This window comes from Rhodanobacter fulvus Jip2 (assembly GCF_000264315.1).
GTDB lineage: Bacteria > Pseudomonadota > Gammaproteobacteria > Xanthomonadales > Rhodanobacteraceae > Rhodanobacter > Rhodanobacter fulvus.
This window is the reverse complement of sequence record NZ_AJXU01000072.1, coordinates 1-56,729: the sequence shown is the minus strand read 5'-3', so window position 1 is coordinate 56,729 and position 56,729 is coordinate 1. Positions and strand designations below refer to the sequence as shown.

Here is a 56,729-nt window from a genome sequence, read left to right as displayed (position 1 = left end):
AGAGGGAACAACATACGAGGCACCACATGAACACCGGCAAAGACCACATCATCAAGAGCTACGACGCGGAACTGGGTCGCCTCACCGGCGAGATCGTGCGCATGGGCGAACTGGCGGTGACCCAGCTGGAAGCGGCCATCGATGTGCTGGAGCGGCGCGACGAACGCGCCGCGCAACACGTGGTGGCCAACGACGAAGCGATCGACCAGCTCGAACAGGCCATCAGCCACGACGTGGTACGTCTGCTGGCACTGCGTGCACCGATGGCCGGCGACCTGCGCAACGTGTTCGCGGCGCTGCGCATCGCATCCGACATCGAGCGCATCGGCGACTACGCGGCGAACGTGGCCAAGCGATCCATCCCGCTGTCGATGGCACCGCCTGTCGCCCCCACCGGCGGCCTGCGTCACCTGGCCGAAATGGCGGCCACCGCCACGCGTGAAGTGCTGGCGGCCTATCGCGATGGCAACGTGGAGAGCGCCTACCGGGTGTGGAAAAACGACGTGGTGCTGGACGAGGCCTACACCGGCTACTTCCGCGAATTGCTCACCTACATGATGGAAGACCCGCGCAACATCACGCCGTGCACGCACCTGTTGTTCATGGCCAAGAACATCGAGCGCATTGGCGACCACGCCACCAACATTGCCGAAAACACCTGGTTCCAGGTCACCGGCGAGACGCTGGACAGCCAGCGCAGCAAACGCGATTTCACCGCCAGCCCGCAGCTGGATCGACTGGGCCCGCCGGTGGACAACGACTAGTCCGCGTGCCCGCCGCGGTAGTTCTTCTCGCCGGCGGTAACGCGCAGATCGAGCCGGTTCTCCGGCGGCGCCAGCGGGCAGGTGGCGAACGCGGTAAAGGCGCAGGGCGGGTTGTAGGCCTTGTTGAAATCGAGCGTGACCTTGCCGTTCTTCGGCGGGTCGATATACAGGAATCGCGCCGCGCCGTAGGTTTCACGGCCGCTGGTGCGGTCGGCGAATACCACGAAATACTGCGCGTCGCCCGGCACTTCGATCACCGGCAGGATCTCGAACGTCTTGCCGTCGCGGCTGAAGCGCGCCGTGCCGGGCACCGGATATTTCTCGGTAGTGCCGATCACGGTACCCATCTCCAGGGTCTGGCCTGCGGTCGCCGGCACCCAGTCGGCTTCGATGCGCCATGAGGGATCGATCGGAAAATAATCGATGCCGGCAAAGTCGCGCCGCGTCGGCGCCTCGCTGTCCTTGATCCGCAAACCCTTGCGGCCCTCGCGATCGATCACCAGGAAGCTGACGGTGCCCATGCTCACCAGGGTTGGCGCGCCCTCGCCTGCCTGCACGTCGTCGACCAGGGTGGCCTCGCGCAGCGGCTTGCCATCGATCGATGCGCCGCTGTCGGCGGCAAGCACCAGATGCACGCTGCCGTCCGCACGCAAAGTGACGACACCCAGATGCGCGGGCATCGCGCTGACCACGATGTCGTTGTCGGCGGCGCTGCCGATACGGTTCTCGCCCGGCTGCAACCACTCCAGTCCGATCAGACTCAGCCAGCCAGACGGCGCGGTCAGCCGCGCCACGCGGTCGGCACGCCATCGCTCCACGTCGTGGCGGTGATCGGTGCTGTTGGCGTGCACGGCGGTGACTCCCAGGATGGCGGTGGCGGCAAAAAGCATGAAACGTTTCATCATTGATCCGGATGGGGGGCTCAACGCCCGCGCATGAATAGTCTGTCCAGCTCGGCCAGGCTCAGCTGGGTCCAGGTCGGACGGCCGTGGTTGCATTGGCCGGAGCGCTCGGTGGCTTCCATCTCGCGCAGCAGCGCGTTCATCTCTGGCACGCTCAGCCGCCGCCCGGCACGTACCGAGCCGTGGCAGGCCATGGTCGAAAGCAGTTCGTTTTCCAGCTCACGCAGGCGGCGCGAACTGCCGTGCTGGGCCAGTTCCGACAGCACATCGCGGCTGAGCTGGCCCACGTCGGCGCCTTCCAGCAAGGCGGGGATGCGCCGCACCACGACGGTGGACGGGCCGCTGCGCGACAGCTCCAGCCCCCACTCGGCCAGCGCGTCGGCATGCTCCTCGGCCGCTGCCGCCTCCTTGGCGCTGACCGCGATGGACAGCGGCACCAGCAGCATCTGCGAGCGCAGGTTGCTGCTGGCACGGCCGGATTTCAGTTTCTCGTAGGTGATGCGTTCGTGCGCCGCGTGCATGTCGACCAGCACCAGGCCGTGCGCATTCTCGGCCAGCACGAAGATGCTTTTCAGCTGCGCGATGGCGAAACCCAGCGGCGGCGTCTCGCTGTCGTCGGCGGCGGGCATCGACGGGGCTGCGGGCATCGAGGGGCCGTCACCCAGCAAGGCGGCGTAGCCGGCCAGCGGCGCATCGCGCACGCCCAGGCTCAAACGACTCTGGCTGAACTGGCTCGGCCACGCCGGCGCACCGCCGCCGGATGGCGTGGCCGGGCTGGCGTAGGTCATTGCGGTGGCCAGCTCGGGTTCGGCCGTGGGCAAGGTACCCAGCCCGGCGCGGGTTTGCGCCAGCGCCTCGTGCAGTGTGCGGAACAGGAAATCGTGCACCAGCCGCTGCTCGCGAAAACGCACCTCATGCTTGGCCGGGTGCACGTTCACGTCGACGCCGGCGGGGTCGAGCTGCAGGTACAGCACGAACGCGGCGTGGCGGCCGTGGAACAGCACGTCGGCATACGCCTGGCGCACCGCATGGGCCACGATGCGATCACGCACCAGCCGCCCGTTGACGTAGAAATATTGCGAATCGGCCTGGGCACGCGATGCCGTGGGCAGGCCGACCCAGCCGGACAGATGCAGCCCCGCCGCCGCATGGTCGATGCGCAGGCTTTGGGCGGGAAACTCCTCGCCCAGCACCTCGGCCACACGTTGCAGCGCGGCGCGTTCGTCGCTGGCGGCTTTCCAGATGCGCACCGGCTTGCCGTTGTGGCTGAGCCGGAATTCCACACCGTCGCGGGCCAATGCCAGCGATTTCAGCAAGTCGTCGATGTGGGCGAATTCGGTACGCTCGGCGCGCATGAACTTGCGCCGCGCCGGCACGTTGTAGAACAAGTCGCGAATTTCGACGCTGGTGCCCTGCGGGTGTTGCGCCGGGCGCGCCGCCTGCAATTTCCCGCCATCGACCTCGATGCGGAACGCCGCCTCTTCACCGCTGGCGCGCGAGGTCAGCGCAAAGCGCGACACCGACGACACCGACGCCAGCGCTTCACCGCGGAAGCCCATGCTGGCCACGTGCTCCAGGTCATCGAAGCTGCCGATCTTGCTGGTGGCGTGCGACGCCACCGCCAGCGGCAATTCATCCACGGGGATGCCGCCGCCGTCGTCGCGCACGCGGATCAATCGCGCACCACCCGCTTCGATATCCACCTCGATGCGGCGAGCGCCGGCATCGAGGCTGTTTTCCACCAGTTCCTTGACCACCGACGACGGTCGCTCGATGACCTCGCCAGCGGCGATCTGATTGATGAGTGCGGGGGGTAACAGGCGAATGGCGGTCATCCGCCAACTTTAGCAGCGAACACCGTCACTGCCCGACCGTTCGGTCTTGCCGCCGTGCTTCAGCTGGTGGGAATGGCCAGCATCACGCCGGCGCGCACGGTGTCGCTGTTCATCTGGTTGGCGTTCTTGAGCGCGCTGACACTCACGCCGTACTGGCGCGCGATGCTGCCCAGGCTTTCGCCACGATTGACCTTGTGCAGATCACGCACGCCCGCGTCGGCGCGGGTGGACGATGACGTGGTCGACTTGTCGGCCGACGCCAACTGCACGCCACTGCGCTGCGCAGCCTGCGCCGCAAACCAGGTGCCCGGGGGCGGCGTGGATTCGAAATAGTTCTTCACCCCGCCCATCACGGCGGCCGCCAGCCGCTTCTGGTGGGTCGGATCGCGCAGCTTGCGCTCTTCCTTCGGATTGCTGATGAACGCCGTCTCGACCAGGATCGACGGCACATCGGGCGAACGCAGCACCACGAAATTCGCTTTTTCCACATAACCGCGATGGGTCGGGCCGAGTTGGGCCAGCGCCTTCAACACATTGCCGGCCACCACATCGCTGGCCTGCATCGCCCAGCCTTGTTGCAGATCGAGCAGCACCTTGGCCAGGCCGTCGTCCTTGTCGTCCAGCGTGGTGCCGCCGATCAGGTCGGCGCGGTTTTCGCGATCGGCCAGCCAGCGTGCGGCCTCGCTGGTCTTGCCGCGCGGCGACAATACCCACACCGACGAGCCCTTGGCGTCGTCACTGGTAAACGAGTCGGCGTGGATGGAGACGAACAGGTCGGCGTTGTTCTCGCGCGCGATCTTGTAGCGCTGCTTCAGCGGAATGTAGAAATCGCTGTTGCGGGTCAGTACGGCCTTCATGCCGGGCTGGCGGTTGATCATCGCCGCCAGGTCACGCGCCACCGCGAGGGTGACGTTCTTTTCCTGGGTGCCGCCGGGGCCATGGGCACCGGAATCCTTGCCGCCATGGCCGGCGTCGATCGCCACCACCACCGCGCGCTGACCGTTCAGCAGCGCAGCGGCCTGCTGGGTCGATGCACGGCTGCTGTGCGCAGGCGCGGCCTTCGGCGTGGCCGCCGTACTGACTACGCGATCAGCGGCGGCGCCGTCGGGATATAGGTCGAGCACCAGGCGGTAATTGTCGCCCTTGCTCGGTTCCAGCACGAAGCTCTTCAGGTGGCTGTCCGGCTGAACCTTGGCCGTGAGCTGCAGGTTCTTGCCGATGCGGGCGTGGCTCATGCCGCGCAGCAGGCCTTGCGCGGTCGGATCGGAAAAGCTGCGGCTGAAGCCGCTGTCGGGCAAATCGATCAGGACCTCGCCACCGTTCTGGCGGATCTTGTAATGCAGCGGCCCGGCCGCATCGATCACCACGCGGGTATAGTCCGGGCCGGCCCAGACGCGAACACCTTCGAGATTGGCGGCGTGAACGGCACCTATCGGCGCCACGGCGACCGCCGCGACAACCATCGCGCCACGACGAACGATGCTGTTCAGGTAACCGGCCATGGTCCGCATTGAAACGCACGCGCCTGCGGATTGCAAGAGGTTTTCCCTTGAATATCCATAACCTGCGGTTGCTTTGTCAGGGAATGTCCAGCTATCGGACGCAAGTGGCGCATTTCGCACGGATCGACGGCCATCGCCGCCCTGCATAATTTCGAACGAAAACGAGGGCTTAACGTAAACGGCGGCGCAGACGTTCGCCGCGGGCGGTGAGAACCTGCAACGCGGCGCGGCGCCCGTCGCCGGCGTAATCCATGTGCAGGGCCACATCCGCTGCCGGCAACGCGCCGGCGCCGCGCTCGGGCCATTCCACCAGCACCAGCGCGGAAGGGTCGGCCAGCGCGTCCAGGCCCAGCCATTCCAGCTCGCCCGGATCGGCAATGCGGTAAAGATCCAGATGCCACGCCGGCATCGCCCGGGCCTGGTAGCCCTCGATCAGGCTGTAGGTGGGACTCTTGATCCGCTCGCCTACGCCCAACGCCGTCAGCAGCGCCCGCGCGAAACTGGTCTTGCCGGCACCCAGCGGGCCGTGCAGATAGACCACGGCGCCTTCGTGCATCGCCGCCGCCATGCGTGTGGCCAGGGCAGCCGTGGCGGCCTCGTCGGGCAAGTCCCAGTTGGTCTTTTCCTGCGCATCAAGCATGAGAGGAGGCTCCATCAGGCAGCGCGTTGCCCAGGGCACGCAACGGATCGAGCAGGTCACTCGCCAGTAGGCCGCGCTCGCCCTGCCGCGCCGCGAGATCACCGGCGCGCGCGTGCAAGCCGACGGCCAGGCACGCCGCCTCCCACGGTTCGCACCCTTGCGCCAGCATGGCGGCAACAATACCCGTGAGCAGGTCGCCCATGCCGCCCGACGCCATGCCGGGGTTGCCCCACGGACAGACGTCCAGACGTCCATCCGCATCAGCGACAAGGCTGCCTGCACCTTTCAGCACCACCACCGCACCATAGCGGCTGGCAAGCTCGCGCACGGCGGAAAAACGATCGCGCTCGATGGCGTCGACGGTCATGCCAAGCAACCGCGCCGCCTCGCCGGGATGCGGCGTCATCACCGTGGGCGTGGTGAACACGCGCGGCTCGCGCGCCAGCAGGTTCAGACCGTCGGCGTCGAGCACGGTCGGCTTGCCGGCGTCCAGCGCGGTCAGCCACAACGCATGGCCCCACGCGCCCTTGCCCAGTCCCGGCCCCAGCGCCAGCACGCTGGCGCGTTCCAGCATCGGCTCCAGCGTTTGCGGGCCGTCGACGGCATGCACCATCAGTTCCGGCCGCGCCGCGTTCAGCGCGAACACGTGCTCGGCGCGTGTGGCGACGCTGACCAGGCCGGCACCCGCGCGCAAGGCGGCCTCGCCTGCCAGCCGCGCGGCACCGGCCATGCCGCGATCGCCACCGACAACCAGCACATGGCCGTTGTCGCCCTTGTTCGCATGGCGCGCGCGCGGCGGCAACGCCTCGGCGACCAGCAGCAAGGCATCCGGCTGAAGCGGCGAATACACGCTGGCCGGCACGCCCAGCGTGGCCAGCTCCAGCGCGCCGACCCGATCGACGGCGCGCCCGGTATGCAGCCCGCGCTTGTGCGCGATGAAGGTGACGGTGACATCGGCGCGGATCACCGCGCCAGGGCAATCGCCGCTGTCGGCAGACAGGCCGGACGGCAGGTCGAGTGCCAGCACGGGTATGGCGCTGGCGTTGATCGCTTCGATGAGCGCCGCTCCCGCCGCATCCGGCGCGCGGTTGAGACCGATGCCGTACATCGCGTCCACATGCACATCGACCTGGGGCAACGCCTCGGTGTCATCCCAAAGTCGCACCCTTCCGCCGGCGGCCTCCCACCCAGCGCGCGCCTGCGCCGCCTCGCCACGCGAGCTTTCGGTGAGCGCCACCACATCGACCTGCAACCCCGCCTCGCGCGCCAGCACGCCCAGCAGGAAACCGTCGCCGCCGTTGTTGCCGGGGCCGCAATGGATCGCGATCCGCGCTGCCTGCGGCCAATGCCGACGCAGGCTGTCGAATGCAGCATGGGCCGCACGCAACATCAGCTCGTGGTTGCTGACGGCCATGGCGTCCAGCGCACCGCGCTCCAGCGCGCGCACTTGGTCGACGGTGTAGAGGGCGCGATGCGGTGAGGTAGGCATCGGCGAATTATAAGCCTGCGCACGATTTACAATGACCGGATGTCCGCCGCCGATGTCCCTTCCACCACCGACTTTGCCGCGCTGGCCCGCGACATCAAGCACTGGGCGCGGGAGCTCGGGTTCGCCAACACCGGCATCAGCGGTGTCGACCTCGACGAGGACGAACAACACTTGCAGCGCTGGCTCGACGAGGGCCACCACGGCGAGATGGATTACATGGCCCGCCATGGCAGCAAACGCACGCGGCCGGCGGAACTGGAACCGGGCACGCAGCGGGTGATCTCGGTACGCATGGATTACATCCCGCCCGGCACCGCCAACGCGTGGGAGGTGCTGGGCGACGCGCAGGCAGGCTACGTGTCGCGCTACGCACTGGGCCGCGATTATCACAAGCTGATGCGCAGCCGGCTGCAGAAGCTGGCCGAACGCATCCAGGGCGTGGTCGGCGATTTCGGCTACCGGGCGTACGTGGATTCCGCGCCGGTGATGGAGAAGGCGCTGGCACGCAACGCGGGGTTGGGCTGGATCGGCAAGCACACGGTGCTGATCAATCGCCGCGCCGGCTCGTATTTCTTCCTGGGCGAGCTGTACACCGACCTGCCACTACCGGTCGACCCGCCGGCCAGCGCCCACTGCGGCACCTGCACCCGCTGCATCGACGTGTGTCCGACCCAGGCGATCCTGGGGCCGTACCAGCTCGATGCGAAGCGCTGCATTTCCTATCTCACGATCGAACTCAAGGGCAGCATCCCCGAGGATCTGCGCGCGCCGATGGGCAACCGCATCTTCGGCTGCGACGACTGCCAGTTGGTCTGCCCGTGGAACAAATTTGCGCAGGAAACCAGCGAGCCGGACTTCGCGCCGCGGCACAGCCTGGACGGCGCGAAGCTGGTGGAGCTGTTTGCGTGGACCGAGCAGGAGTTTCTCAAGCGCACCGAGGGCATGGCGATCCGCCGCACCGGTTACGAGGGCTGGCTGCGCAATATCGCGGTGGCGCTGGGCAACGCGCCCCGCTCAACCGAGGTTGTCGAGGCGCTGAATGCGCGTGCCGATCACCCTTCGCCAGTCGTGCGCGAGCACGTGGCATGGGCGCTGGCGCGGCAGCGCGGGTAAAGCCACGCGCTGGCTCAGGAAACCTCGGCCATCTGCTTGGGAATGGCGCGATTGGTGTGGCTGATGCGGTTGTGCGCGCCCACGTAGACCAGGGTCGGCTGGTACGTTTCCAGCTCCGCTTCGCTCAGCTGCACGAAGGCCGCGATGATCACCAGGTCACCGGCCTGCGCGCTGCGCGCGGCGCTGCCATTGACCGAGATGATGCCCGAGCCCTCTTCCGCGCGCAGCGCATAGGTGACGAAACGCTGGCCGCTGTTGACGTTCCAGGCGTGGATCTGCTCGTACTCGCGGATGCCCGAGGCATCCAGCAGCACGCCGTCGATCGCGATCGAACCCTCGTAGTGCAACTCGGCGTGGGTCACGGTGGCGCGATGGATCTTGGCCTTGAGCATGTTCAGGTGCATGACGTTCTGTTCCAGCAGGAGCTGTGTAAAGCGGCATTATACGGCCCGCGCGTCGCTGCGTCGCAACACGACGTCTGGCACGGGACGTGTTTCGGGTGTCAGTCGAGCAGCAGGTTGTCGATCAGGCGCGTGCTGCCGAGCCGCGCAGCCACCAGCGCCACCAGCCGCTCGCCGGCCTGGCCGCTGGGTTCGGCCAGATTTTCCGCGTCGCGGATCACCACGTAATCCGGCGCAAAACCGGCGCGTACCAGGCGCGCATGCGCCGCCTGCTCCACCGCTTGCCATGGGTGGCCCGCGTCCAGCAGCTCGCGCATCTGCAGCAAGGTGGAATGGATGTACGGCGCGCGGCTGCGCTCCTCCGGCGACAGATACTGGTTGCGTGAACTCAGCGCCAGGCCGTCGTCGGCGCGCAGGATCGGCGCGGACACCACTTTTATCGGCAGCGAGAGATCGCGCACCATGCGCTCGATCACCCTCAGCTGCTGGAAATCCTTCTGGCCGAATACCGCCAGATCCGGCTGCACCAGGTTGAACAGCTTGCACACCACCGTGGCCATGCCATCGAAATGGCCGGGGCGATGCGCGCCTTCCAGCATCGTGGTGATGCCGGGCACACGCAGCAGCACGGTGCTAGCGGGGCCGAACGGATACAGGGTGGCCACTTCCGGCGCAAACAGCAGGTCGCATTCCTGCTCGGTCAGCGCGGCGCTGTCCTGCACCAGCGTGCGCGGATAGCGCTCGAAATCCTCGTTCGGCCCGAACTGGGTCGGGTTGACGAACACGCTGGCCACCACCTTGTCGGCGCGGGCACGCGCCAGCCGGATCAGCGACTGATGCCCGGCGTGCAGGTTGCCCATGGTGGGCACGAAACCCACCGTCTGGCCTTGGGAACGCCAACCACGGATGGTGGCACGGAGTGCGGCGGCGTCCTGGACGGTTTGCATGGGTCGGGTTCCGTCAGTCAGCTGAAGCAATGCTCGGGACCGGGAAAGGCACCGCTGCGCACGTCGGCGGCGTAGGCACCGATGGCCGCGCTCACCGAACCGTTGCCGGCCAGGAAATCCTTGCTGAATTTCGGTCGCTTGCCCGGCGTGATGCCCAACATGTCGTGGATCACCAGCACCTGCCCGTCGCAATGCGGGCCGGCGCCGATGCCGATCACCGGAATCTGCAGCGCGCCGGTCACCCGCTCGCCCAGCCCGGTAGGCACGCCTTCGAGCACCAGCAAGGCGGCACCGGCAGCCTGCACGGCCAGCGCCTCGGCGAGGATGCGGTCGGCGGCGGCCTCGTCGCGGCCCTGGATCCGGAAGCCGCCGAATTTGTGCACCGATTGCGGGGTCAGGCCCAGGTGCGCACAGACGGGAATCGCGCGCGCGGTCAGGACGTCGATGATCTCCAGCACATGCGGCGCGGCGCCCTCGATCTTCACCATCGCGGCACCCGCCTCGCCCACCAGGCGCGCAGCCGCCGCCATCGCGTGCGCGGTGTCGCGGTCGGCCATGAACGGCAGGTCGGCCACCAGCATGGTGGCGGACAACCCCCGCGCCACGGCACTCGTGTGATAGACCATCTGGTCCAGCGTTACGGGCAAGGTGCTGCTGTGGCCCTGCACCACCATGCCCAGCGAATCGCCCACCAGCGCGATATCGACACCGGCGTTTTCCAGGTGCCAGGCGAAACTGGTGTCGTAGGCGGTGAGCATCACGATGCGCTGGCCAGCCGCCTTCATGACATGCAGGCTCGGCACGGTGACCGGCTTGCGCGGCGGGGCTTCGGCATTCTGTACGTACACGGCACTTCCTGCGGCGGTCAAACGGCAATTATCCGGCGGATCGCGATCTTGCCTCAAGCCAGCGCTACGCAACCGTGAATATCGACCCGCGCCAACAGCTCGGCCACCGTCCCGGCCGGCAGTTGCAGCTCGGGCGCCACGTCAGCCAATGGCAGCAGCACGAAGGCGCGCTCGGCGATGCGTGGATGGGGAACGGTCAGCCGCGCATCATCGATGCGGACACCGTCCATGTACAGGAGATCGAGGTCCAGCGTACGCGGCCCGTTGCGCTCAAGTCGAACGCGACCGGCCTGCTGTTCGATCGCATGCAGGGCATCGAGCAAGGCATGCGGCGACAAACCGGTGTCGATGGCAACCACCGCGTTGATGAAATCCGGCTGGTCGAGAACGCCCCACGGCGGCGTGCAATACAGCCGCGAGCGCTGCAGCACCCGGCTGTCCCGCAGCCCCTGCAAGGCATCCATCGCATCGAGCACCTGCTGGCGCGGATCGCCCAGGTTGCTGCCCAGGGCAATGAAGGCCCGCGTCACGCCGATCCCGCGTTACCCGATTTGCGCCGGCGCCGCCGCGGACGCGGTGGTTTGCCGACGGGAGCGGCGACCGGGTCGCTGGCCGCATTGCCACCGCCAACCGGCAAGGCCGCGGAGAGCACGTCGGGCGGCAACTGCTGGGCGTGCGCCCACCACTGGCCCAGTTGCAGCGTCGCCGGCGATTCGTCGGCGCGCAGCAGCAGGAAATCGAACGCGGCGCGGAAGCGCGGGTGCGCCATCAGGCGGAACACGCGCTTGCGCTGTACCTGTTCGAAACGCGGCTGCAGCGACCAGATCTCCTCCATCGTGAAGGTGAACCGACGCGGGATGGCCACGCGCTGGCACTGCTCGCCAACCACCTGGGCCGCCGCGCGCGCCCAGGCATCGGTGCGCTCCACGCCGCGTCCGGTCAGCTGCTGCGCCACGTCGCGCACCTCGCCCCACAACAGCACCGCAAACAGGAACGCGGGCGTCACCGACTTGCCCTCGCGTACCCGCGCATCGGTGTTGGCCAGGCCGTGCTCGACCAGCGCGCGCAACGCGGCATCGCCGCGCTTGAGCGCCCGCGCGGTGGCGGGAAACAGGAACTTCAGCAGGCCGCACTGCTCCAGCATGTGGAAACTCTTCAAGCCGTTTCCGCTGAGGAACATCTTCAGCGATTCATCGAAGAGGCGCGCTGGCGCGGCGTCACCCAGCAGCGGCCCCAGCGCCTCGAACGGCGCCATCGCGGCCGCGTCGATGTGCATGTCCAGCTTGGCCGCCAACCGCGCCGCGCGCAGCATGCGCACCGGGTCCTCGCGATAGCGTGTTTCCGGATCGCCGATCAGGCGCAGCACGCGGTCGTGCAGGTCCCGCATGCCGCCCACGTAGTCGCGGACGGAAAAATCGCTGATGTCGTAATACATCGCGTTGACGCGGAAGTCGCGGCGAATCGCATCCTCCTCGATCGTGCCCCAGATGTTGTCGCGCACGATGCGTCCGTCGACGATGCTGCGGTCGCCTTCGCAACCCTCCTCGCCCAGGCCGCGAAAGGTGGCCACCTCGATGATCTCCGGGCCAAACACCACATGCGCCAGGCGGAAGCGACGGCCGATCAGGCGGCAATTGCGGAACAGGTGCTTCACCTCGTCCGGGGTGGCGCTGGTGGCCACGTCGAAATCCTTCGGCTGCAGGCCCAGCAGCAGATCGCGCACGGCGCCGCCGACCAGGTAGGCGGTGTAGCCGGCTTCATTCAGGCGATACAGCACGCGCAGCGCCGCCTTGCTGATGTTCTTGCGCGAGATGATGTGCTGATCGCGCGGGATGATCTTCAGCGCGGATGGGGCGTTGGTTCGTGAGTCGAGGTTCAAGCGGTCAGAATCCTTCCAGGTGCACGGCACCCATGACTATATCAATCAGGGCGCTCGATACCGCCGATGCGCCGCCGATGCATTGGACGCCTGATTGCCACGGCAACCAGCGTGTTTGCGGCGGCGTGGACGAATGACCGGTTGCGAGGCATTGCCGCCCGAAACAATTTCGCTATACTAGCGCGCCTCGCAAGAGAACGCTCCCTTCGTCTAGTGGCCCAGGACACTGCCCTCTCAAGGCGGGAACACGAGTTCGAACCTCGTAGGGAGCACCACCTCGCTTCATTTGTGCAATCTTCCGTGATTGCCGTTGTCGGGAAGGATTCCGGCGACCCGGCCAACCTTGTTGTTGGTCAGATCAAAAGTGGCCATCCATGGCCGCACTCTTCACAAGAGCGTTCGATCGCCACGCTTGTACAGCTGTTCGATCGACGCTCCATCCAAAGCAGACTCGCTTTCATGACTTTCGTCGTCGTCGACAACTGCATCAAGTGCAAGTACACCGATTGCGTTGAAGTCTGCCCGGTCGATGCCTTCCGCGAAGGCCCCAATTTTCTCGCCATCGATCCCGACGACTGCATCGACTGCACGTTGTGCGAACCCGAGTGCCCGGCCAACGCGATCTATCCCGAAGACGACGTGCCGGCCGGCCAGGAAGCGTTCGTGGCGCTCAACGCCGAACTGGCCCGCGACTGGCCGGTGATCACCGAGCGCAAAGATGCCCCCGCCGACGCCAGCGAGTGGGACGGCAAGCCGGGCAAGCTCCCGTTGCTGCAGCGCTGAGCAAACCTCATCCACAAAAAAGCCGCCCGAGGGCGGCTTTTTTTTGGCGCCTGGCCGGACTTAGTTCGTCAGCTCCGCTTTCAGCGAATCGATGACCTTGCCCACGGCGTTGACGCCACCCTTGGCGCGTACTTCGCTGCCGTAGGTACCGCTGTCACCAACGGTTACCACGACCTGCTGCGCCGCGCCGCCCGATGCGGTGGCATCGCTGCGTTTTTCGCGGTGGAACATGCGGCCGAAGAAGCCCCGCTTCTTCGCGGCACCGGCAACGGCAACCGTATAGCTGTGCGCGGCATCATCGTGGCTGAGCACCTTGCCCACCTTGCCGTCCTGCAGCACCTGCCCGACCCGCTGATAGACCGTGTCGATCGGGCCGGACGTGATGAAGCCGTCGGAAATCTCGCCGGCGCTGGGGCCGACGGAGGCCCTGGCACCATTGGAGGTCGGCTGGTTGGCACCGGGCGGCGGAATGTTCAGCGCTGCCGTGGCCGAGGGCGTATCCAGACCCGGCGGAATCTCCAGCGGCGACTCCTGCACGGCGGTCTCCCATGCCTTGTGCGAGCGGAACATGCCGCAACCGGCAAGCAGCAAACCGCAGAGGGCAAGCGCGGGCACGGTGACGAGGAGCGAGGTTTTCTTCATGTAATGGGATTCCGTGGAAGGATCGGGCCGCCGCAACGCCGCAGCGCTTCAGGCAGCAGTGGCCAAGGATGCCAGACTGGACAGTGCTTGGCGCAGTCGGACACGTTCCGGGCCTTCATTCAATTCAACAAGCGGCAACCGCGGCAACGCCAGACCAAGCCCCAGCTCGGGCAGCCCCGCCTTCACCGCGATCGGATTCGGCGCGCAATTGAGCGCCTTCAACAACGGCTCCAACGCCGCGAGGCAACGCGCCGCCGCCTCCCTGTCGCCGCTGACCGCCGCGTCGCAAAGTGCGCGGAACGCCTTGGGCACCAGGTTGGCCACCACCGAGACGGTACCGTTCGCCCCGGCGAGCATGGCGTCGGTGGCGGTGGCGTCATCACCGGACAGGTAGACGAAATTCTCGCCCGCAAGTTCCGCAAGCGCGCGAATGCGTTCGGCATCGCCGCGGGCTTCCTTGATGCCGATGATCGCCGGATGGTCGCGTAGACGGGCGACGGTTTCCGGCAGCATGTCGCAGGCGGTACGGATCGACACGTTGTACAGCAGCAGCGGCAGGCCGCCGTGGTCGGCCACTTCCAGGAAATGACGACGCATGCCTTCCTGGGTCGGACGCACGTAGTAAGGCACCACCACCAGCGCCGCATCGGCGCCAAGCGCCTGCGCGCGCCGCGTGGCTTCCACCGTCTTGGCCGTGCCCGCCTCGCCGGTGCCGGCGATCACCGGCACCCGGCCGTTCACATGGCGAACGGCGAACGTCAGCAGGCGGTCGAACTCTTCGGGTTCCAGCATGTGCGCTTCGCCGGTGGAACCGGCCACCACCACGCCCTGCGTGCCACCCTCGAGTTGATAGTCGAGCAGGCGGCCGAAGGCCGGCAGATCGAGCCCGCCATCGGCGGCAAACGGGGTGACCAATGCACAGATGCTTCCACGAATGTTCAAGACACGTCCCGCCCGGCAATCAGCCGTCTATGTTACTTGCGGGCTCGCCGGACGGGCAAGTAAGCTCGAACGGAGTCATTCCGCATCATGCGGACTTCCCACGGGCAAACCTCTTGAAATCTTCTTCCGCTTCCTCCGTCCGCGCGGGCGCCGACGAGCAACTGCTGATCCAGGTACTCACGCCGGCACTGCAATCGCCCCTGCTGACGCTGGCACGACGCATCGCCGATGCCGGCTGCAACCTGGCCGAGGCGCGGGTCGCCACGATCGGCACGGAAATCTCGCTGATGCTGCTTGCCACCGGCGCCTGGGATGCGCTGGCCAAGCTGGAATCGGCGCTGACCAAGCTGGCCCGCGACGAAAGCCTGCGGCTGGTGCACTACCGCACCCGGCCGCGCGAAAACAGCTCGCATCTGTTGCCGTATCTGGTCGAAGTGGTGGCCGCCGACCGCCCCGGCATCGTGGCGCGCATCGTGGAATTCTTCAGCCAGCACGAGATCAGCGTGGAGCAGCTGAACTCCACCCATTACCAGGCCATGCAGACCGGCGCTGAAATGTTCCAGGCCCAGTTCACCATCGGCATCCCTTCGGAAATCCACATCGCCGCGCTGCGCGACGACTTTCTCGAACTGTGCGACGGGCTGAATCTGGACGCGATCATGGACCCGGTGAAATTCTGAGGATCGCGCGATCCATCGACGCTGGCAAGGTCTGTCATCCGCCGTGCGGCAAGCGCTAGTCTTGGGCCATGCGGCCTCCGCCGCGATGGAGCGTCCATGCCCGAAATCGGCAAGAAAGTCCCACCGCTCACCGGGCCCACCGGCACCGGCGAGCCACTGAAACTGGCCAGCCTCAAGGGTCAGTGGGTCGTCCTCTACTTCTACCCCAGGGACAGCACCCCCGGCTGCACCACCGAGGCACAGGATTTCCGCGACCTCTACCCGCAATTCCGCCAGCGCGGCGCGCGGATCGTCGGCGTCTCGCGTGATGCCGTCGCCTCGCACGCCCGGTTTGCGGAGAAGCAGGCGCTGCCCTTCCCGCTTGTATCCGACCCCGACGAAACCTGGTGCAAGGCGTTCGACGTGATCCACGAGAAGGTGTTGTACGGCAAGCGCCACATGGGCGTGGTGCGCAGCACGTTCCTGATCGATCCCGACGGCAAACTGTCACGGGAATGGCGCAAGGTGAAAGTCGCCGGCCACGCGCAGGAAGTGCTCGACGCCATTCCCGCCGCGTGAGCGCGCACCCCGCATCGTTTTTTCCGGTGTGGCACGCCACGCCTCTCCGCCCGCGACCGCAGCATCGCGATCCCTCTCCCACCACCCGCGAGGATTCTTCCGCATGACCGGAAGCAAGCGCATCTACGCTCTGGACACCAACGTTCTGCTGCATGACCCGACCTCGCTGTTCCATTTCGAGGAACACGACGTCTTCATCCCGATGACCGTGCTGGAGGAACTGGACGAGAAAAAGAAGGGCGCGTCGGAAGTCTCACGCAATGGCCGCCAGGTCAGCCGCTTCCTCAATGAGCTGATCGAGCGCGGCAAACAGCACGACTTGGCCGATGGGCTGGAGCTGACCAACCCCGCCGGCATCAAGCTGAAGCGCGGATCGGCCGTGGGCCGGCTGTATTTCCAGCAGCGCGTCAGCAACGGCCACGGCAAGGCCGACAACCAGATCCTGGCCGCGGTGATCGAACTGCACGAGCAGCATCCCGACCGCACCGTGATCCTGGTGACCAAGGACATCAACCTGCGGATCAAGGCCAGCATCCAGGGCATCACCGCGGAGGATTACGAGAACGACCGCGCGCTGGACGATTTCTCGCTGCTCTACAACGGCGTGGACGCGTTGCCGGAAGACTTCTGGGAGCAGCATCCGGAAGTGGAATCGTGGACCGAACGCGGGCGCACCTACTACCGCCTCGATCGCCACGAAAGCGAGGAGTGGTATCCCAACGAATGCCTGTACATGCCGGGCGAAGGCGGCATCGAGTTGCGCGTGCTGGAAGTCGGCGACGACACCGCCACGCTGGTGCTGCTGGATGACCACTCGCATGCCAATCATCACGTGTGGGGTATCGGCGCACGCAATCGCGAGCAGAATTTCGCGCTCAACGCGCTGATGGATCCGGATATCGATTTCGTCACCCTGCTGGGCAACGCCGGCACCGGCAAGACGCTGCTGGCACTGGCCGCCGGACTGGCCCAGGTAATGGATCAGCAGCGCTACCGCGAAATCATCATGACCCGTGCCACCGTTTCCGTGGGCGAAGACATCGGTTTCCTGCCCGGCACCGAGGAGGAAAAGATGACGCCATGGATGGGCGCGCTGACCGACAACCTGGAAGTGCTGGCCAACCCGGAAGATGGCGGCAGCTGGGGCCGCCAGGCCACCAACGACCTGCTGGCCTCGCGCATCAAGATCCGCTCGCTGAACTTCATGCGCGGGCGCACCTTCCTGTCGCGCTACCTGATCATCGACGAGGCGCAGAACCTCACGCCGAAGCAAATGAAAACCCTGATCACCCGCGCCGGCCCCGGCACCAAGATCGTCTGCCTGGGCAACGTCGAGCAGATCGACACGCCCTACCTCACCGAAACCACCTCCGGCCTCACCTACGCGGTGGACCGCTTCAAGCAATGGGAACATTCGGCGCACATCACGCTGCGTCGTGGCGAGCGTTCACGGCTGGCGGATTTCGCGGCGGAGACGCTGTAAGCCGGGATTGGGGATTCGGGATTGGGGATTCGCAAGAGCTCGAAACCGGCGTCTTGTCGGTGAGCGGAACATCCTCGCGCGGCTGAATGCCGCGCGGGGAATCGGGCGGCGGCCGAGCCGGAGCGCGGCAAGCGCGTAGAATGGCAGGCTCCGAAATCCCTGCCACGGCTGCTCGCGTCGCCATGATTCTTACGCCCCGTCTCATCCTGCTCGCCATCTTCGTTTTCTTTGCGCTGTGCGTGCTGCTGGTGCATCTGCGCGGGCGCGTGCGGCTGCGCTTCGATCGCCAGCTGGTCGACCATTCGGCGATCTTCGCGCCGTACAACCTGCTGATGTACGCGTTCTCGGCGGTGCCGGCAAAACCCATCCTGGACCGCCGCGGCTTTCCGGAGCTGGATCTGCTGCAGGCCAACTGGCAGACGATTCGCGACGAGGCGCTGCACCTCACCGACGCCGGCCATATCCGTGGCACCACGGCCAACAACGACGCCAGCTTCAACAGCTTCATCAAGCAGGGCTGGAAGCGTTTCTACCTGAAGTGGTACGGCGAGCCGCTGGCCTCGGCCCAGGCGCTGTGCCCGAAGACGGTGGAACTGCTCAATGCCATCCCCGGCATCAAGGCGGCGATGTTCGCCACGCTGGCGCCCAACAGCAAACTCAACCCGCACCGCGACCCGTTCGCCGGCTCGCTGCGCTATCACCTGGGCCTGATCACGCCGAACTCGCGCGACTGCCGCATCTTCGTCGATGGCGAGGAACACGCCTGGGGCGACGGCAAGGACGTGGTGTTCGACGAGACCTTCGTGCACTGGGTGGAAAACAAGACCGACCAGACCCGGGTCATCCTGTTCGCCGATGTCGAACGCCCGCTGCGCACGCGCTGGATGAGTTCGATCAACCATCGCGTCGGTGCGTTCATGGGCAAGATAACGGCCTCGCCCAACAGCGACGCGGGAACCGATAAAACCGGTTTCGTGAATCGCCTGTACGCACTCAGCCAGCGCAAGGGCGCCAGCCATCGCTGGAAGGCCGAGTTCAAGCGCCGCCATCGCAAGGTATACAAGGCGGCCAAGTACGTTGGGATCCTGATCCTGATGTGGCTGATCTTCCTGGCGCCGTGGCCGTTTTTCGGCTGACGACCGGCGGGTCTTCATCCATGGCGCCCTGAGCGGTCACATCGCACCGCGCTCGCGCGTCCTTGCCGGATATCGCCGTGGAGAACGCCGTGGATCCGCATACCGCCCTGTTCCAGCAACACCGCTCGCGCCTGTTCGGGCTGGCCTATCGCATGCTGGGCGCGCCCGGCGATGCCGAGGATGTGCTGCACGACGCCTGGTTGCGCTGGCACGCGCAGGATGCCGATGCGCTGGACGATCCCGAGGCCTGGCTGGTCACCGTGACCACGCGCATCGCGCTCGATCGCCTGCGTCGTGCCAAGACCGAACGCGCACATTATCCCGGGCCGTGGCTGCCCGAGCCGGCGATCGCCGAATCCGAGCAGCCGGAGGCGCAACTGGAACGCGCCGAAAGCCTCACCCTCACCTTCCTGTTGCTGCTGGAACGCCTCAGCGCAGACGAGCGGGCGGCATTCCTGCTGCACGAAGTGTTCGACTACAGCCATGCGGAAACCGCGGCCATGCTGGACATCAGCGAAGACGCCTGCCGCCAGCGCGTGCATCGGGCGAAGCTGCGCCTGCGCCAGGATCGGCCACGTCAACCGGCCACCAGCCCCGTAACCCAGCAACGCCTGATGGAGCGCTTCATGCAGGCCTTGCAGCGGCCCGATGCAGCCACGCTGCGCGCGTTGTTCGCCGAGGATGCAATGCACGTTTCCGACGGCGGCGGCCTGGCGCGGGCCACGCTGCGTCCGCTGCACGGGGCCGAGCGGCTGTCGCGGTTGTACCTGCAGATTGGGCTGCAGCAGCAAGGCCACGATGTGCACCATGAGATCCGCCAGCTCAACGGCTTGCCGGCCCTGCTGAGCTGGCAGGCCGGCGCGCTGATTTCCGCCAGCTGGATCGACACCGACGGCGAACGCATCACTGCGATCCATGCGCTGCGCCATCCCGGCAAGCTGGCGCGGCTGGCGGTTGTCACGAAAGCGGCGGCTGCCGCGTCCTTGCATTGAACGGCCACTCCCGGCCGCGCCCACAGAGGAAATCCCCGTGCCCCGTTTCAATACCTACAAGCGCCCCGAAGCCATCAAGCCCCTGCTCGCCCTGGTCGACTACGTCAGGGGCTCCGGCCTCGAACAGAGCCTGATCGAGCTGGTGCAGATGCGCGCGTCGCAGCTCAACGGCTGCGCCTATTGCCTGGACATGCACAGCAAGGACGCCCGCGCCGCCGGCGAAACCGAGCAGCGCCTGTACGTGCTGCAGGCCTGGCGCGAGGCGCCGTTCTACACCCCGCGCGAGCGCGCCGCGCTGGCCTGGTGCGAAGCGGTGACCCGGCTCGACCCGGTCCAAGGCGTGCCCGACGAGGTCTACGAACAAGTCCGCGCCGAGTTCGACGAAAACCAGCTGATCGACCTCAACATGGCGGTCATCCTGATCAACAGCTGGAACCGCATCGCCATCCCCTCGCGCGCGGAGCCCGGCCACTACAAGCCCGGCGCGCATTGATCCGCCGCCAACGCGGACCGGGACGGGGAATACCTTCCGGTTGAGCGCTACGCTGCAGCGGTAGCCCAAGGATGGGCAACGCCGCGATCCGTGCGTCGAGGCCCCATCGCTTCGTCATCGAAACCTCCTGTTCACCGCATCCGCCTGGCCATCGGGTTCACTTCGTCTCTTTTGCAACGAGCGATGAAACCTGCCAGGCATACGGCTGAACTCCACGCCGTCGCGCCTGTCATGCACAACGGAGGTCGGCCAATGAAGATATTCGTCGCCGGCGGCACCGGCGCCATCGGCAAAAGCCTGGTGCCGCTGTTGATCGACAGTGGACACCAGGTGATCGTGCTCGGCCGAAGCGCGCGCAAGGCCGCGCCGTTCAGGGCGCTCGGTGCACAGGTCGTCCTCGCCGATGCGCTGAACAAGGAAGAGTTGACGAAGGCCATCCTCGACACCCGGCCGGAGGTGATCATCCACCAGCTGACCGCTATCCCCGCGGCGCTCGACCTCAGGAAATTCGACCGGGATTTCGCCTTGACCAACCGCTTCCGCACCGAGGCCACGGACGTGATGCTGGCGGCGGCACGCAGGGCGGGAACGCGCCGGTTCATCGCACAGAGCTTTTGCGGCTGGCCATTCGCCCGTGAGGGCGGGCCGGTCAAGACCGAAGAGGATTCGCTCGACCCGAATCCGCCGGCAGCCTTCAGCGAGACATTGGCGGCATTGCGGCATCTCGAGAGCGCGGTGCAAGAGGCGCGTGATCTCGAGGCGATCGCCCTGCGCTATGGCTTCCTCTACGGACCGGGCACGGGTATCTCGTCGCAGGGTTCGACGGTCGCGCTCGTGCGCAAACGGAAGATTCCGATCGTCGGCGACGGCGCCGGCATCTGGTCTTTCATCCATGTCGGCGATGCGGCCCGCGCGACCGTCGCCGCCATCTCGCGCGGCCGCCCGGGCATCTACAACATCGTCGACGACGAGCCCGCCCCCGTGGCCACGTGGCTGCCGATGCTGGCGGATGCCGTGGGCGCAAAGCCGCCGCACAAGGTGCCTGCGTGGCTGGCCAGGTTCGCGATCGGCGAGGGCGGCGTGTCCATGATGACGAGGATCCGTGGCGGCTCGAACGCCAAGGCGAAGCGCGAACTCGGCTGGCAGCCGGCCTATCCCACGTGGCGGCGCGGCTTTGCCGACGGGCTCGGTTGACGGCTGCCAAGCCGTAAACTAAACGGCCGCGGACGATGCCGCGGCCGTCGTGTTCAACTCCGGTGTAACGATCAGATCTTCACGCGGCTGGCGATCGCATCGGCGAAGCTGTCGGTGCTGCCCTTGCCGCCCAGGTCCGGGGTGACGCTGTCGCGGTCGTTCGTCATGGTGTCGCGGATCGCCTGGCGCAGCCTGTCGCCCTTGGCCACCATGTCCAGGTAGTCGAGCATGTCAGCGGCGGCCAGCAGCAGCGCGCACGGATTGGCAATGCCCTTGCCGGCGATGTCCGGCGCCGAGCCGTGCACCGCTTCGAAGATCGCCGCGTGCTCGCCGATGTTGTCGCCCGGCGCCAGGCCCAGGCCGCCGACCAGACCGGCGCACAGGTCGGAGAGGATGTCGCCGAACAGGTTGGTGGTGACGATCACGTCGAACTGCTCGGGGCGCATCACCAGCTGCATGCAGGTGTTGTCCACGATCATCTCGTTGAACTCGATCTGCGGATATTCCTTCGCGATCTCGCGCGCCACGTTGAGGAACAGGCCCGAACTGGTCTTCAGGATGTTCGCCTTGTGCACCGCGGTGATCTTCTTGCGGCCCTTCTTCACCGCCAGCTCGAACGCGTAGCGCACGATGCGGCTGCTGCCCTTGCGCGTGTTGCGCGCCACCGACTCGGCGATCTCGCCATCCTCGGACAGCGTCTGCCCCTCGGAGCGATACGCGCCCTCGGTGTTCTCGCGCACGGTGATGATGTCGATGTTCTCGTAGCGCGACTTGGTGCCGGGAAAGCTCACCGCCGGGCGCACGTTCGCGTACAGGTCGAAGTGGCGGCGCAAGGTGACATTGACCGAGGTGAAGCCACCGCCGATCGGCGTGGTCAGCGGGCCCTTCAGGGCGACCTTGTGCTCGGCGATCTTGTCCAGCGTGGCCTTGGGCAGCAGGTCACCGTGCTTGTCCAGCGCCACCATGCCGGCGTCGACAAACTCGTACTTCAGGCCGCAGTCCAGCGCGTCGAGCACGCGCAAGGTGGCGGTCATGATCTCGGGACCGATACCGTCGCCCGGGATCACCGCGATTGTGTTGCTCATGGGGAAACTCCTTGGAATGGGGATACGCGACATCCGGACCGAACGTCGCGCGAAACCCATCAATTATCGCTGATAGGAGTGGCCGCCACCAGCGCGAAGCAGGCGCAGCGCCTTGAAAATACTCGCACGCAGCGTTGCATGATCCCGCAGGGTCAGGCGTGGTCGGCGCAACCCGCGGTGCCCGTGTCGGCGCTGCCCTGCTCCAGTTGATCGAGCAAATCGACGGCTCGGCGCAGGTGCGGGATCACGATCGACCCGCCCACCACGAGACCCACGCTGAACACCTCGAAAAACGCATCGCGCTCGACACCGGCTTCCTTGCACTGGGCCACGTGGTAGCTGATGCAGTCATCGCAACGCAGCACCAGCGACGCGACCAGGCCCAGCATCTCCTTGGTTTTCACGTCCAGCGCGCCGGCCTTGTAGGTTTGCGTGTCCAGCGCGAAGAAGCGCCGCACGACCTGGTTGTCCTCGGCCAGGATGCGCTCGTTCATGCGCTGGCGGAAGGCGGTGAACTCGGCCAGTCGATCGTCGCTCACGCGGCGTCACCTAGCAGTTGCGCCAGCTTGCCGCTGCGGTCGGCGGCGACCAGGTCGTCGAAGCCGCCCACGTGCTGATCGTTGATGAAGATCTGCGGCACGGTGCGGCGTCCGCCGCTGCGCTGGAGCATTGCATCGCGCTGCACCGGGTCGGTGTCGATGCGCACTTCCTGCCACTCCAGCCCTTTCGACTTGAGCAGGTTCTTGGCGCCCACGCAGTACGGGCAGACGGCGGTGGAGTAGATCTCGATCTTCGGCATTACGGCGCTCCGGGGGACGGTCAAAATGATTCAGCCCACACATGCGTCCGCGCGGAAGCCAAATCAAGCATGTACAGGGTAGCCGCGCGGTGCGAACCGCGCCCTCAATGGGTGGTCTGAATGATATTGTCGCCCCCTCATGACCATGCCAGCACACCGCCGCGCGCCGCGCCTCCTGTCCGCCCTGACCCGCGCCCTGCTGTGCGGCACGGGTTTGCTCGCGCCGGTGGCGATGGCGCAGGACAACGTTCGCCTGCCGGATCTGGGCAGTTCGGCGAATGCACTGATTTCGAAGCAGGAAGCGCAGGCTTACGGCGCCTCCATGCTGCGTCAGATGCGGGCGCTGGATATGGTGGTCGACGACCCGCTGGTGGACGATTACATCAACGACCTGGGCTTCCGGCTGGTTGCCGCCAGCGCCAAGCCGGACGAGCATTTTTCGTTCTTCGTGGTGAAGGACCCGGAGATCAACGCCTTCGCGGCGCCGGGCGGCTATGTGGCGGTGAACGCTGGCCTGGTGGCGATCACCCGCAACGAAAGCGAACTGGCCGGCGTCATCGCGCACGAGATCGGCCACATCACGCAGAACCATCTGGAACGGGCATTCGAGGCGTCACGCAAGGATGCTCCCCTGATGGCGCTGGTGTTGCTGGGCGCACTCGCCGCGGGCGCTGCCAACAATACCGGCGACGCGCCGATGGCGGTGCTGGCCGGCGGCCAGGGGCTGATCGCGCAACGTTCGATCAACTTCACCCGCAAGGACGAGATCGAGGCCGACCGCACCGGCATCCAGACCCTGGCCAATGCGGGTTTCGACCCGCGCGGCATGGCCGGTTTCTTCTCGCACATGCAGGACGTGCTCAGCGCCAACGCAGGCGGCATGGGCAATACGCCCAGCATGCTGCAGGATCACCCGGTGACCTCCGCCCGCATCAGCGACGCCAAGTCGCGCGCTGGTGGCCTGATCGCCGCGCAAAAGCTGCGTCCGGGCGGCAGCACCCTGGTCAAGAGCCAGTGGGAAAGCACCACCGCGCCGATCCCGTTCGTGCACGATGTCACCACCTTGTTCAGCCCGTCGGCACAGCAGCGTGGCGAGACGTATGCGCTGATGCGCGAACGCCTGCGCGTGCTGACCGGCGACGCCTCCAAGGAAGCACTGCGCTACCGCTCCAGCTTCGACAAGCACGGCTTCGACACGCTCGCCACGCGCTATGGCTACGCACTGGCGCTCACCCGCAGTGGCGATGGCACGCAGGCCATCGCACAGTTGCAGCCGCTGATCGAAAAGCAGCCGGACAACCTCATCCTGCAACTGGCGATGGCGGATGCCCGCTTGCAGGCCGGCCAGCGCGCCGCCGCGCTGGCCATCTATGAAAAGCTCAACCTGCACTCGCCGCGCAATCGCGCGGTGGCGCTGGCCTACGCCCAGGCACTCACCACCGGCGGCGCGCCCGCACAGGCGGCGACCGCCGCGGAACTGTTGCGCCCCCTGCTGAGCAATGCGGTCGAACCGCAGCTCTACACCGCCTACGCCCGCGCCAGTGAGAAAGCCGGCGACACCGAGCGCGCGGGCGAAGCCTTCGCGGACGCCAGCTACTACTCGGGTCGCCCCTTCGACGCGATGGAACAACTCAAGCGCCTGCTCAAGCGCGACGACCTGGACTACTACGCCCGCGTCCGCATCCAGGCCCGCATCGCCGAACTCACGCCACTGGTGCTGGAACTGCACAAGCGCAAGATCCAGACCCAGGATCGGCCAGACGGCGACCGGTAGCCTGGCAGCGTTCTCAAGAGCGAGTCGATACACGCAGAAGCCCGAAGGCACCGTAATCCCCTCTCCCCTGCGGGGAGAGGGTTGGGGAGAGGGGGCCGGTGCTTGCGGGAAAGATTGGTGACGCGGCTTTTCGGCAGAATGGACAGCTTGTTGCAGGTTTCCCGCGGCGTGTTCCCCCTCTCCCTGCCCTCTCCCCGCAGGGGAGAGGGGATTACGGTGCCCTCGGGCGCAGAGGTGTGGCGATGGCGGCCAACCGCAACATTCACGCGCCTGCTGTCATCCCCACGTAACATTCATCGCTTGAAATATCCCCGTCACAAGCCAACGGCAGAACCGTGCACAAACGTATTCTCATCGTCGAAGATGAAGCATCCATTCGTGACATGGTGGCGTTCGCCCTGCGCAAGGCCGGCATGGACCCGGCCATGGCCGGCGATGCGCGCGAGGCGCAACTGGCCATCGCCGAACGGGTGCCCGACCTGATCCTGTTGGACTGGATGCTGCCGGGAACCAGCGGACTGGAGCTGGCGCGACGCTGGCGCAAGGAAGAGTTGAGCCGCGAGATCCCGATCATCATGCTCACCGCGCGTGGCGAGGAAGTGGATCGCGTCAACGGGCTGGAAGCCGGCGTGGACGACTACGTGGTCAAGCCGTTTTCCACCCGCGAGCTGATCGCGCGCATCAAGGCGGTCCTGCGCCGCAGCCAGGGCGATGACGGCGACGGCATGCTGGAAAGCGGCGGCTTGCGCATCGATGGCCCGGCCCACCGCGTGTTTGCCGGAGACGACCCGGTACCCATCGGGCCCACCGAATACCGCCTGCTGCATTTCTTCATGACCCACGCCGAGCGCGTCTACTCGCGCGCGCAGCTGCTGGATCACGTGTGGGGCGGCAGCGTCTACGTGGAGGAGCGCACGGTCGACGTGCACATCCGCCGCCTGCGCAAGACGCTGGAACCGTGGAAGCTCGACGACCTGGTGCAGACCGTGCGTGGCAGCGGCTATCGTTTCTCCACCCGCGCCTGACGCATTGCATTCTTCCGCACCACCGGACTGAAACGCCCGATGCCTTCCACGAAACCGCTCTGGCAGTTGCCTGCCTTGCTCCTCGCCGGCCTTGTTGCGGGCGCACTGGTCGGCTGGCTGGCGGGCGGGCGCGTCATGGCCGGCATCGCCCTGGTCGCGATCGCCGAAATCCTGGTGTTGCTGATCCACATCCGTCGCTCGACACAGGCGACAGCCACCGTCGACGCATCCGCGCCGCGCAAGTCGCGCCTGCTGGCCAGCCATCTGCGCGACCTGCACGCCACCGCCCGCCAGTGGCCCGACGCGGTGGTGATACTGGACAACGATCAGCGCATACGCTGGTTCAACCGCGCCGCGGAAACGCTGCTGGGCCTGCATCGGCCGAGCGACCGCGCCGTGCGCTGGCCCGAGCGCATGGCCGGCACCGAGCTGGCCGCATGCCTGGATCCGGACGCGGGCGGACTGCCGTACGAAGCCACCGCCCCCGGCCAACCCGAAAGTCAGCTCAGCATCGACCTGCTGCCGTTTGGCGATCGGCAGCAACTACTGCTGGCGCGCGACGTCAGCCACATCAGCCGGCTCGAACAGATCCGCCGCGATTTCGTGGCCAACGTGTCGCACGAATTGCGCACACCGCTGACGGTCATCCACGGCTATCTCGAACTGCTCGATCCGGAGGATGTGCCCGAACTGGCGCCGGTGCTGACCGAGATGCGCTCGCAATCCCGGCGCATGGGCCAGATCGTGGAGGACCTGCTCACCCTGTCACGGCTGGAAACCCAGCATGAAGTCACCGACGAACGGGTGCCGATGGCCGCGCTGCTGGCGATCGTGCACAAGGAGGCGCTGGCGCTGAGCCAGGGGCGGCACCAGATCGCGCTGGAATCCACCGCGGCGATGGACCTGCTCGGTTCGCCACGCGACCTGCACAGCGCGTTGTCCAACCTGGTCAGCAACGCGGTGCGCTACACGCCGACGGGTGGCAGCATCACGATCCGCTGGCAGCGCACGCCCGAGGGCGCACTTTATTCGGTCAGTGACACCGGCTTCGGCATTCCCGCCGCACACCTGGCGCGCCTCACCGAACGTTTCTACCGGGTGTCCTCCAGCCGCTCACGCGAAAGCGGCGGCACCGGCCTGGGCCTGTCCATCGTCAAGCACGTGTTGAACCTGCACCAGGCGCGATTGCAGATAGACAGCACGCCCGGCGTCGGCTCCACCTTCGTCTGCCATTTCGGACGCGCCCGCCTGTTGCCGCCCGAGCACGCCTGATGTCCCGCGGCGCGTCTGTGCGGAAGCCCGCGCAAGCGTAATTCGCCGCCCGGATGTACCGGGCCGGTACATGGGCCAGAATGCACGTATGCCCGATCAAACTTCCCCTGTTCCCGCCGACGTGGATCTGTCCGCCCCCGAGCTGTTTTTCAGCCGCGAGCTGGCCGCGCTGGAATTCAACTTCCGGGTATTGGCGATGGCGCGCGACGCCACTGTGCCGCTGCTGGAACGGCTGCGCTACCTCAGCATCGTGGCCAGCAACCTGGACGAATTCTTCGAAGTGCGCGTGGCGATGCTCAAGCACCACCACGCCTACGGCTCGGCCGCGCCAGGGCCGGATGGATTGCTGTCGGGCGAATTGCTGTCGCGCATCCGCAGCCGGGTACTGGACCTGGTGGCACTGCAATACGCCACCTGGCAGGAGCAACTCAGCCCGCAGCTCGACGCGGAGCGCATCCACATCCTCACCCGCCAGCAGTGGGAGCCGCGCCAGCGCCGCTGGCTGCAAGGCTATTTCGAGCACGAGGTGCTGCCGGTGCTGTCGCCGCTGGGGCTGGACCCGTCGCACCCGTTTCCGCGCATCCTCAACAAGACACTGAATATCGCGGTGGTACTGAAGGGGCGCGACGCGTTCGGTCATGAAGGTCACATGGCGTTGGTGCGGGCGCCGCGCTCGCTGCCGCGGATCATCCGCCTGCCCGACGAGGTATGCGGCGAGGGCGACCACTTCGTGTTCCTGGCCGAGTTGCTGCAGGCGTTTGTCGACCTGATGTTTCCGGGCTTCAAGGTGGTGGGCTCGTACCAGTTCCGCGTCACCCGCAACAGCGAGCTGATGGTGGAAGAGGCGGAGATCGAGAACCTGGCGCTGGCGTTGAGCGAAGAGCTGATCGGCCGCGGCTATGCGCGGCCGGCGCGGCTGGAAGTCGCCGACGATTGTCCGAAATCGATCACCGCCATGCTGACCCGGAATTTCCAGCTGGAGGAAGCGGACGTCTACCGTTGCGACGGGCCGGTCAACATCATCCGCGCGGGCATGATCTACGAGTGGGTGGACCGGCCGGAGCTGAAGTTTCCGCACTTCGTGTCGCAGTTGCCGCCCGCGCTGGACGCCAGCCACAACAAGTTCGACCTGATCGCGCAGCGCGACGTGCTGCTGCACCACCCGTACCAGAGCTTCGGCGCGGTGATCGACCTGCTGCGCCAGGCGTCGGTCGACCCGCAGGTACTGGCCATCAAGCAGACGCTGTACCGCGCCGGCGAGGACACCCCGCTGGTCGACCTGCTGGTGGAGGCGGCGCGTCACGGCAAGGACGTGACCGTGGTGATCGAGCTGCGTGCGCGTTTCGACGAGGCCGCCAATATCCACCTGGCCACGCGGCTGCAGGAGGCCGGCGTGCAGGTGGTCTACGGCGTGGTGGGCTACAAGACGCACGCCAAGATGCTGTTGATCGTGCGCCGCGAGGGTGAGGTCCTGCGCCGCTACGCGCACCTGTCCACCGGCAACTACCACCAGGGCAACAGCCGCGTGTACACCGACATCGGCCTGATGACCGCCAACCCGGAAATCGGCGAGGACCTGCACAAGGTGTTCCAGCAACTGTCGGGTCTGGGCCCGGTGATCGAGCTGAAACGGTTGCTGCATTCGCCCTTCACGCTGTACCCCAGCGTGGTGGCGAAGATCGCCCGCGAAACCGAGCACGCCCGCGCCGGCCGCCCCGCCCGCATCGTGGCCAAGCTCAACGCGCTGAACGATGCGCGGGTGATCGGCGCGCTGTACCGCGCCTCGCAGGCCGGCGTGGAGATCGACCTGATCGTGCGCGGCGCCTGCACCCTGCGGCCGGGGCTGCCCGGCATTTCCGAACGCATCCGGGTGCGCTCCATCGTGGGGCGTTTCCTGGAGCACAGCCGCGTGTACTGGTTCGCCAACAACGGCGATCCCGACCTGTATTGCGCCAGTGCCGACTGGATGGAGCGCAACCTGATGCGCCGCATCGAGATCGCCTTCCCCATCCTCGACCCGCAACTGGCCGCCCGCGTGTTCGAGGAGACGCTGGCCAACGGATTGGCCGACAACACCCAGGCCTGGCTGCTCGACAGCGACGGCCACTACGTCCGCGCCGAACCCGGCGACGATCCGCCGTACAGCGCCCAGCGCGCCCTGCTGCAGCGGTTCTGCGCATGAGCGGTCATTGCTGCACTGCGCCATCCGCGTGCGAGAATGCGCGTCCGGCCCCCCACGGAGTACGCGCTTGAGCCCGGCGGAACAAATCCCCATTCGCGACGGCGAGCTGATCGCCTCGGTGGACATGGGTTCCAACAGTTTCCACATGGTGGTGGCTCGGGTCGAACACGGCGAACCGCGCGTGATCGACCGCCTGCGCGACACCGTGCGCATGGCCGCCGGCCTGCGTGCGGACGGTTCGCTCGACGCCGCCCACCGCACCCGCGCGCTGGCCTGCCTGGCCCGTTTCGGCCAGCGCATCGCCGGGCTTCCGGCCCTGCGGGTGCGCGCGGTAGCCACCAACACCGTGCGCCGGCTGGCGTCGCCGCAGGTGTTCCTGACCGCGGCCGAGGCGGCGCTGGGCCACCCGATCGAGATCGTGTCCGGCCGCGAGGAAGGCCGCTTGATCTTCCTCGGCGCCGCGCACGATCTGCCCGCCTCGCGCGAACCGCGGCTGGTGATCGACGTGGGCGGCGGCAGCACCGAGTTCATCATCGGCCGCGGCCTGGCGCCACTGCATACCGAGAGCGTGCAGGCCGGCTGCATCGCCTCCACGTTGCGTTTCTTCCCCGGCGGCAAGCTCACCCGCAAGCGCTGGCAGCGCGCCACCAGCGACATCGGCGTGCTGCTGCAACAGTTTGCCGAGGACTTCCGTGAATCGGGCTGGCGCGACGCGTTCGGTTCGTCGGGCACCGCCAAGTCGATCGGCGCGGTGGTGCAGGCGATGAAATTCTCCGACGACGGCATCACCCCCGCGGCGCTGGCTTCGCTGCGCGACGTGCTGCTGGAACAGGGCAACATCAATGCGATCAAGCTGCCCGGGCTGGTCGAGGAGCGCGTACCGGTGATCGCCGGCGGACTGGTGGTGTTCGAGGCCGCGTTCGCCGCGTTGGGCATCGAGCGCCTGCAGGTCTGCGAAAGCTCGATGCGCGAAGGCGTGCTGTGGGATCTGCTGGGCCGCGCCGGCGGCGACGATCCGCGCACCGCCAGCATCGACGCCCTGGCCGCCCGCTATGGCGTCGACCGCGCACAGTCGCGGCGCGTGGAAGCGACCGCGCTCAACCTGTTCGACCAGGCGGCCAAGCCCTGGAAACTGGCCGCCGACGCGCGCGAATGGTTGTCCTGGGCCGCGCGCGTGCACGAGATCGGCCTGGCCATCGCGCACAGCCAGCACCACCATCACGGCGCCTACATCCTGCGTCATGCCGACCTCGCCGGTTTCTCGCGGCAGGAGCAGCAACTGCTGGCCGCGGTGATCGAACTGCACCGGCGCAAACCGGACAAGAGCGTGGTCTCCGCGCTGCCACAGCGCTACCGGCAACTGGCACGTCATATCACGGCGTTGCTGCGACTGGCCGTGCTGTTCCGCCGCGCCCGCCGCGCCGAGTCGCTACCGCCGATGCGCCTGACCGCCACGCGCCAACGCCTGCGACTGGCACTTCCCGCCAGCTGGCTCGATCAGCACCCGCTGAGCGAAGCCGACCTGCAGCACGAGCAGGCGCCGATGACGGAACTCGGCCTCACCCTCGAAATCACCCGCTGCTGACACTTGGCTCCCTTCCCTGCATCGCAGGGGAGGGCTGGGGTGGGGTCCGCTTTTGATCTTCCCGGCCAGCCCGGACAACCCCCTCCCAACCTCCCCCTGCACGCAGGGGGAGGGGCCAAGGCCTGCGCACCTCCGCTCCCTCCCCTGCATCGAGGGGAGAGCTGGGGTGGGGTCCGCTTTTGATCTTCCCGGCCAGCCCGGACAACCCCCTCCCAACCTCCCCCTGCACGCAGGGGGAGGGGCCAAAGCTCGCGCTCCCTCCCCTGCTTGCAGGGGAGGGCTGGGGAGGGGTGCGCTTTTGACCTTCTCCCCGACCCACGCAACCTGCCCACGTGCCTTCAGCCAAGTCTGCCGCGTATCATGGCCGGCACGTCCCAAAGCGTTGATGCCCATGTTCAAGACCGTTCTCGCCGCCCTTTTCCTGATCGTGCCGCTGTCGTCGCAGGCACAAACGGCCAAGCCCGCAGCCTCCACCGAAGCGGCCACGACCGCTGCCGCGCCGCCCCCGCAGGTGCTGCTGAAAACATCCCAGGGCGACATCACGCTGGAGCTGTACCCGGACAAGGCGCCGAAAAGCGTGGCCAACTTCCTGCAGTATGTGCGCGACGGTTTCTACAACGGCACCCTGCTGCACCGGGCGATCCCCGGTTATCTGGTGCAAGGCGGCCTGTATACCCGCGACCTGCAGCCCAAGCGCACGCGGCCGGCGGTGGCCAGCGAGGCGGACAACGGCCTGTCCAATCTGCGCGGCACGGTGGCGGTGGCGCGTGGCGCCGATCCCAACTCCGGCACCGCACAGTTCTTCTTCAACCTGGTCGACAACCGCCGGCTGGATTTCGTGGGCAGCCAGAGCGGCCTGACCTGGGGCTATGCCGTGTTCGGCAAGGTCATCAAGGGCATGGACGTGGTCGACAAGATCGCCGCCCTGCCCAGCCGCGCGCTGGGTCCGTTCGCCGGCGACGTGCCCAATCCGCTGGTGGTGATCGAGAACGCCCACGTGATCGGCGAGGAGCTGCCGGCTTCTGCCAGCAGCGCCGCGCCGGCCGAGGCGGCACCTGCAAAATCGGCGGCCGGCAAAGGCAGGAAATCCGCCAAGCCGGCCAGGGACTGATCCGCCCATGACCACCTTGTTCATCGCCGACCTGCACCTGGACCCGGCCCGCCCGCAGATCACCGAGCTGTTCGAGCGCTATCTGGCCAGCGACGAAGTGCGCCAGGCCGACGCGTTGTACATCCTGGGCGATCTGGTGGAAGCGTGGATCGGCGACGACGACGATGCCGAACTTCCCGCCCGCATCGCCCGCGCCATCCGCGGCGTACGTGACGCCGGCGTGCCGGTGTACTTCATGGTCGGCAACCGCGACTTTCTGCTGGGCCAGGATTTCGCCAACCGCGCCGGCTTCGAGTTGCTGGATGACGGCACCGTGCACACCCTGCACGGCCAGCCCACCCTGCTGATGCACGGCGACGTGCTGTGCACCGATGACGTCGCCTACCAGGCGGTGCGCCAGCAGGTGCGCACGCCGCAATGGCAGGCCCAAGTCCTGTCGATGCCACTGGACGCGCGCCGCGCCTTCGCCGCCAAGGCGCGCGAAGACAGCCGCGCCCACACCGGCAGCACCATGGAAACCATCATGGACGTCAACGCCGAGGCCGTCGCCAATGCCATGCGCCAGGCCGGCGTGACACGTCTGATCCACGGCCATACCCACCGCCCCGCCGTGCACCGTTTCCAACTGGACGGCCAAACCGCCGAGCGCATCGTGCTGGGCGACTGGTACGAGCACGGCTCGGTGCTGAAGGTGGACGCGAACGGCGCCACGCTGCACGGCCTGGGCGCCGAGTGAACCACCCGCGGCAGGGCGTTTGCGCCAGCTGACCGCGGGCCAACCGGCATCACCTTGCGCATACGCGCCGCTGACCAGCATCGGGATTCCACCGACAACGGAGTATCGACCCATGCCCATGGTTCGCTTTCGCCTGACCGGCAGCCGCGCCGACGCCGACGCCATGATCGCCGCCCTGCACGGCATCAACGACATCGAGCACGTCGAGGAAATCGACGACGTGATGGGCGGCATGCGCGACGATTCCAGCTCCAGCGATTCGGTAAGCGACAGCGAAGCGCAGCTCTACCGCATCGAGGTGGACGCGCCCAATGACATGCTCGCCGACACCGTGCGCGGCAGCGCGGAGGCGATCGCCCGCGAGCTGGACGCCGGCATCGAGTTCACCGACGAGTTCTGATCGGCGGATTCAACCGGGCGTCTGCGCGCGCCCGTAGTCGGCATCCAGTACCGGCTCCCAGCTGGCGCCCTCGTCGAACGAACTTTCCAGTGTGAAGCGATAGCCGCGCGCATCGGGCATCGTGTAGATGTGCCGGCTCTGGCCGCGCGGCGAGCGCCGCACAAAGACCAGGCGTTCGCCATCCCAGTAGCCGGCCGCGGGCTGCTGCGGCACGAAGCCGTAGCTGTCGAACCAGTACAGGCTGAAGCGCTCCTCCGCCTCCGCCACGAACACCGCATGAACCTGCAAGGCCGGCTGGCCATCGCGCTCCTCACGATAATCCTGCACCAGGATGCGGCCACCCAGCTCCATCCGCGCGCTGATCACGCCAAGCGCGTTGCCACCCGGCCCCCATCGCGTGGCGGCGATGCGCTCCTCGCCGGCCCAATTACCTGCCCATTGTTGCAACAGCTTCATCGGAACCTCCCTTCAGATGCTCAAAGCTTGTCTCAATCGGCCGCGCGCGGCACCAGCATGTGCTTGGCCAGGTGGCCGTGCAGCCGGCCCAGGCCACGCGCCAGGTGCAGCGTGGCAAACAGCAGCACGATGCCCACCACGCAGAGGGCGATCGCATCGCCCCAACCCGGCACATGCTCGCCAAAACCCCAGTCCACCACCACCTGATTGTTCACATACAGGCCCGACAACCACTCGTTGCGGAACAGGTACGCCACCGGAAAACCGATGAGCCCCGCCGCCAGGCTCAGCAAGATCACGGCCAGGGTGAAATACGCCACACCCAGCGGCAGCATCAGCCACATGTAGCAAAGCGTGGTCCACGTATGCACGTCGGTGAACATGCTGCCGATGCGCTGCATCAGCGTCATGCCATGGGTTGGATACACCGGCCGTCGCGGCATCCGCACACCCAGCATCGCCTCCACCACCCGCCCTTCCACCAGCGACAAGACCCGCACGCTGCCGAAGAACAACACGATGAACGGCAAGCCGATGATCAGCACCGACAAGCCCGCCGACAATGCCAGCCCGGCCACCGTCCAGGTGAAATAGAAAATGCCCGTGGCCAGCGCCAGCAGCATGTAGAACAGCGCGCCGTAGGTGCGCGTATCGACCGCCACGCCGAAGAAGCGCCCGGCCAGCGAACGCGGCTGCGGTGCGGGCGGCGGACGGATCGCCCGCTGAATTTTTATCTCCTGGTCCCGATATATCTCGGCCACCTCGTCGGGTGCGCCGTAGCTGCCCGCCACCTGTTCCAGCATAGTGGCCTCGTCTCGCTCCGGCTGTTCGGCCAGCTCGGCACGAAGATGCTCCTCGGCGTCGTACAGCGCATCCTGGATCAACGCCGGGTCGGCGTCGCGCAAGGCCGCGCGCAGCTGGCTCAAGTATTCGACGATGCTACGTGGCGTACTCATGACACCCCTCCTTGCAAGACGTTGTCGACACAATCGCGTGTGGCACTCCACGCCGCGGCCCAGGCACGCAAGGCTTCGCGCCCCGGTTTGGTGATGCGGTAATAGCGCCGCGGCGGACCGCTGACGGACGGCTCGACCTCACTGGCCAGCAACCCCGCCGCCTCCAGGTTGCGCAACACCGGGTACAGCGCACTCTGCTTGCCCGCCAGCACGCCCTCCCCCGATGCCTCCAGTTGCTTGGCGATCTGGTAGCCATACATGGGCCGGCGCGCCTGCCCCAGAATCGCCAGCAGCACCAGGGATACCGTCCCGCTGGAAAGCTCCTTCTGGAATTTCTTCAGTTGCCCAGCGTTGTCGTCCACGAGCATGTCTTCCCCACTACACACAGTGGAGTCGACCATAGTATTAACTTAAACCTAGTGAATGAGCCGGAAGTCATGCCCATGGGCTGAACTGGCCATCGTCGCTGGTGCTCCTTTGGTCTGCTGAGACCGGGAGAAGACCCGCGGCTATCGAGGTCATTAAGCAGGCCGGCGCCTGGAATCCGGTCAGGCTGCGGGATGCCCTGCTTTCATGCCATCAGGATCATCTGCGGAAGCGACGTCTGTCGCCATGCTTTCGCTCACCTGCACGTCGGGCAGCTGGGGAGCAAAGAGCATCCCCCGGATGGCGAGCACGCGATGGCCGTGGTTTTCAGAAAATCGGATGATCCGCCTGGCACAACGACACCACCATCTGCCGCAACCAGCGATGCGCCGGATCGGCATCCATGCGCGGATGCCACATCGCCGAGATGCTTATTTCCGGCGTCTGCACTGGGAGTTCGAAACGCTGGAGTCCGGCCGTCGTCGCCGGGCTGTCGGCAAGGCCATGGCCGAGACAAAAGCTTGGCACCAGGGCCACCAGATCCGAATGACGTGCCAGCCGCATCGCATCCGCGTGTGCCGGTACCACGACGGATATCGTGCGGCGCAATCCCAGTGCTTCGAGGGCGTCATCGACCGGCCCGGTGACGTGCGCCTTTCGTGACGCGACCACGTGACGGCAAGCCGCGTATCGCCTGGCCGTCACGCCCCGTCCGGTCAAGAGAGGGTGTCCTGCGCGAGCGACGCCGACGAAGCGGTCGCGAAACAGAAGCTGTGTGCGCATCTCCGGTGCAAGCGACTTGATGACGCCGATCTCCAGGTCGATCAGCCCTTCGCGCAATGGAGCCACGTCCTTGTTCGGCTTCGGTGCGAAACGCAGGCAAACGCGCGGGGACGCTTCCGCGATGGCGGCGCACAAGGGCATGGAAAAGAACTGGATGAAGGCTTCGCTGGCGCGGATGGTGAACGTGCGTTCCAGCGCGCCGGGGTCCAGCGGATCGCTGCGCGGCCGCAGGGTTGCTTGCACTTCGCGCGTCAACGCATGGACGCGATCGCGCAACGACGCCGCGTGTGGTGTGGGTACCAGTCCACGCCCCGCGCGCACCAGCAACGGGTCGCCGGTGGCCGCGCGAAGGCGTGCGAGCGTGCGGCTCATCGCCGACGCACTCAAGCCAAGACGGCGCGCCGCACCAGTGACGCTGCCCTCGGCAAGCAACACATCGAGTGCGACCAGGAGATTCAAATCCACGTTTTGCATCTCGCGAGCTTAAGTCATTCAGAGCGTCACGCATGGCGTCAAACGCAATCATGCTTTGCATTTGATGCGTCTGGCGCCCGTTCATTTCACCTGCCACGATCACCACCGCCCATCGTGAGCGGAGAAAAACCATGGCAGCGAAATCCACCAACGGCAGCATCCTCATCATCGGCGCATCGCGCGGACTGGGCCACGCGATGGCCGCCGAGTTTCTGGAAAAGGGATGGCAGGTGATCGGCACGGTTCGAGGGGAAAAGCGCACGTTGCTGCACGATCTGGCGGATGAAAACCCGGGCCGGGTCGAGATTGCGCACCTCGATATCACTGTGCCGGAGCAGATCGCGGCGCTGCATGACCGCTTCGCCGCGCGCCGCTTCGACATCCTGTTCGTGAACGCAGGCACCGCCAACACGCATCAGGGAGACACGATCGCCGACGTCTCGACGCAAGAGTTCGCCGAGGTGATGGTCACCAATGCGCTCGGCCCGATGCGCGTCATCGAGGCGCTGCAGGACCTGGTGACCGCCACGGGCCTGATCGGCGTCATGTCATCCGGCCAGGGCAGCGTCGGCAACAACGAAAATGGCGGGCGCGAAGTCTATCGCGCCAGCAAGGCCGCCCTGAACCAGTGCATGCGCAGCTACGCCGCCCGCCATGCCGATGAGCAGCGTGCCCTGTTGTTGATGGCGCCGGGCTGGATTCGTACCGATCTCGGCGGGCCGGACGCACGGTTCAGCATGGAAGAAACCGTTCCGGACATCGTGGATGTGATTATCGGCAAGCAGGGCAAGCCTGGCTTGGAGTATCTGGATCGGTTTGGTGAGGTAGTGACTTGGTGATGGGGTGGGCGTGAGGGGTGCTCTATCGGTGGGGCGCCCCCTTCTGCCCTGTCGGGCACCTTCCCCCGTTGCACGGGGGAAGGAAGGGACCAGACTCCTCGAAACAGCCAGCTTCCTTCCCCCGCAAGCGGGGGAAGGTGCCCGACAGGGCGGAAGGGGGCGCTCTTCCCCCCGACAACATCTCCGCCTAGAACGTCACCCGCAAGGTCGCCGCGTAGCGACGATCATTCACGTACCACGAGGTGACGCGGCTGCCCGCGCCGTTCTGGTCCATGATCGTGCGCTGTTCGGCGTTGTTGAGGTTGTTCACCTCCAGGCCGAGCTGCAGGTGGTCGGTGAACTTGTAGAAGATCGAGCCGTCGAGCTGGCCGAAGTCGTCGCTGTACACCGGCAGTTTCCAGTCGATGCCGCCGTCGCCGCCGTTGTAGCCGTTGGGGCCCACCGAGAGCAGGTACTTGCTGCGCCAGTTGTAGGCCAGGCGAATCTGCCATGGGCCCTTCTCGTAGAACGCGGCCACGTTGAAGGAATTCTTCGACAGCCCATCGGCAGGAAGCGTGCCGAACAACGAACCATCCGTATCACGCGGCACGGTATCCGAGCTGTTGGGTACCTTGGTCGTGCTGTCGATGTAGGTGTAATTCGCCGACATGCCAAAGCCACTGAACGCGCCGGGAAGGAAGTCGAAGAACTGGTTCCAGCCCAGTTCCACACCCTGGATCGTGGCCTTGCCGACGTTGACGGGGCGGGTGATCAGGTAGTCGTAGCTGTTGCCGTCCGCACCCGGAAAGGCCACTTGGCGGGCTTCGCGCCGGAAATAGTCCTTGACGTCCTTGTAGAAGAAATTGGCCCATGCCATGCCGCCGTGATCGGGGTCGAAATACCACTCCAGCGAGAGGTCGTATTGGTTGGCCCGCATGGGCTTCAGGTACGGGTTGTCGTACGAGCTGCCGGACAGGTCGAGCTGCGAGACCGGCAGGCTGCTGCCGTCGGTGGGTGCGGTGACGCCTTGCTTGGTGCCGGCGGTGAGCATCTGGTACGCCTGCATGTCGCCGAAGTTGGGACGGGCGACGGCCTTGGAGGCCGCCACGCGCAGGATCAGGTTGTTCGCCATTTCCCAACTCGCGTTGAGGCTGGGCAGCACGTCGGTATAGGCGTTCTCGGCGTTGATCGGCTCGGATTGGCCGCTGCCGAGATAAGGCGCATAGGCCACGTTCGGATAGATCAGGAAGCCCTTGGCCTCGTTCTCCGTACGCACCACGCGCACGCCCACGTTGCCGTCGAAGCGCCAGTCGTCCACGCCGAAATTGAGCATCGCGTACCCGGTGCGGGTGTTCTCGTGCTGGTCGTTGGTGTACTCGCCGCCCGGTTCGCGTTCGGCAAAGCCATTCTCGTAGCCGCTGCCGGGGACGTAATACGGGCTGGCCGCATCGTGGATCGCGTGGTAGCTGCCCGGATAACCCAGCGCGGTGGCCAGAACCGGGGCGTAGAACGCGCCGGGCACGCCAGCGCCGCCGCGGTAGAAATTGCGGAACTTGTCGAGGTGCACCAGGCTGGAATTGACCTTGTCGTTCAGATCCAGCGAGGGCATCTGGTCGGTGGGCACCGCCCACCACGCCATCCAGGTCTGGAATACCGGCTGCCAGTTGTAGCCGGTGTCGATATTGGTTGCCTTGCGGGTGGTGGTGCGCACGCCGGCCTTGATCGAGCGGAAGAACGTGCTGTCGAAGCTCTGCTTGATGTCGGCGCGCCAGGCAAACTCGTCGGCCCGGTTTTTCACCACGTCTTCCATGGTGAAGCCCCAGTAGTAGTTGGCGGGGTTGGTGGTGAAGTCCTGATCCACGCCGATGGATGGCACGCCGCCCAGTCCCACATCGATGTAGGGCACGTTCACGCCCAGCGCGATGGTGGAGTCCAGCGCCCGGGTATCGGCCTTGATGTACTGCAGGTCGGTGGAGAACTCGGTGTTGTCGGCGATGCGCCATTTGAAGTTGATCGCGTAATCCGTGGTCTTGGATTTGCGATGCGAGGCGCGGATGTCCGTGCCCATCGGCACGCCACCCGGCTGGGTGATGTAGCCGGACTTGAACACGTTGCCGTCGAGATCGTACGGGTGGCTGGTGTCCAGCGTCACCTGGGTCGGATCGTTGGAGACGAAGATCGCATCCTCGTTCCACAGCTCGTCGTAGCGGCTCTGGAAGACGGTGGCGGCGAGGTCCATGTCGTCGTTGGGTTTCCACTGGAAGGCCACGTAGGCGCCGTCGCGCTTGCGCTCGTACTGCAACGCGCGCCAGTCGGCGCCGCGCGGCAGCCACAGTTCGTCGCCGGTGCCGTCGCCGTCCACGTCGGTATTGGCGTTCTTGAAGAACGGCCGCACGAACAGGCCGTCGGTGCGCGTGGCCAGCTCGGAATGGGCCACATCGACCAGGATGCCGAACTCGCCGGCGTCGGTCTTCCAGCGGTTGCTGTACAGCGCCGAGGCGGAGGGTTTGTACTTCTTGACGAAATCGCCGTAGTTCTCGCTGAGCGAGAAGCTGACCTTCTGCCCCTCGAAGTCGAACGGCATGCGCGTACGCAGGTTCACCGTGCCACCCAGGCCGCCCTCGATCATCTCCGCCGTCTGGTTCTTGTAGACGTCCACGCCGCCCATCAATTCGGAGGGCACGTCCTGGAAGCTGAGGTTGCGGCCGCCGGAGGCGGAGAAGCTGTCGCGGCCGTTGAGCTCGGAGCGGACCTGGGTCAGGCCGCGCACCTGCACGCCGTTGCCTTCGGCCGAGAAATGCTCCGGATCGCCGACGGAAAGAAAGTGGTCGATGGTGACGCCGGGAATGCGCGACAGCGTCTCGGTGATGCTGCGGTCAGGCAGCGCGCCGATGTCCAGCGCGGTGACCGAATCGACGAAGGTGTCGGCATAGCGCTTGATGTCCTGCGCCCGCTCCACCGATGCACGGATGCCGGTGACGCTGACCGCGCCGAGCTCGGTGGCCTGCTTCTTTTCCTGCGCGGTCTTTTGCTGCGCGCCATCCTGCGACGTGGCTTGCGTGGTGTCCGTGGTGTCCTGCGCATGTACGGGGCCGCTGAGCACGAGGGCGATGCCCCATGCCAGAACCGTGGGTTGCAGGCCAAACCTGGTGACACGACGTGCACGATAAGCGGCCGCAGAGCGGCCAAGACGCATTGACATGAATATTCCTCCCCGGAAATTCTGATTTGATCGGTGCGTTGACACCGGTGTGCCCGCTGGAAGCAACGCCGGCGCAGCTCCCCCGCTGCGGCCGTCGTCACCTTCCCCGAGGGGTTTCCGCAACGGTCACCCTTGCGGAGTGGCGCGCGCGATCAACCAGCGGTGGCGTGGCTGCCAGTTGGCGGCAGCTTTCTGGAGGGTAGAAGCCGGGTGCCATGCCATACCAATGAAATATTGGCCATTAGCCATATTAAAAGGGAATACATCCGACCACTCAAACACCGGGCCAATGGCTACCGCTTCGGGCCTGGTAGAGCTTGTGCGACGCCGCCCGCAAGGCCTCGAGCACCCGCTCGGCGCCGGGCGAGAGCTGATGGTTGCGCCGGCGCACAATGCCGAAATACTCCATGCGCACGCCCAGGTTGATCGGCAGCACGCACATATGCCCCATCTGCAGGTAGAACTGCACCGACTCCGGCGGCAACGCGGTCAGCATGTCGCTGTTGCGCAGCAGGTGGACGATGATCGGCAGGGAACCGGTTTCCACGATGTTCTGCGGCGGCGGCTGGCCGTGTTCGAGAAACACCATGTCCAGCCGCGAACGCAGCACGCTGCCCGGCGGCGGCATGATCCAGCCGTAGGCGGCCAGGTCCGCATGGGTAACCTGCGACTGATGCGCCAGCGGATGTTCGGCCCGCGCCAGTACCGCGTGCGGCTCGTCCGCCAGCGACTCGAAATCGAGCTCGCCCGCGCCTTCCGGCCCCATGATGCGGCCCACGACGATGTCCAGTTGGCCATCCAGCAGCTTGGCCACCAGCGGGCGGCTGTAATCCATCTCCACCTTGATCAGGATGTCGGGATAGTCACGCTTGACCATCGCGATGGCCTGGGGGACCAGATTCGTACCCGGGTTCACCACTGTGCCTATCGACGCCTGGCCCATGCGGCCACTGCTCAACGCGGCGATCTCGTCCTGTGCGCGGCCGATCTCCGACAAGGCCGAACGGGCACGCCGGATCAGCACCTGGCCGTAACGCGTCGGTTCCACGCCCCGCGCGTGGCGCTCGAACAGCGGCACGCCCAGCAGGCTTTCCATCTCCGCCAGCATCTTCGACGCGGCCGGCTGGGTCATGTTGGCCGCCTCCGCAGCGCGCAGCACCGAGCGGTGTTCGTGCAGATACAGCAGCAGTGACAAGTGGCGGGTCTTCAGGCGGGTGATGCCGAGACGGCGTGCGTCAGGTTGGATCATGGTGCTCTCCAGGCGGCAACCTATGCGCGCACAGAATAGTTGATACAGAAAGCGTCACTGCGGCATATAGGTTTCCCGTCAGGACAAGCCATCACCCCGTGAGGCGCCCTGTCTGCCCGGGTCGGCGGCGGCCAGCGCCTCCATCGCCACCCGCGCATAGCGCATCGGCGACTGCCCGACATGGCGCGCGAAGGCCACGCTGAAGGTGCTGGCGGAGCTGTAGCCGACGCGCTCGGCCACGTCGGTCAACGCACCTTTCCGGCGCCGCAGCAGTTGCCTGGCCAAGGCCATGCGCCAGGCCAGCAGATAGGCCATCGGGGCGACACCGACGGTGCGGCTGAAGCGCTCGAAGAATGCCGAACGCGACAGGGCCGCCTCTTTCGCCAGCTGGGCCACCGTCCACGGACGTGCCGGGTTTTCATGCATCTGTCGTATCGCCCCGGCCAGGCGCACGTCGGCAAGGCCGCGCAGCAGGCCGGGCGATGCGGCCGTGACGGCGGCGGATCGAAGCGCTTCGATGAAGAGGACTTCCACCAGGTGGGCGAGCACGACATCGCGCGCGGGGCGCCCGGCGCGGGATTCGTCGGCAACAAGTTGCACCACGGTGGCCAGCCGGTGGTCGTCGCGCACGTGCACCAGTCGCGGCAGCAATGAAACCAGCAGGGCCGCATCCGGCGAACCGAAACTGCAGTGGCCCACCAGCAAGCGGACATCGGCCGGACCGGTCGGGACGCCGAGCCGGAATTCACCATCGGGCAAGGGCGCGGGCGGCGCGTCGATGTCTCCCGGTGCCAGCGGCTCCCGGCTGGTCATGGTGAACTGCTGTGCGGCGGGGATCAGCACGAAATCGCCCGCGCAAAGCGCGATCGGCGCGGCGCCGTCGACCGTCAAACGGCATGCCCCGTCCATCACCACGCAATAGAACGGTTGCCCGAGTTCCTCGCGATGGACACGCCAGCGACCGGCGCCCGCCACCACCTTGGAGAATCGCGCCGCCGGCTGCAGCAGCGTGACAATCTCCGCAAACGGATCGACCATGCCGGACTCCTGCGAAAGAAAAATGGATTCGCTATCGTAGCAAGTCCTGCCGCCGCCACCTATCGTTTCGACTCCGCCCACCACTACGGAGTCACCATGAAAACCATCCTGATCACCGGCTGCTCATCCGGCTTCGGCCTCGAGACCGCCCGCCATTTTCTCGACCGCGACTGGAACGTCATCGCCACCATGCGCACGCCGCGCGAGGACGTGCTGCCCCGCTCCACGCGCCTGCGTGTGTTCGCCCTCGACGTCACCGATCCGCAAAGCATTGCCACGGCGGTGGACGCGGCCGGGCCGATCGATGTGCTGGTGAACAACGCGGGTATCGGCGTGCTGAACGCGCTGGAAGGCACCAGCATGGACATCGCCAGCGCGGTCTTCGAAACGAACACCCTGGGCACCATCGCGATGACCCGGGCGGTGCTGCCGCAGTTTCGCGAACGGCAGGCGGGACGCGTCGTGAATGTCACCTCCAGCGTGACCCTGAAACCGCTGCCGCTGCTTTCCGTCTACACCGCCAGCAAGGCAGCCATCAACGCGTTCACCGAATCGCTGGCGTTGGAACTGGAGCCGTTCCATGTGCGGGTGAACCTGGTGCTGCCGGGGCGGGCGCCGGATACGGCCTTTGGCGACAACGCGCGGGCCCGGATGCAGGATGGTTTCCCCGAGCCGTACGCCGGCTTCGCGCAGCGGATCTTTGCGCAGCTGCAGCAGTCGTCCGAGATCACGCTGTCACAGGACGTGGCCGAAGCGGTGTGGCGCGCGGTGAACGACCCCTCGTGCCCGCTGCGCATTCCAGCCGGCGCGGACGCGGTGGCGGTGGCCGGGGCGCTGTAGAACCTGCCGCCACTTGCCGTGGACGATGCATGCCGACGGGAACCGGGCCTACGATACGCAAGGCTTCGCGCGAGGCGGGGAACTCACCGCCAGCGAGGCCACGCCCCTTCGGCCACCCATTGGACTATGCATGATCCGCCACCTCACCATCGCGCTCGCGCTGATTGCCGCCATGCCGGCGTTCGCCGCCGGGAAAGCCACCCCGACCGCCAGCGAATTGCTGGCCCGCTCGCAACCCACCGAATGGCGCGCGCCCGATCCGCAAAACCTGCTGTACATGCAATTGCCGCAGGGGCGCGTGGTGATCGAGCTGGCGCCGGATTTCACGCCGCTGCATGCGGCGAACATCCGCACCCTGGTGCGCGAGCATTACTTCGACGGGCTGGCGATCGTGCGGGTGCAGGACAACTTCGTCACCCAGTGGGGCGATCCCAACGATGACGACGCGGGCGACAAGAGCAAGCTGCACTCGCTGGGCAACGCGAAGGCCACGCTGCCGCCGGAATTCAGCCGCCCGATCGACCCGGCCTTGTCGTGGACGCCGTTGACCGACGGCGACGTGTACGCACCGGAAGTCGGTTTCTCCGAAGGCTTCCCGGTGGGGCGCGATCCCGCCAGCGGGCGCGAGTGGCTGATCCATTGCTACGGCATGGTGGGCGTGGCGCGCGACGTGGCACCGGAAACCGGCAGCGGCAGCTCGCTGTATGCGGTGATCGGCCAGGCACCACGCCGGCTGGATCACAACCTCGCCATAGCCGGTCGCGTCCTGCAAGGCATGCCGCTGCTTTCCGCGTTACCGCGTGGCGCCGAACCGATGGGTTTCTATACCCAGGCGGCGCAGCGCGTGCCGATCACCTCGGTGCGGCTGGCCGCCGACGTGCCCGCCGCCGAGCGCGTACCTATCGAAGTGCTGCGCACCGACGGCCCCACCTTCGCCGCCCTGATCGATGCGAAACGCCACGGCCACAACGCGTTCTATCCCACGCCCGTGGGCAAGCTGGACGTCTGCGGTATCGAGGCGCCGGTGCGCGAGGCGAAGCAGCCACGCGCCCAAGCCCATAAGGAGCTTGGCCGCTAGACCTTGTGGGAGCGACTTCAGTCGCGATGCTTTTTGCTCGAGGCCCCGAGGCAAGAGCATCGCGGCTGAAGCCGCTCCCACAGGTAGCCGCACCGAGCGATGAGCCGCAAGAAACCGAAAACCTCCCCGCTCTTCCGATTCCCGATTCACCACTCCCGATTCCCGTCTCACCGATACCCCGCCGCCTGCAACTCGAACAACTCCGCGTAATGCCCGTTCGCGGCCAGCAGATCGGCATGACTGCCGACCTCCTCGATACGACCGCCATCCAGCACGATGATGCGGTCGGCCATGCGCACGGTGGAGAAACGGTGCGAGATGATCACCGCGGTCTTGCCTTGCGACAGTTCCTTGAAGCGCTGGAACACCTCGAACTCCGAGCGCGCATCCAACGCCGCGGTAGGTTCGTCCAGGATCAGCAGCGGCGCATCGCGCATGTAGGCGCGGGCGATGGCGATCTTCTGCCACTCGCCGCCGGACAGGTCCACGCCGCTCTTGAACAGCTTGCCCAGCATCTGCTCGTAGCCGTGCGGCAGCTTGTCGATCACCTCGTCGGCCATGCTGCGATGGGCGGCTTCCGCGATGCGCGCATGATCGTCGCGCGCATCGATACGGCCCACCGCCACGTTGTCGGCGGCGCTGAGGTAATAGCGCACGAAATCCTGGAAGATCACGCCGATGTTGAGCCGCAGTTCCTCGAGGTCGTAGTCGGCCAGCGGATGGCCGTCCAGAAGAATCCGGCCCTCGTCGGGGTCGTACAGCCGTGAGAGCAGCTTCACCAGCGTGGTCTTGCCCGCGCCGTTCTCGCCCACCAGCGCCAGCACCTCGCCGGCGCGCAAGGTGAAACTGAGATGGCGCACGGCCCAGCGTTCCGCTTCCGGGTAACGGAAACCCACGTCCTCGAACACGAAGCCTTCGCGGATCGGTTGCGGGAACGGCCGCGGGTTCGGCGGCGACAGGATCTCCGGTTCGATCCGGAAAAACGAGAACAGATCGTCCAGGTACAGCGCCTGCCCCGCCACCTGCGAGAAACCGACCAGCAGGCTTTCCAGCAGGTTGCGCAATCGGCGGAACGAAGCGGACAGGAACGTGAGATCGCCCACGCTGAAGTCGCCGCTCACCGTGCGGTACGCGATGATCACGTAAGCCGCGTAATAGCCGATCGTGCCCACGGTGGTGAACAACCCGCCCCAACCCGCGCGGCGCAGCGCGATGCGCCGGTTGGCCGCATAGATCGACTGCGACAGCACGCGGTAGCGCTCGATCAGAAACGCGTTGAGGCCGAAGCTTTTGACCTCTTTCGCGTTCTGCGCGCTGGCGCCCACTTGTCGCAGGTAATCCAGCTCGCGCCGCTCCGGCGTCCACTGGTAATTCACCGCGTAGCTCTGCGCGTTGAAGTGGAACTCGCCCAGAAACGCGGGCACCAGCGCGATCAGCAGCAGTACGATCAGCCACGGCGCGTACACCAGCAGGCCCACCGCGAAACTCACGATGGTAACCATGTCCTGCGCCTGGCCCAGCAGTTGCGACAGCAGCGAACTGCGCCCCGCCACCTGGCGGCGGGCGCGGTCGAGCTTGTCCTGCAGGTCGGCGTCCTCGAAATCCTCCAGGTCGAGCGAGGCGGCGTGCTGCATCAGCTTGATGCTGGTGCTGTTGGCGTAAAGCTCGGACAGCAGCGAATCGATCATCGACACGATGCGGCCCAGAATGTCCAAACCCACCGCCAGCGCAAACTCCAGCGCCAGCAGCAGCCACAGGTGATCGAGCACGCCGCTGCTCAGCCATTCGCCGGCGTCGGCGTATGCGCCGCCAGCCGCCAGCAAGCGCACCACCTCGTCGATGATCAGCTTGCCCACGTACAGCGTGGCCACCGGCAGCAGCGCGCGCAACAACCGCAGCACGATGCTGGATGCGCTGAGCAGCCGACTGGTCTGCCAGATGCTTTTCAGGAACGGTGGCAGATTGCGCAAGGCGGCAAACCGTTCGCGCAGACTCTGCGCCGGCGGCGGCTCACCGTGCCTGCCGGGCTGCGCAGCGCCACGGCCAACCCGCCCTCCCATGCTGTACTCACGTGGCATTCGACATCCTTGATGTGGCAACCGGACGAGCATGCCACTTCATGCGAAATGGCGTGGTGCCGGCGCGAAGGCGGTTCGGAAAAAATCCCCGCCCAGGTATTGCTCAAGACATTCTTGCGATATATCGTAGAACACTCTTGATACGAATGGGAACCCGCCATGGGCCTGCACCACTTCTTCCGCGCCATGCATCATCGCCGCCACGCCGACGGGTGCGGCCACGCCGGGTACGCCGGCCACGAACGTCACGCCAGCCCCGGTTTCGGCGGACACCGCGGTGGCGGCTTCTTCGGTGGATGGGACGACATGCGCGGCGGCGGACGTCGCGGCGGTGGCGGCCGGATGTTCGGCCACGGCGATCTCAAGTTGTTGCTGCTGGCCCTGATCGAACAGCAACCGCGGCACGGCTACGAAATGATCCGCATCATCGAGGAGATGTTCCACGGCCACTACTCGCCCAGCCCCGGCGCCATCTACCCCACCCTCACCATGCTCGAAGAACTTGGCTACGCGCAGGTCGAGGAAACCACCGGCAACCGCAAGCTCTACGCCATCACCGACGAGGGCCGTGCCTTTCTCGACGAAAACCGCGCCGAAGTGGAAGCGGTGACCTCGCGTACCGAGCAGAGCGCACGCATGGCCGCCAAGATGTCCGCACCCATGACGGTGCGCAAGGCGATGCACACGCTCAAGTACGCCTTGCTGATGCGCGGCACACGCTGGGACAAGGCGGAGGCGCAGCGCGTGGCGACCATTCTGGAGAACGCCGCCAGGGACATCGCCAGCGGCGTTCCTGGCGAGTGATGGCGGCCTGCCCAGCTTCCTCGTGCACCATCCGAAAGCATCAATGCCACACACCACAAAGCGCGCCGCGATGAATCCTCCCTGAGCCCACCCACCCCGTCACCACGTAATTTTTTCACGCCTCGCGTTATTCGTTGACTTCGTGCAGACCGCGGCACATTTGCCGGCGGCGGGCGGACGGAGATGGCGATGACACGCAGCCGGAAAATCGTGGCCTGGATCGTGGGCGTGCTGCTGGCGCTGATCGTGCTGCTGATCATCGTGATCGCGCTGTTCGACTGGAACCGGTTGAAGCCGTTCATCAACGACAAGGTGAGCCAGGCAATCGGGCGGCCGTTTGCCATCAACGGCGACCTCACGGTGGAGTGGAAGCGTGAGCGCGATGGCGGCGGGATCGCCGCGTGGGTGCCGTGGCCGGAATTCACCGCGCGCGACATCACCATCGCCAACCCCGGGTGGGCCAAACAGCCGCGGTTCGCCACCTTGCAGGCATTGCGCTTCCGCTTGTCGCCGCTGCCGCTGCTGGCGCACCGCATCGACGTGCCGTGGCTGCAACTGGTGCAACCGACCGTGAACTTGCAGCGCGACAAGCCATCGCGCGCCACGTGGGACTTCACCCTGCCCCACAGCGACGCGCCATCGGCGTGGCAGTTGAACCTGGGCACGATCGGCTTCGACCGCGGCAGCGTGGCGCTGGACGACGCGGTCAGCGCGATCAAACTGAAGGTAACGATCGAACCGTTGCAGGGCGCGATTCCGTATGACCAGATCGTGGCGCAGCAGTCCAGCGCGGCCCGCGAACAGGCCGGCAAGACCGTCGGCGCCGCAGCGAAGAAGACACTGGCAAGCAGCGCGGACCAGGACGACGCCGACAACCGGATCGGCAAGCCGCGCGCCTCCACGGCCTACCTGTTTGGCTGGACAGCCACGGGGACGTACCAGGGCACTCCGATCAAAGGCCATGGCAAGACCGGCGGCGTACTGGCGCTGCAGGACGCCAGCGAGCCGTTTCCGCTGCAGGCCGACGCGCACATCGGCGACAGCCACATCGCGCTGGTAGGCACGCTGACCGATCCGATGCACCTGGGCGCGCTCGACGTGCGGCTGTGGTTCTCCGGCACCAGCATGGCCAGGCTCTATCCGCTCACCGGCATCACCCTGCCCGACACGCCGCCTTACGCTACCGAAGGCCACTTGAAGGCCACATTGAACAAAGGCAACAGCCACTACAGCTACGAGGATTTCCGCGGCCGCGTGGGCGGCAGCGACCTGGCCGGCAACCTGGTGTTCGTCACCGGCGGCGAGCGCCCCAAACTCAGCGGCGACCTGCATTCCAAACTGCTGCAGTTCGCCGACCTGGCACCGCTGGTCGGTGCCGACTCGAACGCCTCCAGGCAGCGGCGCGGCGACGCCACCGCGCAACCGGCGGACAAGCTGCTGCCGGTGGAACCGTTCCGCACCGATCGCTGGCGCGCGATGGACGCGGACGTGAAGTTCAGCGCCGAGCGCATCGTGCACGGCGAAAGCCTGCCGATCGATTCGCTGAGCACGCACCTGCAGTTGAACGATGGCCTGCTCCGGCTCAACCCGCTGCGCTTCGGCCTGGCCGGCGGCAGCGTCGGCAGCACCTTGATGCTGGATGGCAGCCAATCGCCGATGCAGGGCGCGATCGATCTCAACGCCCGCCATCTGAAACTGAAGCAACTGTTTCCCACCTTCGAACCGATGCGCACCAGCTTCGGTGAAATCAATGGCGACGCTGCGCTGAAGGCGCATGGCAATTCGGTGGCTGCGCTGCTGGGCAGCGCCGATGGCGAGCTGAAGCTGCTGATGAACGATGGCGCGATCAGCAAGACCTTGCTGGAAACGGCCGGCCTCAACGTGGGCAACATCGTCATCGGCAAGCTGTTCGGCGACAAGACGGTGCAGATCAACTGCGCCGCCACCGACATGGCGGCGAAGAACGGCGTGTTCGACATGCGGCTGTTCGTGTTCGACACCAGCGACGCGGTGATCAACGTGGACGGCACGGTGAACCTGGCCACCGAACAGCTCGACCTGGACGTGAAACCGCACACCAAGGGTTTCCGCATCCTGTCGCTGCGCTCGCCGCTCTACGTCAAGGGCACGCTGAAAAACCCGAACGTGGGCGTGCACGCAGGACCGTTGCTGGCACGCGGTGCCGGTGCGGTGGCGCTGGGCGTAGTGGCGGCGCCGGCCGCCGCGCTGCTGGCGTTGATCGCCCCCAGCCACGACGAGGAAGGCGAGAACACCTGCCGTGCCGTGCTGGAACAGCTTCGCCATTCCGGCAAGATGATGCCGTCCGCGAAGAAAGCCGCCAAACCGCAGTGACCTGTGGGAGCGACTTCAGTCGCGATGCTTCTGCTCTGGAAGCTCAAAGCAAGAGCATCGCGACTGAAGTCGCTCCCACAAGACGATGCTTCTGCTCTGGAAGCTCAAGCAAGAACATCGCGACTGAAGTTGCTCCCACAGCAGGCCCGCTACCGGATCCGGCGTTAGAATGCCGCCACCTCTCCCCGTGAAATCCCCATGCAAGCCGTCAACCGGGCCCGATTGCAGATCCATTTCTGCGTAGTGTTGTGGGGTTTCACCGCCATCCTGGGCAAGTTGATCACGCTGCCGGCGTTGCCGCTGGTGTGGTGGCGCATGCTGCTGGTGTCGGCGGCGCTGCTGCTGGTGCCGCGGGTCTGGCGCGGGCTGCGGGCGATGCCCGCGCGGCTGCGCTGGGCCTACGCCGGCATCGGCGTGCTGGTGTCGCTGCACTGGCTCACGTTCTATGCCGCGATCAAGCTGTCCAACGCGTCGGTGGGCGCCACCTGCATTGCGCTGGGGCCGGTGTTTCTGGCGTTCATCGAACCGTGGCTGGCACGGCGCCGGTTCGATCCGCGCGAATTGCTGATCGGCGTGGCGGTGGTGCCGGGCGTGGCGCTGGTGGTTGGTGGCGTGCCGCACGAGATGCGCATCGGGCTGGTGGTCGGTGTCCTGTCGGCCCTGTTCGTGGCCTTGTTCGGTTCGCTCAACAAGCGGCTGGTGGACCATGGCGACCCGCTCACGGTGACCTGCATCGAGCTGGGTACCGGCGCGGTGTTTCTTACCGCGCTGGCACCGTTGCTGCCGCATGCCGGACCGGTGTTCGTGCTGCCCGGCCTGCATGATTCGCTGTTGCTGCTGGCGCTGTCGTTCGGCTGCACCCTGCTGCCGTTTGCGCTGGCGCTGGTGGCGTTGCGGCACATGAGCGCGTTCGGCACGCAGATGGTGACGAACCTGGAGCCGGTCTACGCGATCGTGCTGGCGATCGTGCTGCTGGGCGAGCAGCGCGAACTGGACCATGGATTCTATGCGGGCGTGGTGGTGATTCTTGCCGCGGTGTTCGTGCACCCGTTGCTGCACCGGCGCCAGCGCACCACCAGGCAACCGGAGCTGTTGGCCACCACCGAGCATCACGGCATGGTGGATTGACCGGCCGAAAGGTACCGGCGCATCAACCGGACATGAACTCCGACACGCGATCCCGGCCGCGGTGCTTGGCCTGGTACAGCGCGGTATCCGCGCGACGGATCACGTCTTCGATGGAGGCCGGCTCGTCGCCGACCCACACCATGCCGATGCTCAGCGTCACCGTGAAGTGTTGCGTGCCCCAGCGATGCGGCTGGGCACTCACCGCCGACTGGATGGTGGCCATGCGCTCGATCGCCGCCCTCCGGCTGATGTTCGGCAACACCACCAGCAACTCTTCGCCGCCATAGCGGCCCACACGGTCGCCGTCGCGCAGTTGCGACTGCAGGCGCTGGGCGATCGTCAGCAAGGCGGCGTCGCCGGCCTGGTGGCCGAACGTGTCGTTGATGCGCTTGAAGTGATCGACGTCGACAAGACCCACCGCCAGTCCGGCGGCATGCCGCACGGGCGACTCCAGCCGGGCGGCGAGGTGTTCCAGGATGGCGCGGCGGTTGTGCAGCCCGGTGAGGCTGTCGTGGGTGGCCTGCTGGTAGAGCTCGGCGCGCGTGCGTTCGAGCTCGCGCTTCTCCTCGGTGAGCTCGGCCGTGCGCCCGCTCACCAGGGCTTCGAGCTGACGGTTCTGGCGCAGCAAGCGGCGCGAGTACCAACGCCAGATGATGGCCAGCAACAGCGCCAGCAGCAGCACTTCGGCCAGGTACACCCACCACATTTCCCACCACGGCCGCGGAATGTGGAAATCGACATAGGTCGACGCCGAAGTCGTCCGATGGTCGTCGTCCAGCGCCTGGATTTCCAGCCGGTAGTTGCCGGAAGACAAGCCGGTGAAATTGATGACATGCGAATGCGTGTCGACCCAGTCCGACCCGCTGAGCCGGTAACGGAAACGCAGATCGCTGCCCGGGGATCCGCCCAGCACCGCGTAGCGCACGGTCAGCGGCGCGGCATGGCCGTCCATGCTCACCTCACCGCCCGCTTCCACCGGCGCATCGCCATGCGTCACCGAGGTGACGGCGACCGTGTGCGGAGCGCGCGCGACCATCTCCTGCGGATGCAGGATGTGGCTCACGCCGACGGGCGAGCCGATCCACACCGAGCCGTCGGTGTCCTCGAAAAACGCGTTCTGGTTGGCTTCGTCCCACAGCAGGCCCTCGTCGCGCGACAGGTGGGTCCAGTAGCGGCCGTCGAAAATATCCACGCCACCGCCGCCGCCCACCCAGATCCATCCGCGCTGATCGCGACGGATGAAATACGCCAGCGTGTTGTCCAGCCAGGCGTCCACGATCGGCGCGATGTCCAGTTGTTCGCCCTGCACCGACGCACGCCAGACACCCGGCTCGTTGGCGCCCAGCCACAGGCTGCCATCGGCATCCACCGCCACGGCGCTGAACCCGGCCACCGGGGCCTTGCCACGGGTTTGCATGCGGCTCCATTGCCCGCCGGCATAGCGCAGCACGCCGGTATTGCAGGCAAACCACAGCGTGCCGTCGTCGCCCTCGGCAATGTCGGAGCATTGGCGATCGGTGGTCTGCGCCGCCGCAACGCGCTGAACGGCCGCGTCTTCGCCATCGAGGTAATAGATGCCGTTGACGGTGGCGATCCACAGACGCTGTTGCCGATCGACACGCAGCGTCTTGATGAAAGCGGGCAGCCGCGCCATCAGCCGGGTGCGGCCGCTGGCCGGGTCGAAACGCAGCAGCCGGTGATCGTACAAACCGATCCAGATACCGCCATCGGCCGCCTTGGCCAGCGACAGCGCCTGCCGCGGCAACGGATCGACGCGCACCGGCCAGGGCTGCAGCCGGGTTTTCCCGTCCTCCAGCACGCTGCCGCCCAGTTCGTTGCCGAACCACATGTGGGTGGCGTCGACACGCAGGATCGACCAGTTCGGCAGACCCTGCATGCCCTGCACATCTCCCCAGCCCTCGACCATGCCGTAGCCGGCCCAGCGCGCGATGCCCCGCCCGTAGGTGCCCAGCCAGAGACTTCCCTGCGTATCGGACATCAACGCGTTGATGTTGATGTCGGGCAGGCCGTTGCGGCTGTCGATCAGCACCCAGCCCGCGCCGCTCCAGCGTGCGAGCCCGTGATTGGTGGTGGTGAGTACGCGGCCCTGGCGGTCCTCGACGAAACGGCCATCGTCCTTGACCACGCCGGTCGCGCTCTCGGGCAGGTCGCGCGCGGTGAAACGCGTCGCCCCGGCCAGCCGCACGCTGACATGCCGCGTACCGCGCAGCCACAGGTTGCCGGCCCGATCCAGCAGCATGCCCATCCAACCATCCGCGGGCACACCCTGCCCCGGCCCGTGCAGCACGACTTGCCCATGACCGGAAGCATCGAGGCTGCACACCGCCGTGCCACAGCCCAGCCACAACCGGCCCTGCGCCAGATACGCGGTGGTGATGCGACGCAACGCCGGCAGTGCGGCAAGCTGCGCCGTGTCGAACATGGGCTGCAATTGCCAGGGCTGCCCTTGGCCATCCTGCCCTTGGCCATCGCCCGAAAGCACCATCAGCGCGTCGTTGCGCACCAGCAGCACGCGCCCGTCATCCAGCATGACCAACGGGCGTCCAACATCGACCACCAGCGGCTGGCCGTTCGGCTCGACCTTGGTGAAATGCATGCCGTCACCGCGTCGCAAACCCGACTGGGTGGCCACCCACAGCAGCTCGCGGTGCGGGTCCTGCGCCACGGTGGTGACGTATTCACCCTTGTCGAAACCCTGCGCAACGCCCATCCGCTCGAAATTGCCGCCGTTGAACCGGTACAGCCCCATTTCCGTGCCCGCCCACACGAAGCCGCGCCGATCCTGCAGCAGCGCGGTGATGGTCAGGCTTTCCAGCCCGGCCTTGCGGTCGTAGTTCTGCAACGAATACTGCTGCGCACGCAGCGGCGCGCACGCCAGCAAAAGCAGCGCGACCATCGCCAGCAACAGACAGCACCCGGACAACCTCATCAACAATCCCTTCACTTCCAGCCAAAGGCAGACGCCCCATATAAGCAGGTAACGTGCCACGCGCCGGAAACACACGTCTTCACACACGTGAAGGCACGGGGAGGATCGACCCGCGCCTCTATACTGGGCCATTCCCCGCCTGCCGTGACCACCCATGAATTACCGCCACGCCTATCACGCCGGCAACTTCGCCGATGTCCTGAAGCACACCGTGCTGCGCGCGCTGATCGAGTCGTTGCAGGCCAAACCTGCCCCGTTTTGCTACATCGATACCCATGCCGGCAGCGGCAACTACCCGCTGGAAGGCTTCGAGGCGCGCAAGACCGGTGAACACAAGGACGGCATCACGCGGCTGCACCCGGCCGAAAAAGTCCCCGCGCTGCTGCAACGCTGGCGCGCCGGCATCCTGTCGGGCGAAGGCAACGAAGACGGGCTGAAGTTCTACCCCGGCTCGCCGCTGCAGGTCGCCCGCCTGCTGCGCCCGAACGACAGCGCGCAACTGTGCGAACTACATGCCGAGGAGGCGGCCAAACTGCGCCAGTTGCTGCACCGCGACCCGCGCCTGCACGTGCACCAGCGCGATGGCTACGAGGCGCTGAAAGCCCTGCTGCCGCCGAAGGAAAAGCGCGGCCTGGTGCTGATCGACCCGCCCTACGAAGCGCAGGAGGCCGAGTACAAGCTGATCGAGCACGCGCTGAAAACCGCGTTGCAGCGCTGGCCCACCGGCATGTATGCGGTGTGGTACCCGATCAAGCTGCGCAGCCAGGTGCAGCCGTTCCTGCGCGGCCTGCAGCGCATCGGTGCGCGCCGCGTGCTGCGGGTGGAGCTGCTGGTGCACCCGGACGATTCCCCGCTGCGCCTCAACGGCTCGGGCATGGCCATCCTCAACGCGCCATGGAATCTCGACGACGTGCTGCGCGAACCGCTGCGTGCGCTGGGCAGCCTGCTGTCGCAGGATCGGCCCGCCGAAACGCGGCTGGACTGGATTCTGCAGGAAGGCGCCGAGCCACCCGCGCCCAGCCCGCTGCCCGCATCGCGCCTGGCCACGCGCGAACGCCCTCCGCGCCCGCGCTGAGCGGCCAGGCCGCACGGACATCGGTCGAGGAGCCCCTCACATCCCCCATTCCGGCTTTCGCCGGCATGACGAAGCGTTTCGAGATCCTCCTACACTCCCGCCACGCTGCACGTTGTACCGTTGTCCGCAACGCCCACGCCGTCACGCCACAGGAGTTTTCACATGCGTATCGCCGCCCGCTCCTTGCTGTTTTCCGCCCCGCTGCTGGCGCTCGCGCTGGCCGCCTGCGCCCCGGCGCCGATCTACAAGAACACCGCCAACGCCATCGTCGCCACGCCGGCCCAGGTCGCGCAGTCGCCCGAGCGCTACACCGGCAACCGCCTGATCTGGGGCGGCCGCGTGGTCGCCGTCAACAACCTCGCCGATCACAGCGAGATCGAATTGCTGGCCTACCCGCTCGATTCATCCCAGCGCCCCAAGGCCAACGACACCGGCAACGGCCGCTTCATCGCGGTAATGCCTGGCTATGTCGAACCGCTCAGTTATCCGCCAGGCGCGTTGATGACACTGAGCGGCACGCTCAACGGCAGCCGCAGCGGCAAGGTGGGCGAAGCCAGCTACGTGTTTCCGCTGGTCACCGTGAACGAATCGCACGTGTGGAGCGCGGAGGAAATGCGCAAGGGCCACAACAACGTGCATTTCGGCGTGGGCCTGGGCGTGGGCATTCGCTGATGAGGCGGGGCCGCCCGACGATTCCGTTCGGGCGGTGATCCTCGATCGACGCCACGGCACGCGCGGTTGAAAACGCCTTGAGAGCCATCGGGCAACGCTAGAATTGCCGCTCTCGCTTCCACTCCCACGCACGGATACGCATGTCAGGTCACGCCAACTCACGCAAAGCGATCTTCCTGGCGCTGGGCGCCAACTTCGCCATCTTCGTGGCCAAGCTGTTCGCCGCCTTCGTCACCGGCTCAGGCGCCATGATGGCCGAGGCCGTGCACTCGCTGGCCGACTGCGGCAACCAGGGCCTGCTGTTGCTGGGCATGCGCCAGGCCAGGCGCCCGCCATCGGACGAATTCCCGCTGGGCTGGGGCCGCGCGCTGTACTTCTGGTCATTCCTGGTCGCCATCCTGCTGTTCAGCGTGGGCGGCATGTTCTCGATCTACGAAGGCGTGCACAAACTCACCCACCCCGAGCCGTTGAACAAGCCATGGCTGGCGATGGGCGTACTGGTGTTCGGCATCATCGTCGAAGGCATCTCGATGCGCGGCTGCCTGCAGGAAGTGAACAAGGCGCGCGGCGACCAGAACCTGTGGACATGGTTCCAACAGACCCGCTCCAGCGAGCTGCTGGTGATCTTCGGCGAAGACCTGGCCGCCCTCGTCGGCCTGTGCCTGGCCGCGATCGCCGTCGGCGCCACCATGCTCACCGGCAACCTGATGTTCGACGCCGCCGGCACCATCGCCATCGGCGCCCTGCTGATCGTGGTGGCCGTGCTGGTGGCGATCGAAGTAAAAGCCCTGCTGATCGGCCAGGGCATGGAACCACGCCGCCGCGACGAGTTGCTGGCCTTCCTGAAAGCCCGCCCCGAAGTCGCCGAAGTACTCAACCTGATCACGTTGCAGATGGGCCCCGACGTGATGGTGGCGGTGAAGGCGCGCATGCACCCCACCGCCGACAACCAGCAATTCATTGCGGCGATCAATACGGTCGAGGCGGCGATGAAGGCGGAGTTCGGCGATGTGCGGTGGAGTTTTTTCGAGCCGGATAATGCGGATTGATGGGTGACGAATGAACGGCCGCGATGGCTGTTATCGGCCAAGTCCAGACATTCATCTTTTCGACTAGATCGCCACAAAGCAGTCGGTAGCAATGGGTTTGGAAGTGCACGAGGCGCGCCAATCGCGATACTTCATGGCAGCTAGCCCTTTAGGGATGCTCTGATCAATC

General features: G+C 66.3%; 51 protein-coding genes and 1 tRNA gene. 28 read left to right on the top strand and 24 right to left on the bottom strand.

Going from position 1 to position 56,729, the window contains the following annotated elements; genetic code table 11:
- Positions 1–26: 26 nt before the first annotated feature.
- On the top strand, positions 27–764 hold the full coding sequence (gene phoU / locus UU9_RS15320; protein ID WP_007082684.1) for a phosphate signaling complex protein PhoU: 738 nt from the start codon (positions 27–29) through the stop codon (positions 762–764).
- Here phoU and UU9_RS15315 read toward each other — a convergent pair.
- From UU9_RS15315 to UU9_RS15295, 5 genes are all read right to left on the bottom strand, one after another.
- A complete protein-coding gene (locus UU9_RS15315) occupies positions 761–1,666 on the bottom strand; it encodes a DUF1684 domain-containing protein (RefSeq protein WP_007082683.1) in 906 nt (301 codons plus the stop codon). The genes phoU and UU9_RS15315 overlap by 4 nt on opposite strands.
- A 20-nt stretch (positions 1,667–1,686) precedes the next feature.
- Positions 1,687–3,501, bottom strand: a complete 1,815-nt coding sequence (gene mutL / locus UU9_RS15310; RefSeq protein ID WP_007082682.1) for a DNA mismatch repair endonuclease MutL — start codon at positions 3,499–3,501, stop codon at positions 1,687–1,689.
- 59 nt (positions 3,502–3,560) lie between these two features.
- On the bottom strand, positions 3,561–5,003 hold the full coding sequence (locus UU9_RS15305) for an N-acetylmuramoyl-L-alanine amidase family protein (protein WP_040671185.1): 1,443 nt from the start codon (positions 5,001–5,003) through the stop codon (positions 3,561–3,563).
- Positions 5,004–5,172: 169 nt separating this feature from the next.
- Positions 5,173–5,643, bottom strand: a complete 471-nt coding sequence (tsaE, locus tag UU9_RS15300) for a tRNA (adenosine(37)-N6)-threonylcarbamoyltransferase complex ATPase subunit type 1 TsaE (RefSeq protein ID WP_007082680.1) — start codon at positions 5,641–5,643, stop codon at positions 5,173–5,175.
- Positions 5,636–7,132: a bifunctional ADP-dependent NAD(P)H-hydrate dehydratase/NAD(P)H-hydrate epimerase gene (locus UU9_RS15295; RefSeq protein ID WP_007082679.1), complete on the bottom strand. Its 1,497-nt coding sequence runs from the start codon at positions 7,130–7,132 to the stop codon at positions 5,636–5,638. Before UU9_RS15295 ends, tsaE begins: the two co-directional genes overlap by 8 nt.
- A gap of 39 nt (positions 7,133–7,171) precedes the next feature.
- On the opposite strand from UU9_RS15295, the gene queG reads away from it, so the two are divergent.
- Positions 7,172–8,245 carry a tRNA epoxyqueuosine(34) reductase QueG gene (gene queG / locus UU9_RS15290; protein WP_007082678.1) on the top strand — a complete coding sequence of 358 codons (1,074 nt, stop codon included), beginning with the start codon at positions 7,172–7,174 and terminating at the stop codon, positions 8,243–8,245.
- A gap of 14 nt (positions 8,246–8,259) precedes the next feature.
- Here the strand turns inward: queG and panD are convergent, their stop codons facing one another.
- The 5 genes from panD to pcnB all read right to left on the bottom strand — a co-directional run bounded on the left by panD (position 8,260) and on the right by pcnB (position 12,320).
- Positions 8,260–8,649 carry an aspartate 1-decarboxylase gene (panD, locus tag UU9_RS15285; protein ID WP_007082677.1) on the bottom strand — a complete coding sequence of 130 codons (390 nt, stop codon included), beginning with the start codon at positions 8,647–8,649 and terminating at the stop codon, positions 8,260–8,262.
- Between the two features lie 98 nt (positions 8,650–8,747).
- A complete protein-coding gene (gene panC / locus UU9_RS15280) occupies positions 8,748–9,593 on the bottom strand; it encodes a pantoate--beta-alanine ligase (protein WP_007082676.1) in 846 nt (281 codons plus the stop codon).
- 17 nt (positions 9,594–9,610) lie between these two features.
- Positions 9,611–10,441 (bottom strand): 3-methyl-2-oxobutanoate hydroxymethyltransferase, encoded by an 831-nt coding sequence (panB, locus tag UU9_RS15275; protein ID WP_007082675.1) that lies wholly within the window; start codon positions 10,439–10,441, stop codon positions 9,611–9,613.
- A gap of 53 nt (positions 10,442–10,494) precedes the next feature.
- Positions 10,495–10,971: a 2-amino-4-hydroxy-6-hydroxymethyldihydropteridine diphosphokinase gene (gene folK / locus UU9_RS15270; protein WP_007082674.1), complete on the bottom strand. Its 477-nt coding sequence runs from the start codon at positions 10,969–10,971 to the stop codon at positions 10,495–10,497.
- A complete protein-coding gene (pcnB, locus tag UU9_RS15265; RefSeq protein ID WP_007082673.1) occupies positions 10,968–12,320 on the bottom strand; it encodes a polynucleotide adenylyltransferase PcnB in 1,353 nt (450 codons plus the stop codon). Before pcnB ends, folK begins: the two co-directional genes overlap by 4 nt.
- Positions 12,321–12,519: 199 nt before the next feature.
- Between pcnB and UU9_RS15260 the strand changes: the two genes are divergently transcribed.
- Positions 12,520–12,595 (top strand) — tRNA-Glu (locus UU9_RS15260).
- 184 nt (positions 12,596–12,779) lie between these two features.
- Positions 12,780–13,103 (top strand): ferredoxin FdxA, encoded by a 324-nt coding sequence (gene fdxA, locus UU9_RS15255; protein ID WP_007082672.1) that lies wholly within the window; start codon positions 12,780–12,782, stop codon positions 13,101–13,103.
- Between the two features lie 60 nt (positions 13,104–13,163).
- On the opposite strand, the gene UU9_RS15250 is transcribed toward fdxA, so the two are convergent.
- Together UU9_RS15250 and dapA are read right to left on the bottom strand one after the other, a co-directional pair.
- A complete protein-coding gene (locus UU9_RS15250; protein ID WP_007082671.1) occupies positions 13,164–13,745 on the bottom strand; it encodes a hypothetical protein in 582 nt (193 codons plus the stop codon).
- A gap of 48 nt (positions 13,746–13,793) precedes the next feature.
- Positions 13,794–14,687, bottom strand: a complete 894-nt coding sequence (dapA, locus tag UU9_RS15245) for a 4-hydroxy-tetrahydrodipicolinate synthase (protein ID WP_040671181.1) — start codon at positions 14,685–14,687, stop codon at positions 13,794–13,796.
- 113 nt (positions 14,688–14,800) lie between these two features.
- Here dapA and UU9_RS15240 point away from each other — a divergent pair, with 113 nt between their 5' ends.
- The 7 genes from UU9_RS15240 to UU9_RS15210 all read left to right on the top strand — a co-directional run bounded on the left by UU9_RS15240 (position 14,801) and on the right by UU9_RS15210 (position 21,223).
- Positions 14,801–15,367, top strand: coding sequence for a glycine cleavage system transcriptional repressor (locus UU9_RS15240; protein WP_007082669.1), 567 nt, complete (start codon positions 14,801–14,803; stop codon positions 15,365–15,367).
- 96 nt (positions 15,368–15,463) lie between these two features.
- Positions 15,464–15,925 (top strand): peroxiredoxin, encoded by a 462-nt coding sequence (locus UU9_RS15235; protein ID WP_007082668.1) that lies wholly within the window; start codon positions 15,464–15,466, stop codon positions 15,923–15,925.
- Positions 15,926–16,028: 103 nt separating this feature from the next.
- On the top strand, positions 16,029–17,408 hold the full coding sequence (locus UU9_RS15230; RefSeq protein ID WP_007082667.1) for a PhoH family protein: 1,380 nt from the start codon (positions 16,029–16,031) through the stop codon (positions 17,406–17,408).
- Positions 17,409–17,590: 182 nt separating this feature from the next.
- Positions 17,591–18,544 (top strand): aspartyl/asparaginyl beta-hydroxylase domain-containing protein, encoded by a 954-nt coding sequence (locus UU9_RS15225; RefSeq protein WP_040671180.1) that lies wholly within the window; start codon positions 17,591–17,593, stop codon positions 18,542–18,544.
- Positions 18,545–18,633: 89 nt separating this feature from the next.
- Complete coding sequence (gene sigJ, locus UU9_RS15220; RefSeq protein ID WP_040671198.1) at positions 18,634–19,536, top strand: RNA polymerase sigma factor SigJ; 903 nt, start codon at positions 18,634–18,636, stop codon at positions 19,534–19,536.
- 37 nt (positions 19,537–19,573) lie between these two features.
- A complete protein-coding gene (locus tag UU9_RS15215; protein ID WP_007082664.1) occupies positions 19,574–20,029 on the top strand; it encodes a carboxymuconolactone decarboxylase family protein in 456 nt (151 codons plus the stop codon).
- Between the two features lie 252 nt (positions 20,030–20,281).
- On the top strand, positions 20,282–21,223 hold the full coding sequence (locus UU9_RS15210; protein WP_007082663.1) for an NAD-dependent epimerase/dehydratase family protein: 942 nt from the start codon (positions 20,282–20,284) through the stop codon (positions 21,221–21,223).
- 71 nt (positions 21,224–21,294) lie between these two features.
- Here the strand turns inward: UU9_RS15210 and UU9_RS15205 are convergent, their stop codons facing one another.
- The 3 genes from UU9_RS15205 to grxC form a co-directional block, all read right to left on the bottom strand.
- Positions 21,295–22,308, bottom strand: a complete 1,014-nt coding sequence (locus UU9_RS15205) for an isocitrate dehydrogenase (protein ID WP_007082662.1) — start codon at positions 22,306–22,308, stop codon at positions 21,295–21,297.
- Positions 22,309–22,460: 152 nt separating this feature from the next.
- Positions 22,461–22,802 (bottom strand): carboxymuconolactone decarboxylase family protein, encoded by a 342-nt coding sequence (locus UU9_RS15200; RefSeq protein ID WP_237710303.1) that lies wholly within the window; start codon positions 22,800–22,802, stop codon positions 22,461–22,463.
- A gap of 41 nt (positions 22,803–22,843) precedes the next feature.
- Positions 22,844–23,107 (bottom strand): glutaredoxin 3, encoded by a 264-nt coding sequence (grxC, locus tag UU9_RS15195; protein WP_007082660.1) that lies wholly within the window; start codon positions 23,105–23,107, stop codon positions 22,844–22,846.
- A 139-nt stretch (positions 23,108–23,246) separates the two neighbouring features.
- Between grxC and UU9_RS15190 the strand changes: the two genes are divergently transcribed.
- From UU9_RS15190 to UU9_RS15155, 8 genes are all read left to right on the top strand, one after another.
- A complete protein-coding gene (locus UU9_RS15190) occupies positions 23,247–24,881 on the top strand; it encodes a M48 family metalloprotease (protein WP_007082659.1) in 1,635 nt (544 codons plus the stop codon).
- Between the two features lie 335 nt (positions 24,882–25,216).
- Positions 25,217–25,906 (top strand): phosphate regulon transcriptional regulator PhoB, encoded by a 690-nt coding sequence (phoB, locus tag UU9_RS15185; protein ID WP_007082658.1) that lies wholly within the window; start codon positions 25,217–25,219, stop codon positions 25,904–25,906.
- A 39-nt stretch (positions 25,907–25,945) separates the two neighbouring features.
- A complete protein-coding gene (gene phoR, locus UU9_RS15180; RefSeq protein WP_007082657.1) occupies positions 25,946–27,178 on the top strand; it encodes a phosphate regulon sensor histidine kinase PhoR in 1,233 nt (410 codons plus the stop codon).
- A 70-nt stretch (positions 27,179–27,248) separates the two neighbouring features.
- Positions 27,249–29,360, top strand: coding sequence for a polyphosphate kinase 1 (gene ppk1 / locus UU9_RS15175; protein ID WP_040671177.1), 2,112 nt, complete (start codon positions 27,249–27,251; stop codon positions 29,358–29,360).
- A 124-nt stretch (positions 29,361–29,484) separates the two neighbouring features.
- The gene (locus UU9_RS15170) at positions 29,485–30,945 is read left to right on the top strand and encodes a Ppx/GppA phosphatase family protein (RefSeq protein WP_193385317.1); all 1,461 of its coding nucleotides are present in this window, start codon (positions 29,485–29,487) and stop codon (positions 30,943–30,945) included.
- Between the two features lie 391 nt (positions 30,946–31,336).
- A complete protein-coding gene (locus tag UU9_RS15165; protein WP_040671194.1) occupies positions 31,337–32,056 on the top strand; it encodes a peptidylprolyl isomerase in 720 nt (239 codons plus the stop codon).
- A gap of 7 nt (positions 32,057–32,063) precedes the next feature.
- Complete coding sequence (locus tag UU9_RS15160) at positions 32,064–32,792, top strand: UDP-2,3-diacylglucosamine diphosphatase (RefSeq protein WP_007082653.1); 729 nt, start codon at positions 32,064–32,066, stop codon at positions 32,790–32,792.
- A 112-nt stretch (positions 32,793–32,904) separates the two neighbouring features.
- Positions 32,905–33,192 (top strand): hypothetical protein, encoded by a 288-nt coding sequence (locus UU9_RS15155; protein WP_007082652.1) that lies wholly within the window; start codon positions 32,905–32,907, stop codon positions 33,190–33,192.
- A gap of 9 nt (positions 33,193–33,201) precedes the next feature.
- Here the strand turns inward: UU9_RS15155 and UU9_RS15150 are convergent, their stop codons facing one another.
- The 4 genes from UU9_RS15150 to UU9_RS15135 form a co-directional block, all read right to left on the bottom strand.
- Complete coding sequence (locus tag UU9_RS15150; protein WP_007082651.1) at positions 33,202–33,648, bottom strand: DUF1579 family protein; 447 nt, start codon at positions 33,646–33,648, stop codon at positions 33,202–33,204.
- 32 nt (positions 33,649–33,680) lie between these two features.
- Positions 33,681–34,604 carry a sensor domain-containing protein gene (locus UU9_RS15145; protein WP_007082650.1) on the bottom strand — a complete coding sequence of 308 codons (924 nt, stop codon included), beginning with the start codon at positions 34,602–34,604 and terminating at the stop codon, positions 33,681–33,683.
- Positions 34,601–34,972: a PadR family transcriptional regulator gene (locus tag UU9_RS15140; RefSeq protein WP_007082649.1), complete on the bottom strand. Its 372-nt coding sequence runs from the start codon at positions 34,970–34,972 to the stop codon at positions 34,601–34,603. The genes UU9_RS15145 and UU9_RS15140 overlap by 4 nt, the downstream gene beginning before the upstream one ends.
- Positions 34,973–35,297: 325 nt before the next feature.
- Complete coding sequence (locus UU9_RS15135) at positions 35,298–36,227, bottom strand: LysR family transcriptional regulator (protein ID WP_007082648.1); 930 nt, start codon at positions 36,225–36,227, stop codon at positions 35,298–35,300.
- Between the two features lie 131 nt (positions 36,228–36,358).
- Here UU9_RS15135 and UU9_RS15130 point away from each other — a divergent pair, with 131 nt between their 5' ends.
- Positions 36,359–37,066, top strand: a complete 708-nt coding sequence (locus tag UU9_RS15130) for an SDR family oxidoreductase (RefSeq protein ID WP_007082647.1) — start codon at positions 36,359–36,361, stop codon at positions 37,064–37,066.
- A 187-nt stretch (positions 37,067–37,253) separates the two neighbouring features.
- Here the strand turns inward: UU9_RS15130 and UU9_RS15125 are convergent, their stop codons facing one another.
- The 3 genes from UU9_RS15125 to UU9_RS15115 form a co-directional block, all read right to left on the bottom strand.
- Entirely contained in the window at positions 37,254–40,247 is a 2,994-nt protein-coding gene (locus UU9_RS15125; RefSeq protein WP_237710302.1) for a TonB-dependent receptor, read from the bottom strand.
- A 274-nt stretch (positions 40,248–40,521) separates the two neighbouring features.
- The gene (locus UU9_RS15120) at positions 40,522–41,496 is read right to left on the bottom strand and encodes a LysR substrate-binding domain-containing protein (protein WP_007082645.1); all 975 of its coding nucleotides are present in this window, start codon (positions 41,494–41,496) and stop codon (positions 40,522–40,524) included.
- Positions 41,497–41,574: 78 nt separating this feature from the next.
- A complete protein-coding gene (locus tag UU9_RS15115) occupies positions 41,575–42,534 on the bottom strand; it encodes an AraC family transcriptional regulator (RefSeq protein WP_007082644.1) in 960 nt (319 codons plus the stop codon).
- A gap of 96 nt (positions 42,535–42,630) precedes the next feature.
- Here UU9_RS15115 and UU9_RS15110 point away from each other — a divergent pair, with 96 nt between their 5' ends.
- Together UU9_RS15110 and UU9_RS15105 are read left to right on the top strand one after the other, a co-directional pair.
- On the top strand, positions 42,631–43,374 hold the full coding sequence (locus UU9_RS15110) for an SDR family oxidoreductase (RefSeq protein ID WP_007082643.1): 744 nt from the start codon (positions 42,631–42,633) through the stop codon (positions 43,372–43,374).
- A gap of 130 nt (positions 43,375–43,504) precedes the next feature.
- Positions 43,505–44,452, top strand: a complete 948-nt coding sequence (locus tag UU9_RS15105; RefSeq protein WP_007082642.1) for a peptidylprolyl isomerase — start codon at positions 43,505–43,507, stop codon at positions 44,450–44,452.
- A gap of 167 nt (positions 44,453–44,619) precedes the next feature.
- Here UU9_RS15105 and UU9_RS15100 read toward each other — a convergent pair whose 3' ends face one another.
- Positions 44,620–46,530, bottom strand: coding sequence for an ABC transporter ATP-binding protein (locus UU9_RS15100; RefSeq protein WP_237710301.1), 1,911 nt, complete (start codon positions 46,528–46,530; stop codon positions 44,620–44,622).
- A 159-nt stretch (positions 46,531–46,689) separates the two neighbouring features.
- On the opposite strand from UU9_RS15100, the gene UU9_RS15095 reads away from it, so the two are divergent.
- The 3 genes from UU9_RS15095 to UU9_RS15085 all read left to right on the top strand — a co-directional run bounded on the left by UU9_RS15095 (position 46,690) and on the right by UU9_RS15085 (position 50,814).
- Positions 46,690–47,334, top strand: a complete 645-nt coding sequence (locus UU9_RS15095) for a PadR family transcriptional regulator (protein ID WP_007082640.1) — start codon at positions 46,690–46,692, stop codon at positions 47,332–47,334.
- 189 nt (positions 47,335–47,523) lie between these two features.
- Positions 47,524–49,686 carry an AsmA family protein gene (locus tag UU9_RS15090; protein WP_007082639.1) on the top strand — a complete coding sequence of 721 codons (2,163 nt, stop codon included), beginning with the start codon at positions 47,524–47,526 and terminating at the stop codon, positions 49,684–49,686.
- Between the two features lie 198 nt (positions 49,687–49,884).
- Positions 49,885–50,814, top strand: coding sequence for a DMT family transporter (locus tag UU9_RS15085; RefSeq protein WP_007082638.1), 930 nt, complete (start codon positions 49,885–49,887; stop codon positions 50,812–50,814).
- A gap of 22 nt (positions 50,815–50,836) precedes the next feature.
- Here the strand turns inward: UU9_RS15085 and UU9_RS15080 are convergent, their stop codons facing one another.
- Complete coding sequence (locus tag UU9_RS15080; protein WP_237710300.1) at positions 50,837–53,764, bottom strand: ligand-binding sensor domain-containing diguanylate cyclase; 2,928 nt, start codon at positions 53,762–53,764, stop codon at positions 50,837–50,839.
- Between the two features lie 154 nt (positions 53,765–53,918).
- Here UU9_RS15080 and UU9_RS15075 point away from each other — a divergent pair, with 154 nt between their 5' ends.
- The 3 genes from UU9_RS15075 (at position 53,919) to UU9_RS15065 (ending at position 56,560) form a co-directional block, all read left to right on the top strand.
- Positions 53,919–54,839: a 23S rRNA (adenine(2030)-N(6))-methyltransferase RlmJ gene (locus tag UU9_RS15075; RefSeq protein ID WP_007082636.1), complete on the top strand. Its 921-nt coding sequence runs from the start codon at positions 53,919–53,921 to the stop codon at positions 54,837–54,839.
- Between the two features lie 162 nt (positions 54,840–55,001).
- Positions 55,002–55,511 (top strand): Slp family lipoprotein, encoded by a 510-nt coding sequence (locus UU9_RS15070; RefSeq protein ID WP_007082635.1) that lies wholly within the window; start codon positions 55,002–55,004, stop codon positions 55,509–55,511.
- A 140-nt stretch (positions 55,512–55,651) separates the two neighbouring features.
- Positions 55,652–56,560, top strand: a complete 909-nt coding sequence (locus tag UU9_RS15065) for a cation diffusion facilitator family transporter (protein WP_007082634.1) — start codon at positions 55,652–55,654, stop codon at positions 56,558–56,560.
- Positions 56,561–56,729 lie beyond the last annotated feature (169 nt).

What these genes read in the sequence shown, in the direction of transcription:
- UU9_RS15095 (WP_007082640.1), top strand. Translation starts at nt 46,690, where the DNA reads ATGGGCCTGCACCACTTCTTCCGCGCCATGCATCATCGCCGCCACGCC.
- UU9_RS15140 (WP_007082649.1), bottom strand. Translation starts at nt 34,972, where the DNA reads ATGCTCGTGGACGACAACGCTGGGCAACTGAAGAAATTCCAGAAGGAG.
- UU9_RS15315 (WP_007082683.1), bottom strand. Translation starts at nt 1,666, where the DNA reads ATGAAACGTTTCATGCTTTTTGCCGCCACCGCCATCCTGGGAGTCACC.
- tsaE (WP_007082680.1), bottom strand. Translation starts at nt 5,643, where the DNA reads ATGCTTGATGCGCAGGAAAAGACCAACTGGGACTTGCCCGACGAGGCC.
- UU9_RS15110 (WP_007082643.1), top strand. Translation starts at nt 42,631, where the DNA reads ATGAAAACCATCCTGATCACCGGCTGCTCATCCGGCTTCGGCCTCGAG.
- UU9_RS15080 (WP_237710300.1), bottom strand. Translation starts at nt 53,764, where the DNA reads ATGAGGTTGTCCGGGTGCTGTCTGTTGCTGGCGATGGTCGCGCTGCTT.
- UU9_RS15070 (WP_007082635.1), top strand. Translation starts at nt 55,002, where the DNA reads ATGCGTATCGCCGCCCGCTCCTTGCTGTTTTCCGCCCCGCTGCTGGCG.
- UU9_RS15065 (WP_007082634.1), top strand. Translation starts at nt 55,652, where the DNA reads ATGTCAGGTCACGCCAACTCACGCAAAGCGATCTTCCTGGCGCTGGGC.
- ppk1 (WP_040671177.1), top strand. Translation starts at nt 27,249, where the DNA reads ATGGGCCAGAATGCACGTATGCCCGATCAAACTTCCCCTGTTCCCGCC.
- UU9_RS15230 (WP_007082667.1), top strand. Translation starts at nt 16,029, where the DNA reads ATGACCGGAAGCAAGCGCATCTACGCTCTGGACACCAACGTTCTGCTG.
- UU9_RS15170 (WP_193385317.1), top strand. Translation starts at nt 29,485, where the DNA reads ATGGGTTCCAACAGTTTCCACATGGTGGTGGCTCGGGTCGAACACGGC.
- panD (WP_007082677.1), bottom strand. Translation starts at nt 8,649, where the DNA reads ATGCACCTGAACATGCTCAAGGCCAAGATCCATCGCGCCACCGTGACC.
- mutL (WP_007082682.1), bottom strand. Translation starts at nt 3,501, where the DNA reads ATGACCGCCATTCGCCTGTTACCCCCCGCACTCATCAATCAGATCGCC.
- UU9_RS15190 (WP_007082659.1), top strand. Translation starts at nt 23,247, where the DNA reads ATGACCATGCCAGCACACCGCCGCGCGCCGCGCCTCCTGTCCGCCCTG.
- UU9_RS15165 (WP_040671194.1), top strand. Translation starts at nt 31,337, where the DNA reads ATGTTCAAGACCGTTCTCGCCGCCCTTTTCCTGATCGTGCCGCTGTCG.
- phoR (WP_007082657.1), top strand. Translation starts at nt 25,946, where the DNA reads ATGCCTTCCACGAAACCGCTCTGGCAGTTGCCTGCCTTGCTCCTCGCC.
- UU9_RS15135 (WP_007082648.1), bottom strand. Translation starts at nt 36,227, where the DNA reads ATGCAAAACGTGGATTTGAATCTCCTGGTCGCACTCGATGTGTTGCTT.
- UU9_RS15155 (WP_007082652.1), top strand. Translation starts at nt 32,905, where the DNA reads ATGCCCATGGTTCGCTTTCGCCTGACCGGCAGCCGCGCCGACGCCGAC.
- UU9_RS15150 (WP_007082651.1), bottom strand. Translation starts at nt 33,648, where the DNA reads ATGAAGCTGTTGCAACAATGGGCAGGTAATTGGGCCGGCGAGGAGCGC.
- UU9_RS15075 (WP_007082636.1), top strand. Translation starts at nt 53,919, where the DNA reads ATGAATTACCGCCACGCCTATCACGCCGGCAACTTCGCCGATGTCCTG.
- fdxA (WP_007082672.1), top strand. Translation starts at nt 12,780, where the DNA reads ATGACTTTCGTCGTCGTCGACAACTGCATCAAGTGCAAGTACACCGAT.
- UU9_RS15295 (WP_007082679.1), bottom strand. Translation starts at nt 7,132, where the DNA reads ATGCCTACCTCACCGCATCGCGCCCTCTACACCGTCGACCAAGTGCGC.
- UU9_RS15250 (WP_007082671.1), bottom strand. Translation starts at nt 13,745, where the DNA reads ATGAAGAAAACCTCGCTCCTCGTCACCGTGCCCGCGCTTGCCCTCTGC.
- UU9_RS15160 (WP_007082653.1), top strand. Translation starts at nt 32,064, where the DNA reads ATGACCACCTTGTTCATCGCCGACCTGCACCTGGACCCGGCCCGCCCG.
- queG (WP_007082678.1), top strand. Translation starts at nt 7,172, where the DNA reads ATGTCCGCCGCCGATGTCCCTTCCACCACCGACTTTGCCGCGCTGGCC.
- UU9_RS15210 (WP_007082663.1), top strand. Translation starts at nt 20,282, where the DNA reads ATGAAGATATTCGTCGCCGGCGGCACCGGCGCCATCGGCAAAAGCCTG.
- UU9_RS15105 (WP_007082642.1), top strand. Translation starts at nt 43,505, where the DNA reads ATGATCCGCCACCTCACCATCGCGCTCGCGCTGATTGCCGCCATGCCG.
- UU9_RS15305 (WP_040671185.1), bottom strand. Translation starts at nt 5,003, where the DNA reads ATGGCCGGTTACCTGAACAGCATCGTTCGTCGTGGCGCGATGGTTGTC.
- UU9_RS15225 (WP_040671180.1), top strand. Translation starts at nt 17,591, where the DNA reads ATGATTCTTACGCCCCGTCTCATCCTGCTCGCCATCTTCGTTTTCTTT.
- UU9_RS15120 (WP_007082645.1), bottom strand. Translation starts at nt 41,496, where the DNA reads ATGATCCAACCTGACGCACGCCGTCTCGGCATCACCCGCCTGAAGACC.
- phoU (WP_007082684.1), top strand. Translation starts at nt 27, where the DNA reads ATGAACACCGGCAAAGACCACATCATCAAGAGCTACGACGCGGAACTG.
- UU9_RS15200 (WP_237710303.1), bottom strand. Translation starts at nt 22,802, where the DNA reads ATGAACGAGCGCATCCTGGCCGAGGACAACCAGGTCGTGCGGCGCTTC.
- UU9_RS15205 (WP_007082662.1), bottom strand. Translation starts at nt 22,308, where the DNA reads ATGAGCAACACAATCGCGGTGATCCCGGGCGACGGTATCGGTCCCGAG.
- UU9_RS15125 (WP_237710302.1), bottom strand. Translation starts at nt 40,247, where the DNA reads ATGTCAATGCGTCTTGGCCGCTCTGCGGCCGCTTATCGTGCACGTCGT.
- UU9_RS15100 (WP_237710301.1), bottom strand. Translation starts at nt 46,530, where the DNA reads ATGCCACGTGAGTACAGCATGGGAGGGCGGGTTGGCCGTGGCGCTGCG.
- UU9_RS15115 (WP_007082644.1), bottom strand. Translation starts at nt 42,534, where the DNA reads ATGGTCGATCCGTTTGCGGAGATTGTCACGCTGCTGCAGCCGGCGGCG.
- grxC (WP_007082660.1), bottom strand. Translation starts at nt 23,107, where the DNA reads ATGCCGAAGATCGAGATCTACTCCACCGCCGTCTGCCCGTACTGCGTG.
- UU9_RS15085 (WP_007082638.1), top strand. Translation starts at nt 49,885, where the DNA reads ATGCAAGCCGTCAACCGGGCCCGATTGCAGATCCATTTCTGCGTAGTG.
- UU9_RS15235 (WP_007082668.1), top strand. Translation starts at nt 15,464, where the DNA reads ATGCCCGAAATCGGCAAGAAAGTCCCACCGCTCACCGGGCCCACCGGC.
- UU9_RS15090 (WP_007082639.1), top strand. Translation starts at nt 47,524, where the DNA reads ATGACACGCAGCCGGAAAATCGTGGCCTGGATCGTGGGCGTGCTGCTG.
- UU9_RS15145 (WP_007082650.1), bottom strand. Translation starts at nt 34,604, where the DNA reads ATGAGTACGCCACGTAGCATCGTCGAATACTTGAGCCAGCTGCGCGCG.
- panC (WP_007082676.1), bottom strand. Translation starts at nt 9,593, where the DNA reads ATGCAAACCGTCCAGGACGCCGCCGCACTCCGTGCCACCATCCGTGGT.
- UU9_RS15130 (WP_007082647.1), top strand. Translation starts at nt 36,359, where the DNA reads ATGGCAGCGAAATCCACCAACGGCAGCATCCTCATCATCGGCGCATCG.